46 protein-coding genes and 1 pseudogene (2 of these 47 cut by a window edge) are annotated in these 57671 nt (G+C 66.9%); 29 read left to right on the top strand and 18 right to left on the bottom strand.

The genetic code is table 11. The features are described from left to right. Both zapE and HNP46_RS22590 read left to right on the top strand, forming a co-directional pair. Window positions 1-942 carry the 3' portion of a cell division protein ZapE gene (zapE, locus tag HNP46_RS22595; RefSeq protein ID WP_184593418.1) on the top strand. Its footprint begins 138 nt before the window's first position, so the window shows 942 of its 1080 coding nt (coding positions 139-1080); its start codon lies beyond the left edge, outside the window; its stop codon occupies window positions 940-942. A gap of 404 nt (window positions 943-1346) precedes the next feature. After that, the gene (locus tag HNP46_RS22590; RefSeq protein ID WP_017519476.1) at window positions 1347-2189 is read left to right on the top strand and encodes an IclR family transcriptional regulator; all 843 of its coding nucleotides are present in this window, start codon (window positions 1347-1349) and stop codon (window positions 2187-2189) included. 6 nt (window positions 2190-2195) lie between these two features. On the opposite strand, the gene HNP46_RS22585 is transcribed toward HNP46_RS22590, so the two are convergent. Further along, window positions 2196-2741, bottom strand: a complete 546-nt coding sequence (locus HNP46_RS22585) for an RNA 2'-phosphotransferase (protein ID WP_184593410.1) — start codon at window positions 2739-2741, stop codon at window positions 2196-2198. 311 nt (window positions 2742-3052) lie between these two features. Between HNP46_RS22585 and HNP46_RS22580 the strand changes: the two genes are divergently transcribed. The 6 genes from HNP46_RS22580 to HNP46_RS22555 all read left to right on the top strand — a co-directional run bounded on the left by HNP46_RS22580 (window position 3053) and on the right by HNP46_RS22555 (window position 11365). Beyond that, window positions 3053-4402 carry an MFS transporter gene (locus HNP46_RS22580; protein WP_184593408.1) on the top strand — a complete coding sequence of 450 codons (1350 nt, stop codon included), beginning with the start codon at window positions 3053-3055 and terminating at the stop codon, window positions 4400-4402. A 243-nt stretch (window positions 4403-4645) separates the two neighbouring features. Further along, window positions 4646-5158: a GspH/FimT family pseudopilin gene (locus tag HNP46_RS22575; protein WP_311771832.1), complete on the top strand. Its 513-nt coding sequence runs from the start codon at window positions 4646-4648 to the stop codon at window positions 5156-5158. Continuing rightward, on the top strand, window positions 5155-5697 hold the full coding sequence (pilV, locus tag HNP46_RS22570; RefSeq protein WP_184593403.1) for a type IV pilus modification protein PilV: 543 nt from the start codon (window positions 5155-5157) through the stop codon (window positions 5695-5697). Before HNP46_RS22575 ends, pilV begins: the two co-directional genes overlap by 4 nt. After that, the gene (locus tag HNP46_RS22565) at window positions 5675-6487 is read left to right on the top strand and encodes a prepilin-type N-terminal cleavage/methylation domain-containing protein (protein ID WP_311771831.1); all 813 of its coding nucleotides are present in this window, start codon (window positions 5675-5677) and stop codon (window positions 6485-6487) included. The genes pilV and HNP46_RS22565 overlap by 23 nt, the downstream gene beginning before the upstream one ends. Continuing rightward, entirely contained in the window at window positions 6484-7026 is a 543-nt protein-coding gene (locus tag HNP46_RS22560; RefSeq protein ID WP_184593400.1) for a pilus assembly PilX family protein, read from the top strand. Before HNP46_RS22565 ends, HNP46_RS22560 begins: the two co-directional genes overlap by 4 nt. 31 nt (window positions 7027-7057) lie before the next feature. Then, window positions 7058-11365 carry a pilus assembly protein gene (locus HNP46_RS22555; protein ID WP_184593398.1) on the top strand — a complete coding sequence of 1436 codons (4308 nt, stop codon included), beginning with the start codon at window positions 7058-7060 and terminating at the stop codon, window positions 11363-11365. Window positions 11366-11380: 15 nt separating this feature from the next. Here HNP46_RS22555 and HNP46_RS22550 read toward each other — a convergent pair whose 3' ends face one another. After that, entirely contained in the window at window positions 11381-12253 is an 873-nt protein-coding gene (locus HNP46_RS22550) for a LysR family transcriptional regulator (protein ID WP_184593395.1), read from the bottom strand. 145 nt (window positions 12254-12398) lie between these two features. On the opposite strand from HNP46_RS22550, the gene HNP46_RS22545 reads away from it, so the two are divergent. The 9 genes from HNP46_RS22545 (at window position 12399) to pcaC (ending at window position 21003) form a co-directional block, all read left to right on the top strand. Beyond that, window positions 12399-13520 carry a muconate cycloisomerase family protein gene (locus HNP46_RS22545; protein ID WP_184593393.1) on the top strand — a complete coding sequence of 374 codons (1122 nt, stop codon included), beginning with the start codon at window positions 12399-12401 and terminating at the stop codon, window positions 13518-13520. Window positions 13521-13562: 42 nt separating this feature from the next. Further along, window positions 13563-13853 (top strand): muconolactone Delta-isomerase, encoded by a 291-nt coding sequence (gene catC / locus HNP46_RS22540; RefSeq protein WP_017519458.1) that lies wholly within the window; start codon window positions 13563-13565, stop codon window positions 13851-13853. A 47-nt stretch (window positions 13854-13900) separates the two neighbouring features. Further along, window positions 13901-14833 carry a catechol 1,2-dioxygenase gene (gene catA / locus HNP46_RS22535; protein ID WP_184593390.1) on the top strand — a complete coding sequence of 311 codons (933 nt, stop codon included), beginning with the start codon at window positions 13901-13903 and terminating at the stop codon, window positions 14831-14833. 419 nt (window positions 14834-15252) lie between these two features. Continuing rightward, entirely contained in the window at window positions 15253-16101 is an 849-nt protein-coding gene (locus tag HNP46_RS22530; RefSeq protein WP_184593388.1) for a CoA transferase subunit A, read from the top strand. Next, complete coding sequence (locus HNP46_RS22525; protein WP_184593386.1) at window positions 16101-16883, top strand: CoA-transferase subunit beta; 783 nt, start codon at window positions 16101-16103, stop codon at window positions 16881-16883. The genes HNP46_RS22530 and HNP46_RS22525 overlap by 1 nt, the downstream gene beginning before the upstream one ends. Next, window positions 16880-18085 carry a 3-oxoadipyl-CoA thiolase gene (gene pcaF / locus HNP46_RS22520; protein ID WP_184593383.1) on the top strand — a complete coding sequence of 402 codons (1206 nt, stop codon included), beginning with the start codon at window positions 16880-16882 and terminating at the stop codon, window positions 18083-18085. Before HNP46_RS22525 ends, pcaF begins: the two co-directional genes overlap by 4 nt. Window positions 18086-18389: 304 nt before the next feature. Next, window positions 18390-19760, top strand: a complete 1371-nt coding sequence (locus HNP46_RS22515; RefSeq protein WP_184593381.1) for a 3-carboxy-cis,cis-muconate cycloisomerase — start codon at window positions 18390-18392, stop codon at window positions 19758-19760. Between the two features lie 9 nt (window positions 19761-19769). After that, window positions 19770-20573, top strand: a complete 804-nt coding sequence (gene pcaD, locus HNP46_RS22510) for a 3-oxoadipate enol-lactonase (RefSeq protein ID WP_184593379.1) — start codon at window positions 19770-19772, stop codon at window positions 20571-20573. Window positions 20574-20604: 31 nt separating this feature from the next. Then, window positions 20605-21003, top strand: coding sequence for a 4-carboxymuconolactone decarboxylase (pcaC, locus tag HNP46_RS22505; RefSeq protein WP_184593377.1), 399 nt, complete (start codon window positions 20605-20607; stop codon window positions 21001-21003). 237 nt (window positions 21004-21240) lie between these two features. Here pcaC and HNP46_RS22500 read toward each other — a convergent pair whose 3' ends face one another. The 11 genes and pseudogenes from HNP46_RS22500 to HNP46_RS22450 form a co-directional block, all read right to left on the bottom strand. Next, window positions 21241-23196, bottom strand: coding sequence for an acetoacetate--CoA ligase (locus HNP46_RS22500; protein ID WP_184593375.1), 1956 nt, complete (start codon window positions 23194-23196; stop codon window positions 21241-21243). 105 nt (window positions 23197-23301) lie between these two features. Then, window positions 23302-24072, bottom strand: a complete 771-nt coding sequence (locus tag HNP46_RS22495; protein WP_184593373.1) for a 3-hydroxybutyrate dehydrogenase — start codon at window positions 24070-24072, stop codon at window positions 23302-23304. Between the two features lie 58 nt (window positions 24073-24130). After that, window positions 24131-25522 carry a GntP family permease gene (locus tag HNP46_RS22490; protein ID WP_184593371.1) on the bottom strand — a complete coding sequence of 464 codons (1392 nt, stop codon included), beginning with the start codon at window positions 25520-25522 and terminating at the stop codon, window positions 24131-24133. A gap of 86 nt (window positions 25523-25608) precedes the next feature. Further along, entirely contained in the window at window positions 25609-26874 is a 1266-nt protein-coding gene (locus HNP46_RS22485; protein WP_184593369.1) for an OprD family porin, read from the bottom strand. 276 nt (window positions 26875-27150) lie between these two features. Next, window positions 27151-28606 (bottom strand): annotated as a pseudogene (locus HNP46_RS22480) (sigma-54 interaction domain-containing protein); the annotation flags it as partial. Between the two features lie 663 nt (window positions 28607-29269). Then, on the bottom strand, window positions 29270-30172 hold the full coding sequence (locus tag HNP46_RS22475; RefSeq protein WP_184593364.1) for a hydroxymethylglutaryl-CoA lyase: 903 nt from the start codon (window positions 30170-30172) through the stop codon (window positions 29270-29272). A gap of 364 nt (window positions 30173-30536) precedes the next feature. Beyond that, on the bottom strand, window positions 30537-32498 hold the full coding sequence (locus HNP46_RS22470) for an acetyl/propionyl/methylcrotonyl-CoA carboxylase subunit alpha (protein WP_184593362.1): 1962 nt from the start codon (window positions 32496-32498) through the stop codon (window positions 30537-30539). Beyond that, a complete protein-coding gene (locus HNP46_RS22465) occupies window positions 32498-33295 on the bottom strand; it encodes a gamma-carboxygeranoyl-CoA hydratase (protein ID WP_184593360.1) in 798 nt (265 codons plus the stop codon). Before HNP46_RS22465 ends, HNP46_RS22470 begins: the two co-directional genes overlap by 1 nt. Window positions 33296-33380: 85 nt before the next feature. Further along, window positions 33381-34988 (bottom strand): carboxyl transferase domain-containing protein, encoded by a 1608-nt coding sequence (locus HNP46_RS22460; protein WP_184593358.1) that lies wholly within the window; start codon window positions 34986-34988, stop codon window positions 33381-33383. 90 nt (window positions 34989-35078) lie between these two features. Beyond that, window positions 35079-36242, bottom strand: coding sequence for an isovaleryl-CoA dehydrogenase (locus HNP46_RS22455; protein WP_184593355.1), 1164 nt, complete (start codon window positions 36240-36242; stop codon window positions 35079-35081). A gap of 57 nt (window positions 36243-36299) precedes the next feature. Next, window positions 36300-36704, bottom strand: a complete 405-nt coding sequence (locus HNP46_RS22450) for a MerR family transcriptional regulator (RefSeq protein WP_184593353.1) — start codon at window positions 36702-36704, stop codon at window positions 36300-36302. 254 nt (window positions 36705-36958) lie between these two features. Here HNP46_RS22450 and HNP46_RS22445 point away from each other — a divergent pair, with 254 nt between their 5' ends. The 5 genes from HNP46_RS22445 to HNP46_RS22425 all read left to right on the top strand — a co-directional run bounded on the left by HNP46_RS22445 (window position 36959) and on the right by HNP46_RS22425 (window position 43598). Next, window positions 36959-38857, top strand: coding sequence for a sigma-54-dependent Fis family transcriptional regulator (locus tag HNP46_RS22445; RefSeq protein ID WP_184593351.1), 1899 nt, complete (start codon window positions 36959-36961; stop codon window positions 38855-38857). Next, window positions 38857-40584, top strand: a complete 1728-nt coding sequence (locus HNP46_RS22440; protein WP_184593349.1) for an ABC transporter ATP-binding protein — start codon at window positions 38857-38859, stop codon at window positions 40582-40584. Before HNP46_RS22445 ends, HNP46_RS22440 begins: the two co-directional genes overlap by 1 nt. After that, window positions 40574-41245, top strand: a complete 672-nt coding sequence (qhpE, locus tag HNP46_RS22435) for a subtilisin-like serine protease QhpE (protein WP_184593347.1) — start codon at window positions 40574-40576, stop codon at window positions 41243-41245. Before HNP46_RS22440 ends, qhpE begins: the two co-directional genes overlap by 11 nt. 223 nt (window positions 41246-41468) lie before the next feature. Further along, window positions 41469-42785: a flavin-dependent monooxygenase QhpG gene (gene qhpG, locus HNP46_RS22430; protein ID WP_184593345.1), complete on the top strand. Its 1317-nt coding sequence runs from the start codon at window positions 41469-41471 to the stop codon at window positions 42783-42785. A gap of 285 nt (window positions 42786-43070) precedes the next feature. Further along, the gene (locus tag HNP46_RS22425; RefSeq protein WP_184593342.1) at window positions 43071-43598 is read left to right on the top strand and encodes a DUF3828 domain-containing protein; all 528 of its coding nucleotides are present in this window, start codon (window positions 43071-43073) and stop codon (window positions 43596-43598) included. Between the two features lie 265 nt (window positions 43599-43863). Here the strand turns inward: HNP46_RS22425 and HNP46_RS22420 are convergent, their stop codons facing one another. Continuing rightward, the gene (locus HNP46_RS22420; RefSeq protein WP_184593340.1) at window positions 43864-45249 is read right to left on the bottom strand and encodes an NAD-dependent succinate-semialdehyde dehydrogenase; all 1386 of its coding nucleotides are present in this window, start codon (window positions 45247-45249) and stop codon (window positions 43864-43866) included. 144 nt (window positions 45250-45393) lie between these two features. On the opposite strand from HNP46_RS22420, the gene ptrR reads away from it, so the two are divergent. The 3 genes from ptrR to HNP46_RS22405 all read left to right on the top strand — a co-directional run bounded on the left by ptrR (window position 45394) and on the right by HNP46_RS22405 (window position 48286). Beyond that, window positions 45394-46272 (top strand): putrescine utilization regulator PtrR, encoded by an 879-nt coding sequence (gene ptrR, locus HNP46_RS22415; protein WP_184593338.1) that lies wholly within the window; start codon window positions 45394-45396, stop codon window positions 46270-46272. A gap of 221 nt (window positions 46273-46493) precedes the next feature. Next, window positions 46494-47480, top strand: a complete 987-nt coding sequence (locus tag HNP46_RS22410) for a hypothetical protein (protein ID WP_184593336.1) — start codon at window positions 46494-46496, stop codon at window positions 47478-47480. Continuing rightward, complete coding sequence (locus HNP46_RS22405) at window positions 47477-48286, top strand: peptidoglycan recognition protein family protein (protein ID WP_184593334.1); 810 nt, start codon at window positions 47477-47479, stop codon at window positions 48284-48286. Before HNP46_RS22410 ends, HNP46_RS22405 begins: the two co-directional genes overlap by 4 nt. A 44-nt stretch (window positions 48287-48330) precedes the next feature. On the opposite strand, the gene HNP46_RS22400 is transcribed toward HNP46_RS22405, so the two are convergent. Continuing rightward, window positions 48331-49872 (bottom strand): nucleobase:cation symporter-2 family protein, encoded by a 1542-nt coding sequence (locus HNP46_RS22400; protein WP_184593332.1) that lies wholly within the window; start codon window positions 49870-49872, stop codon window positions 48331-48333. Between the two features lie 368 nt (window positions 49873-50240). Between HNP46_RS22400 and HNP46_RS22395 the strand changes: the two genes are divergently transcribed. Continuing rightward, window positions 50241-51125: a LysR substrate-binding domain-containing protein gene (locus tag HNP46_RS22395; protein ID WP_184593330.1), complete on the top strand. Its 885-nt coding sequence runs from the start codon at window positions 50241-50243 to the stop codon at window positions 51123-51125. Window positions 51126-51402: 277 nt separating this feature from the next. On the opposite strand, the gene HNP46_RS22390 is transcribed toward HNP46_RS22395, so the two are convergent. After that, complete coding sequence (locus tag HNP46_RS22390) at window positions 51403-52311, bottom strand: MBL fold metallo-hydrolase (protein WP_184593327.1); 909 nt, start codon at window positions 52309-52311, stop codon at window positions 51403-51405. Window positions 52312-52589: 278 nt separating this feature from the next. Here HNP46_RS22390 and HNP46_RS22385 point away from each other — a divergent pair, with 278 nt between their 5' ends. Both HNP46_RS22385 and HNP46_RS22380 read left to right on the top strand, forming a co-directional pair. Continuing rightward, entirely contained in the window at window positions 52590-55187 is a 2598-nt protein-coding gene (locus HNP46_RS22385; protein WP_184593325.1) for an autotransporter outer membrane beta-barrel domain-containing protein, read from the top strand. 300 nt (window positions 55188-55487) lie between these two features. Next, window positions 55488-56180, top strand: coding sequence for a B3/B4 domain-containing protein (locus HNP46_RS22380; RefSeq protein ID WP_184593323.1), 693 nt, complete (start codon window positions 55488-55490; stop codon window positions 56178-56180). A gap of 4 nt (window positions 56181-56184) precedes the next feature. Here HNP46_RS22380 and HNP46_RS22375 read toward each other — a convergent pair whose 3' ends face one another. Next, the gene (locus HNP46_RS22375) at window positions 56185-56814 is read right to left on the bottom strand and encodes a TetR family transcriptional regulator (protein WP_184593321.1); all 630 of its coding nucleotides are present in this window, start codon (window positions 56812-56814) and stop codon (window positions 56185-56187) included. 107 nt (window positions 56815-56921) lie between these two features. Here HNP46_RS22375 and HNP46_RS22370 point away from each other — a divergent pair, with 107 nt between their 5' ends. Beyond that, the gene (locus HNP46_RS22370; protein ID WP_184593319.1) at window positions 56922-57587 is read left to right on the top strand and encodes an O-methyltransferase; all 666 of its coding nucleotides are present in this window, start codon (window positions 56922-56924) and stop codon (window positions 57585-57587) included. 19 nt (window positions 57588-57606) lie between these two features. Here the strand turns inward: HNP46_RS22370 and HNP46_RS22365 are convergent, their stop codons facing one another. After that, window positions 57607-57671, bottom strand: partial view of a LysR family transcriptional regulator gene (locus HNP46_RS22365; protein WP_184593317.1) — the 3' end only. It continues 859 nt past the right edge of the window; the window shows 65 of its 924 coding nt (coding positions 860-924); the start codon falls outside the window, past its right edge; the stop codon is at window positions 57607-57609.

The following is a 57671-nucleotide window of genomic DNA, read 5'->3' as shown; positions in this document are numbered from 1 at the left end:
AACTGGCTCGACGACTTCCTCGCCGGCCGCCACGGCTTCCTGCGCAAGCCGGTGGCCGGTGTCTACCTGTGGGGTGGGGTAGGGCGCGGCAAGAGCTTCGTCATGGACCAGTTCTTCGCTGCCGCACCGACCCAGGCCAAGCGCCGCGTGCACTTCCACGCCTTCCTGCAGGAACTGCAGGGGCGCATGCTGGCGATCACCGGGCAGTCCGACCCGCTGGTGCGCGTGGCCCGTGCCATCGCCGAGGAAACCCGGCTGCTGTGCTTCGACGAATTCCACGTGCACGACATCGGCGACGCCATGCTCCTGGGGCGAATGCTGAAGGTATTGGTGGACGAAGGCGTAGGCCTGGTCTGTACGTCCAACTACGAGCCGGAAAACCTCTGTCCGAACCCGTTGTACCGCGAGCGTTTCCGCCCGGCCATCGAGCTGATCGAAAAGCGCTTCGAGGTGATCTCGGTGGATGCCGGCCAGGACTACCGCGAGCACAGCTCGTCGCTGGAGGAGTGGGGCAGCTTCCTCTGGCCCGCCCGTGCCGACGACCTTGAGCTGATCGGTGCCCGACTAGGTCTGGCGCCGGATGCGAAGTTCGACGAGGTGCTCAGCGTCAATCACCATCCGCTGAAGGTGCATGCCCACGATGATCACTGCGCGTGGATGGACTTCAGCGAGATGTTCGAGCGCCCGCGCTCGGCCAGCGACTATCTGTGGCTGATCGAGCACTACCCGCGCATGGCAGTGAGCGGCCTCGGCCCGCTGGCGGACTATCCGCCGGACGTGAGCATGCGTTTCCTCAACTTCATCGACATCGCCTATGACCGGCAGCTGAAACTGCAGCTGTTTGCCACGGTGTCGCTGGAGGAGCTGGCAGCGGGTGGGGCGGCGCTGGATTTCTCGCGGACGTTGAGTCGGTTGCGGCAGTTGAAGCTGGAGCCGCTGTAGGCAACCACCTGCATAGGGATATCCGGTAAAAGCTAGCTCGCTTGCCAACCTGGTGCCTGGGTATCCCCTCTCCCCAGCCCTCTCCCTGAAGGGAGAGGGAGCCGCCCGTGCCGGCTGACGCCATGGTTTCAGCCGATGCCGATCCAGTCCCCTCTCCCTTCAGGGAGAGGGTTAGGGAGAGGGCGTGCTCCTGTGGTGTCGTAGGCGCATAACCTGGAACAGGTTATCCGCCGGCCCCGATGGCGGATAACGCTGGCGCGTTATGCGCCCTACGCCTGACCTGCGCACTTGCCTCTGGCTGCGGACAGTTCAATAAGCTCTGTTCGATAATCGATCATCCGTGTTGCGATTATCGCCCGTGCGTGTCGATAATCGCCCGGCATTTGCCTGCCAGGACAACAACAATGACCGACGCTCCCCGTGCCAGCCTGCCGCCCCTCGCGCCGCCGATCATCGCTTCGCCCGCCAAGCGCATCGAGGCCTTCACCGGCGATCCGAACTTCATGACCTCGCTGGCCCGCGGCTTGGCGGTGATCCATGCGTTCCAGGAGCGCAAGCGCCACCTGACAATCGCGCAGATCAGCCACCGCACGGAGATTCCCCGAGCCGCGGTGCGCCGCTGTCTGCACACGCTGATGAAGCTGGGCTACGTCACCTCCGATGGCCGCACCTATTCGCTGCTGCCCAAGGTGCTGACCCTCGGTCACGCCTACCTGTCCTCGACGCCGCTGGCAGTCACCGCGCAGCCGATCCTCGACCGCCTCAGCGAGCAACTGCACGAGGCCTGCTCCATGGCCACGCTGGAAGGCGACGAGATTCTCTACATCGCCCGCTCGGCTACGCCGCAGCGCTTGATCTCGGTGGACCTGAGCGTCGGCAGCCGTCTGCCGGCGTACTGCACGTCCATGGGCCGCATCCTGCTGGCCGGATTGAACGACGATGCGCTGGAGGATTACCTGGCCCACGCCGACCTGCAGGTGAAGACCAGCCGCACCGTGCACACCCCGGAAATGCTCCGCGCGAGCATCGCCGAGATCCGTCAGCAGGGCTGGGTGATCATCGACCAGGAACTGGAAGTCGGCCTGCGTTCCATTGCCGTGCCGCTGAAGGATTCCGCCGGCCAGGTGCTGGCCGCGCTGAACGTCGGCACCCACGCCGGCCGTGTGTCGCGCCAGGAGCTGGAAACGCGCTTCCTGCCGGTGTTGCTGGAAGCCAGCCGCGAGCTGGGCACGCGGCTGTTCCACTGACCGCGTTCAGCGTTGTTCGAGGTAGTTCGAAGGGACTGCCTCGGCCAGCCAGACGCCGTTGGCCGAGCGGTAGAAGCGGTGGCCGTCGCGCCACATCTGGCCGCTGCGCACCACCAGGATGGTCGGCTTGCCGCGTCGCGAGCCGACCCGGTCGGCGGTTTCGCGGTCGGCGCTGAGGTGCACATGCTGGCGACTCATGGGTTTCAGGCCATCCGCCTGGATTGCTGCGATCGCCGCGGGCACCGTGCCGTGGTAGAGCACCTCGGGCGGTTCGCAGGGCTCCAGTTGCAGGTCGATGTCGACCGAATGCCCCTGGCTGGCGCGGATGCGCAGGCCGTCGTCGCTGAAGGCAAAGCGTTGCTTGTCGTTGGTGGCGACTACTTCATCGAGCATTGCGCGGTCGAAGTGGCGCCCCTTGCGGGCGGACTGCGCGAGCAGCTCATCGACCGCCACCCAGCCATTGGCGTCCAGGCTCAGGCCGGCGGTTTCCGGGCTGTGGCGCAGGATCAGCGACAGCCATTTGCTGATGGATTTCCTTTCGTTGTCGTTCATCTCTTCCTCTGATTTTTCCTTTTTGTGTGCGGCGCATTCTAACCGGAGCGGGTGGGGCTGAATGCTGTTCGCTAACCGCCCACAGGCGCGATTATCGAATTGAACGACCGGGCGTCTCTTCGTACTGTGGCTCCACTCGTCCAGCCGGACGGGCAATAACAACAATGAGCGTCAGCCATGGCCCCTGTGTGCCTGCCCAATTCGCCGGTCCGTGCGTCCACCGGCTCGCGCCTCATTCCTGTCCAGCTTGCGGGAGAGCGAGGCGATAAGCCCGGCCTTCCCGCGACGACGCCTTCGCAGGAAGTCTTCGCATGACCAGTTCCGCCCACGTGCCCGCTGCCGGCACCCTCGACGTCCAGTCCTTCATCAATGCCCAGCCGCTGTCGCTGTACCAGTGCCGCATCGTGCTGCTGTGCTTCCTCATCGTCTTCCTCGATGGCCTGGATACCGCCGCCATGGGCTTCATCGCCCCGGCGCTGACCCAGGACTGGGGCATCGACCGCGCCAGCCTCGGCCCGGTGATGAGCGCCGCGCTGATCGGCATGGTGTTCGGCGCCCTGGGCTCCGGCCCGCTGGCCGACCGCTTCGGGCGCAAGGGCGTGCTGGTGGTGGCGGTGTTCCTGTTTGGCCTGTTCAGCCTGCTGTCGGCCTACAGCGCCAACCTCGAACAGCTGATGGCGCTGCGTCTGCTGACCGGCATCGGCCTGGGCGCGGCGATGCCCAATGCCACCACGCTGCTCTCGGAGTACACCCCCGAGCGCCTCAAGTCGCTGCTGGTGACCAGCATGTTCTGCGGCTTCAACCTGGGCATGGCCTCGGGTGGCTTCGTTTCCGCCAAGCTGATTCCGGCCTACGGCTGGCACAGCCTGCTGCTGCTCGGCGGTGTGCTGCCGCTGGTGCTGGCGGTAGTGCTGCTGGTGTGGCTGCCGGAGTCGGCGCGCTTCCTGGTGGTGCGCAGCCGCGGCGCGGACAAGGTTAAGCGCGTGCTGGCGCCCATCGCGCCGGATGAGGTGGTGGCCGCCCGCGACTTCAGCGTGCCCGAACAGAAGACGGTGCAGAGCCGCAACGTGTTCAAGGTGATCTTCTCCGGCACCTACAGCGCGGGGACCCTGCTGCTCTGGCTGACCTATTTCATGGGCCTGGTGATCGTCTACCTGCTCACCAGCTGGCTGCCGACGCTGATGCGCGATGCCGGCGCGAGCATGGAGCAGGCGGCCTTCATCGGCGCGCTGTTCCAGCTCGGCGGGGTGCTCAGTTCGGTGGCGGTGGGCTGGGCCATGGATCGCTTCAACCCGCACAAGGTCATCGGCATCTTCTACTGCCTGGCCGGGGTGTTCGCCTACTTCGTCGGGCAGAGCCTGGGTACCGTCACGCTGCTGGCGACCCTGGTGCTGGCCGCCGGCATGTGCGTGAACGGCGCGCAGTCGGCCATGCCGTCGCTGGCGGCACGCTTCTACCCGACCCAGGGGCGCGCCACCGGGGTGTCGTGGATGCTCGGCATCGGCCGCTTCGGCGCCATTCTCGGTGCCTGGATCGGCGCGACCCTGCTGGGCCTGGGCTGGAACTTCGAGCAGGTGCTGACCGCGCTGATGCTGCCTGCCGCCATCGCTACCGCAGCGGTGGTGATCAAGGGGCTGGTGAGCCACGCTGACGCCACCTGAGTGCGTTGGCGCAGCCGGGGTGCAACGCCCCGGCTTTCGTCCGCCACGCTGCCAGTCATCGTCTGCGCCGGGGATTTTTGGCATCGCCAGGACGAGCGGTCTATAACTGAGTACCAGTGGTAGCAAATTCGCCTCCACTGACGGCAAACAGATTCAACTACCAGAAGAAACGGCTGTCGGACCATTAACCATACGTTGTCCTGGCACCCCTCGGGGGCCACCAGAGCATTGTTGGAAACGTCCATGTGTCTTCGTGCAAGTGACTGCTCAATGCCACGCCCAGGGCGGGCGAGGGACCCACGGCACCAGGGAGCTTTTACCCTGGTGGAGCTGATGGTGGTCGTCGCCCTGCTGGCGATCTTCGCCGGGGTGGCGCTGCCCAGCTTTCGCTCGATGATCGAGTCGAGCCGCGTGCAGAACGGCGCCACCACGTTGTTCCAGCTGCTCCAGGCGGCGCGCACCGATGCCGTCTCCACCCGCACCACGCTGACGCTCTGTCCCACTGCCGCCAACCTGCAATGGACCCTGGTCCGTGCCACCAGCTGTGGCAGCCAATCCAGCGACATCGTCAGCCGCCAGCTGGACCTGCCGTCCAGCCTGAGCGTCAACAGCAGCGTCAGCAGCCTGACCTTCAAGCCCGACGGCACCGCCGCCAACGCCAGCGTCGGCGTTACCAGCAGCGGCACCTCGAAGGCTTTCAGCGTGACCGTCGAACCCTCCGGCTTCATCAGCCTGAGCGGCGGGGCGGGGCAGTGAGCCGGCGCCCGGCGGGATTCAGCCTGATCGAGGTGCTGGTGGCCCTGGTGGTGACCTGCATCGGCGTGCTTGGCATGTTCTCCATGCAGGCGCGCACCATCAGCTACGCCAGCGACACGACGATGCGCAGCACTGCCGCAGAGCTGGCCGATGAACTGCTGGAAACCATGCGCGCCGACCTCTACTCGACCCAGGACAGCAGTGCCACGCAACTGCAGCCGCCGGCCACCTGGGGTTACTACAAGGCCGACGGCGCAAGCTTCCCCGCCGCGCCCTCCAGTTGTGCGTCGCTGGCCGCGCTGACTGCCGCCCAGCGCCTGGGCTGCTGGGCCCAGCGGGCGCAGCAGGCGTTGCCCGATGCGAGCAGCCTGGCCAGCGAATTCCATGTCTGCCGCACCAACGGCTCGACCAACTGCAGCGGCTCCGGCTCGGCCATCGAGATCCAGCTGGCCTGGCGGGTCAAGTCCGGCGAGTGCCTGAACCCTAGTGCCAGCGGCGATACGACGATCTGCCGCTATGTGCTGCGCGAGGCGCCCTGAGATGCGCGCCCAGTCGTCCGCAGCCGTGCGCTCCAGGCAGACTGGCATGACGCTCATCGAGTTGATGATCGCCATGACCCTGAGCCTGTTCCTGATCCTGGGGGTGACGCAGATGTTCCTCGACGGGCAGAACAACGCGCGCTATTTCAACAGCCAGGCGCAGAACCAGGACAATGCCCGCTATGCCCAGCAGATACTCGAGGCGCGACTGGCCAAGGCCGGTTACCGGCGCTTGCCGTCTTCGCGGATGGCGGCGTCGTTCCCGGCGCTCAATAGCAGCGGCTGCGTCTTCGCCAGCGGCCAGGCGCTGGTGCGGGTGGATGCCAGCACGCTGTGCCTGCGCTACCAGCCCCGCGACAGCGTGGACGTCGACTGCACCGGCGCCTCGCTGAGCGCCCGGCCCGGCCTGAGCAAGCCCTACAGCAGCTACATCCCGAGCAACAACGTGGTGGAGAAGCTCACCCTCAGTGGCGCCAAGCTGCTGTGCAACGGCACCACGCTGCTGGATAACGTGGTGGCCGTGCGCTTTGACTATGGCGTGGATGCCAGCAGCGACGAATACAACCGCAAGGTGGCGCAGTACGTCGACACGCCGGCCAGCGGGCAGACGGTGCGCAGCCTGCGCTACTCGCTGCTGCTGGCCAGCAGCGCGAATGTCTCCGGCGGTCTTGCCGCCACCACCTGCCAGCGCTGGCAGGACCTCTACGGCAGCAAGGCCTGCACCGACGGCGACGGCCCGGTGCGGCGCATCGTCAGCGGCAGCAGTATGTTGAGGAACCTCATGCCATGAATCGTCCTTCGCCTCTGCGCCAGCGCGGCGCCGTGCTGTTCATCGCCCTGGTCATGCTGGTGCTCATCACGCTCGCGGCGATCAGCGGCATGCGCGGCATGCAGCTGGAAGGCCGGATGACCGGCAACCGGCTCGAACAGCAGCGGCTGATGAGCGCGGCGGAGTCGGCGCTGCGCGAAGGGGAAGGGCGTATCCGCAAGAGCACGCGGGCGCTGGACAATTGCACGGCATCGTCGATCCCCTGCTTCACCGGCCTGGCCACTACCTACGCGACCAATTTCACCGGCTCCACCGTCTATACCGGCCTGGATGGCAGCACCACCCTGCTGCGCAATGCCCGCTGGTACCTGCGCTACATCTCCAACAACTGCCGCGGTGGTTCCGGCGGCAGCGGCAATGCCTACCTGTCCAAGGGCCAGGCCGGCTGCACCTACTACTACGAAGTGAACTCGGAGGCCTACAACGGCGCGGTGGGTGTGAAGGCCTGCGGCCCGGACGCCCTGTGCCTGCGCTCGACCTTCGGCCTGGTCATCCAGTGAATCCACCCCGTCGAACAGGGATGCCGACGCCATGAAGACATTGCGCCTGACGCTGTTACTGCTGTTGTCCTGCCTGGCTGCCGGCCAGGCCTGGAGCGCGTCGCTGGCGCAGACGCCGCTGTTCGTCAGCAACACCGCGCCGCCGATGAACATGCTGGTGGTGGGGCGCGACCAGAAGCTGTATTTCCCCGCCTACAACGATGCCTCGGACATCGACGGCGACGGCCAGCTGGACACCTACTACAAGCCGAGCATCGACTACACCGGCTATTTCGATTCCTACAAGTGCTACATCTACGACGTGCTCAGCGGCGTGTTCACGCCCTCCAGCACCACCGCCACGAAGAAGTGCACCAGCGCCGTCGGCCGCTGGAGCGGCGACTACCTGAACTACCTGACCATGTCGCGCCTGGATGTGCTGCGCAAGGTGCTCTACGGCGGCTACCGCTCCACCGACACCACCCTGAGCACGATCCTGGAGCGCGCCTTCATCCCCAACGATGCGCACAGCTGGGGCAAGGAGTACCTGAGCGTCGCCCGCGACGGCTACAGCCTGTCCGACTACACGCCGATCCCGGTGCCCACCAACGGCAAGTACGTGCTGTTCGCCAACACCTCCATCGGCAGCGGCACCCTGGGGGCCTACAACAGCAGCGCCGCCCCCCGCCTGCGGATCATCACCAGCCTGCAGCAGGCGTTGCTGGGCACCTATCGCATCTGGGGCTGGGTCTCCCGCGAGTCGGCCCAGGGTACCAACACCGTCACCAGCACCACCAACGTCGACACCACCATCATCCCGGCCTACGACTACAACGTGCGTGTGCGCACCTGCGTCGCCGGCCTGCTGGAAAGCAACTGCACCCAGTACGGCAGTATCTACAAGCCCACCGGCGTGCTGCACGACTACGGCTCGGCGGACAAGATGTACTTCGGCCTGGTCACCGGCAGCTACACCAACAACCTGCGTGGCGGGGTGGTACGCAAGGCGGCGGCGTCCTTCAGCAACGAGTACAGCAGCGCCAATGGCCGCTTCCTGACCGATGCCGTTACCGGCACCGGCTGCTTCAACGGCCGCTGCTACGTCAACAACAGCGGCATAGTCGCCAACCTCGATCGTCTGGTGTTCTCCACCGGCTGCACCGATTCCAGCGGCTACAACCTCAATCCGCTGACCAACGGCAAGTGCGTGGACTGGGGCAACCCGCTCGGCGAGATGGCCTACGAGACCCTGCGCTACTACGCCGGCAAGACCCCCAACAGCAACTACGCCGCCGGCAGCGCGGACACCGCGCTGGGCCTGACCAGCCTGAGCAGCTGGAGCAATCCCTACAGCACCTATCCCTCATGCACCCTGCCGTTCATGACGCTGATGAGCGACATCAACCCCAGCTACGACTCCGATGTGCCCGGCAGCACCCTGGGCACCGATGCCCGTCCCACCACCGACATCGGCTTCGACTTCGCCAGCATCGGCGCCACCCTGTGGAGCAACGAGGTCGGCGGCAGCGCCTCGGTGAACGTCGGCCAGTCCGGCAGCAACAGCGATTCGGCGCCCACCGCCAAGACCGCCAGCAGCTTCGCCACCATTCGCGGCCTGGCCGAGGAGCCGACGCGCCAGGGCAGCTACAGCTCCTCGGCGGTGTCCTACTTCGGCAGCCAGAATGCGCTCACCACCGCCGGCTCGAACTCGGTGCAGAGCTTCTCCATCGCCCTGTCCTCGACCCTGCCCAATATCAGCATCAAGACCAGCAAGGGCTCCCTGCGCCTGGTGCCGTTCAGCATGAACGTCAGCCAGGGCGTGGTCAGCCAGATCACCGGCTTCTATATCGACACCCTGACCAACGACAGCGCCGGCAACCTCACCTCGATCACCTTCCGCGTGGTCTACGACGATGCCGCCCAGGGCCGCGACTACGATATGGACGCCATCGTGCTGTACACGGTGAGCGCCCGCAGCGACGGCAGCGTCGACGTGACCAGCCAGACCGAGTACTCGGTGGCCGGCGACGAATCCCACATGGGCTACACCATGGCCGGCACCACCAAGGACGGCGTCTACCTGGAAGTCACCGGCGGCGGCAGCGGCAGCACCCGCTTCAGGCTTGACACCCCCGACGGCCGTTCCCCCGGCGACTGTTCCGCGATCACCTGTGCACTGCTGCCCGGCCTGAGCGGCAGCAGCGGGGCGCTCAGTGGCAGCCGTCCGTCCTACCACACGCGCAACTTCACGCCCACCGCCACCCGTGCCGTCACCACCCTGCAGGACCCGCTGTGGTACGCCGCCAAGTACGGCAAGAGCGACCTCACCAGCTGGGACCGTGACGGCGACGGCGTGCCGGACAACTACTTCCTGGTCAGCAACCCGGGCCAGCTGGCGGCGCAGCTGAAGTCCGCCTTCGACGAGATTCTCCAGCTCAACACCTCGGTCACCGCCGTTGCAGTGGACTCGCAGTCGCTGGACAGCGGCAGCTACGTCTACGGCACCAGTTTCACCTCCAGCGACTGGACGGGTGACCTGATCAAGCGGCAGAAGGTGCGCGCCAGCGGCTCCAACACCGCCACCAGCTCCATCGTCTGGCGTGCATCCGCGCAGCTCGGCTCGCCTGCTTCGCGCAACATCCTGTTCGCCAAGAACGGCAGCCTGACCGCCTTCAACTGGAGCAACCTGACCACCGCCCAGCAGACCCAGCTCAACCGCACCGTCACCGGCACCGTGGACAACCTGGGGCAGACCCGTGTGGGCTTCCTGCGTGGCGAGAACAGCACCTTCCGTACCCGCGCCTCGCTGATCGGCGACATCATCAACTCCTCGCCGATCCTGGTCAGTGGTTCCGACTTCCTCTCTTCCCGTGCCGACGCCCTGGAAGGCAGCAGCACCTACGCCGCCTACAGCACCGCCCAGGCCGCCAACCCGCCGATGGTGTACGTCGGCGCCAACGACGGGATGCTCCACGCCTTCAACGCCACCAGTGGCGCCGAGCAGTTCGCCTTCGTGCCCAGCGCGGTGTTCGCCAATCTCAACGCACTCACCGCGCCGGACTACGGCCAGCAGCAGGGCACCGAGCACCGTTACTTCGTCGATGGCCCGCCGGTGATCTCCGACGTCTACTACGGCTCGGCCTGGCACAAGGTGCTGGTCGGCAGCCTGGGTGCCGGCGGGCGCGAGGTGTTCGCCCTGGACATCACCGACCCCACCGCGCCACGCTTGCTCTGGGAATTCACCAGCGACAACGACGCCAGCCTGGGCTATACCGCCGCGACCCCGACCATTGCCCGCCTGCACAACGGCAAATGGGCAGCCCTGGTGCCCAACGGCTACGACACCGGCGCCAGCACCGCCTCACTGCTGATCATCGATATCCAGTCCGGCGCGCTGCTGCGCAAGATCACCGCCACGCCCAGTCTCACCGCCGCCGAAACCGCGGCGGTGGACGGCCTGGCCAACGGCCTGTCGCGTCTGTTCGTGGCCGATGCCAACAGCGATGGCATCGCCGACTACGCCTATGGCGGCGACCTGCTGGGCAACCTCTGGCGCTTCGACCTGATCGACACCAGCCTGGCCGACCCGCTCAACACCGCGGCGGCGGAATCGCGCTATGCCGTGTCCTTCGGCGGCAGCCCGCTGTACGTGGCGCGCAATGCCGCCGGCGTGCGCCAGCCGATCAGCGCCGAGCCCTACCTGCTCGACCACCCCAGCGGCACCGGCTACATCGTGGTCTTCGGCACCGGGCGCTACCTGCTGACGGTGGACAAGACCACGACCACCCAGCAGAGCGTCTACGGCATCTGGGACCGCAAGACCGCGGGCGAGGCCACCACCGCCTCGCTCACCGGCAGCCGCACGCGCAGCAGCCTGCAAGTACAGACGCTGAGTTCCGGCGTGTTCAACGGCGTCTCGACCTACACCCTGAGCAACAACGACGTCGCCTGGTACGACAGCTCGGGCAACACCGCCGACGCCAACGTCAACAAGTGGGGCTGGTACTTCGACTTCCTGCAGAGCGGCGAGCGCATGGTCTATGACATGACGCTCTACGGCTCCAGCCTGATCATCAACAGCATCACCCCGCAGACCGGCACCTGCACCGCCGGCATCTCCGGCACCATCTACGCGGTCGACCCGGAGCGCGGCGCGCTCACGCCCTACAACGTCTTCGACCTGGACAACGACGGCAATTTCGACAGCCTCTCCGGCTTCGTCACCGGTGGCGGCGATATCACTGTCTCCGGCGGCTACACCTGGGGCAACTCGGACAATTCCAATACCCAGGACGGTATCCGCACCAACACCGGCAGCGTCAGTGGCCGCCGCACCTGGCAGATACAGCCGGCCAACTGATCCTCGGCGATCCGTTCAGGCCGGCTTCGCGCCGATCAGTTGCAGGCAACGTTGCAGCGGCGCACTCACGTCGCCGCGGCGCTGGCTGAGGATGATCGGCGAGACTGCCTCGGCGTCGGTCAGCGTCACGTAGCCGATATCGGCGCGGTGCTGTTGCTGTACCGACGCCGGCACCAGCGCCACGCCCAGGCCGGCAGCGACCAGGCCGATGGCGGTCTGCAGCTCGTTGGTCCACTGCGAAACACGGATGCCCAGGCCGTGGTTGGCAAACAGCGCCAGCACGTGGTCGGCGTAGCTGGGGCGCGGGTTGGCGGGGTAGAGCACGAAGTCCTCGCCGGCCAGTTGCTCCAGGCTCAGCGGGGCACCGAGCAGACGGTGCCCGGCCGGCAGCACGGCGACCATCGGTTCCTCGCGCAATACCTGCTGGGTAATGGCCGCATCGTCGATGCGGATGCGCCCGAAGCCGATATCGATGCGCCCGCTTTTCAGCGCCTCGACCTGCTGCACCGTGGTCATCTCCTGCAACCCCAGTTCCAGCCCGGCGTCCGCGCGCAGTTCGCGGATCAACTCGGGCAACCCGTCATACAGCGTCGAGGGCGCGAAGCCGATGCCGAACCACTGGCGCTCGCCCAGGCCGATGCGCCGGGTGCTCTGGCAGATGCTTTCCAGCTGGGCCAGCAGGGTGCCGGTCTGCTCGTGGAAGTAGCGCCCGGCGTCGGTCAGGCGCAGCGGCCGGCCACGTTCCAGCAGCGGTACACCGAGCAGTTCTTCGAGTTGCTGGATCTGCCGGCTCAGCGGCGGCTGGGCGATGTGCAGGCGCTCGGCCGCGCGGGTGAAGTTGAGGGTTCCGGCGACTTCGCGGAAGTAGCGCAGGTGGCGCAGCTCCATGATACCTCCAGGGTATGCAACAAGACGGCAACGATATTGGACTGCCCGCAGGGCCCGGCGCAATCCTCCGTCAATCGTGAAAAGACCTTCCGGGTATCGCTGGCGATGCCCGACTCCAAGAACACCACAGACCGGAAAGCCGTCCATGAGTAGCCCCGTCATCGAACGCATCGAGTCGATCATCGTCGACCTGCCGACCATCCGCCCGCACAAGCTGGCCATGCACACCATGCAGCAGCAGACCCTGGTGATCATCCGCCTGCGCTGCTCCGACGGCATTGAAGGCATCGGCGAAGCCACCACCATCGGCGGGCTGGCCTACGGCAACGAGAGCCCGGAAAGCATCAAGGCCAACATCGACGCGCACTTCGCGCCGCTGCTCCAGGGCCAGGACGCCAGCAACATCAATGCCTGCATGCAGCGCCTGGACAAGTCGATCAAGGGCAACACCTTCGCCCGCTCCGGCATCGAGAGCGCGCTGCTGGATGCCCAGGGCAAGCGCCTCGGCCTGCCGGTCAGCGAACTGCTCGGCGGCCGAGTGCGCGACAGCCTGGAAGTGGCCTGGACCCTGGCCTCCGGCGACACCGCCCGCGACATCGCCGAAGCCGAACAGATGCTCGACATCCGCCGCCATCGCATCTTCAAGCTGAAGATCGGCGCCAACCCGCTGGAGCAGGACCTCAAGCACGTGGTGGCGATCAAGAAGTCCCTGGGCGAGCGCGCCAGCGTGCGTGTGGACGTCAACCAGGGCTGGGACGAATCCCAGGCCATCCGTGGCTGCCAGGTACTCGGCGAGAACGGCATCGACCTCATCGAACAGCCCATCTCGCGCATCAATCGCAGCGGCCAGGTGCGCCTGAACCAGCGCAGCCCGGCGCCGATCATGGCCGACGAATCCATCGAGAGCGTGGCAGACGCCTTCAGCCTCGCCGCCGACGGAGCGGCCAGCATCTTCGCCCTGAAGATCGCCAAGAACGGCGGCCCGCGCGCCGTCCTGCGTACCGCGCAGATCGCCGAAGCAGCCGGCATCGCCCTGTACGGCGGGACCATGCTCGAAGGCGCGGTCGGCACCCTGGCCTCGGCCCACGCCTTCCTCACCCTGGAGAAGCTGACCTGGGCCACCGAGCTGTTCGGCCCGCTGCTGCTCACCGAGGAAATCGTCACCGAGGCGCCGGTTTATCGCGACTTCCAGCTGCAGGTGCCACGCACGCCCGGCCTGGGCCTGACGCTGGACGAAGAGCGCCTGGCGCGCTTCCGCCGCCACTGATTCGCAACCCTTTCCGACTGCCCGAATAGAGGAGAAGACCCGATGCTGTTCCACGTGAAGATGACCGTGAAATTGCCCGTCGACATGGACCCGGCCAAGGCCGCCCAGCTCAAGGCCGACGAGAAGGAACTGGCCCAGCGCCTGCAGCGCGAGGGCAAGTGGCGCCACCTGTGGCGCATCGCCGGGCACTACGCCAACTACAGCGTGTTCGACCTCGCCAGCGTCGAGGAACTGCACGACACCCTGATGCAGCTGCCGCTGTTCCCCTACATGGACATCGAGGTCGACGGGCTCTGCCGCCATCCGTCCTCGATCCATTCCGACGACCGCTGATTTCTGTCCCGAACGAATCCACAAGAACAAGACATGAGGATCGCATCATGACCGTGAAGATTTCCCAGACTGCCGATATCCAGAAGTTCTTCGAAGAAGCCAGCGGCGCGCTGAATGACGCCGGCAACCCGCGGGTGAAGCAGTTGATCCTTCGAGTGCTGCAGGACACCGCCAGGCTCATCGAGGATATGAACGTCACCCCCGATGAGTTCTGGAAGGCGGTGGATTACCTCAACCGACTCGGTGCCCGCCAGGAAGCCGGACTGGTCGTCGCGGGCCTGGGCATCGAGCACTACCTCGACCTGCTGCTGGACGCCCAGGACGCCGCTGCCGGCATCGGTGGCGGTACTCCACGCACCATCGAAGGCCCGCTGTACGTGGCTGGCGCGCCACTGTCCGAAGGCGAAGCGCGCATGGATGACGGGAAAGATGCGGGCACCGTGATGTTCCTCTCCGGCCGTGTGTTCGACCTCGACGGCAAGCCGCTGGCCGGCGCCGTCGTCGACCTCTGGCACGCCAACACCAAGGGTACGTACTCCTACTTCGACAGCACCCAGTCGGAGTTCAACCTGCGCCGGCGCATCGTCACCGACGCTGAGGGCCGCTACAAAGCCCGCAGCATCGTGCCCAGCGGCTACGGCTGCCCGCCGGATGGCCCGACCCAGGAACTGCTCGATCAACTGGGTCGCCACGGCCAGCGTCCGGCGCATATCCACTTCTTCATTTCTGCACCGGGGCATCGCCACCTGACAACGCAGATCAACCTCGCCGGTGATCAATACCTGTGGGATGACTTCGCCTATGCCACCCGCGACGGGCTGATCGGCGAGGTGCGCTTCGTCGAGGACGCAACTGCCGCGAAGGCGCGCGGTGTGGAAGGGCGCTTCGCCGAGATCGAGTTCGACTTCCAGCTGCAGCAGGCTGTTTCCGTCGACGCCGAAGACCGCAGCAGCCGTCCTCGCGCGCTGCAGGAAGCCTGACTCCCGGCCCTGCCGGTAACCCCGACGTAGGATGGGTGGAGCGCAGCGATACCCATGCTGTCGATGCACGGGCCGATGGGTATCGCTCCGCTCTTCGCCATCCTACGCAGAGCACCTCAGACCCCGGCGTGGCCGGGGAGCCATCGCGGACGGAGTCCGCTCCTACGCCCCCGGCACCTTTTTCGCCAGGATCGTAGGTGCGGACTCCGTCCGCGATCGTTTCGCTGCCGCTCCGTTCTCTGGACCGGAACGCACTGCTCGCTCGCACGTTTGCGGACGACTGCCGAGCGCCATGGCGTCCGTTAGCCCCCTAAGAGAAGTGTTCGATATTCGCACCAATAGTCGATTATCGCATTGTTCGTCCATCCCCCCGACGGTACTGTTTTCCCATCGGCACCCCCAACACAACGAGACCGACCATGGCTGAACTCCTCACCCTCCGCGAAGCGGTCGAGCGCTTCGTCAACGACGGCGACACCGTCGCGCTCGAAGGCTTCACCCACCTGATTCCCACCGCTGCCTCCCACGAGCTGATCCGCCAGGGCAAGAAAGACCTGCACCTGGTGCGCATGACCCCCGACCTGGTCTACGACCTGCTGATCGGCGCCGGCTGCGTGCGCAAGCTGACCTTCTCCTGGGGCGGCAACCCCGGCGTCGGTTCGCTGCATCGCCTGCGTGACGCGGTGGAGAAGGGCTGGCCGCGCGAGCTGGAGATCGACGAGCACAGCCATGCCGACCTCGCCAACTCCTACGTTGCCGGCGCCTCGGGCCTGCCGTTCGCCGTGCTGCGCGCCTACGCCGGTTCCGACCTGCCCAAGGTCAACCCGAATATCAAGTTCATCAACTGCCCGTTCACCGGCGAGCAACTGGCCGCCGTGCCTTCGGTGCGTCCGGACGTCACCGTGATCCACGCGCAGAAGGCCGACCGCAAGGGCAACGTGCTGCTGTGGGGCATCCTCGGCGTACAGAAGGAAGCTGCCCTGGCCGCCAAGCGCTGCATCGTCACCGTCGAGGAAATCGTCGACGACCTCAACGCGCCGATGAACTCCTGCGTGTTGCCGACCTGGGCGCTGTCCGCCGTCTGCCTGGTGCCCGGCGGTTCGCACCCGTCCTACGCCCACGGCTACTCCGAGCGCGACAACCGCTTCTACCAGGCCTGGGACCCGATCGCCCGCGACCGCGACACCTTCAACGCCTGGATCGATACCTACATCCGCGGCACCCAGGATTTTGCAGCGTTCCAAGCCAAGCTCGCGGAGGCCAACTGATGAGCGCCTACAGCACCAATGAAATGATGACCGTGGCCGCCGCCCGCCGCCTGAAGAACGGCGCCGTCTGCTTCGTCGGTATCGGCCTGCCGTCCAAGGCCGCCAACCTGGCGCGCCTGACCGCATCGCCCGACGTGGTCCTGATCTACGAATCCGGCCCCATCGGCGCCAAGCCCAGCGTGCTGCCGCTGTCCATCGGTGACGGCGAGCTGGCCGAAACCGCCGACACCGTGGTGCCCACAGGCGAGATCTTCCGCTACTGGCTGCAGGGCGGGCGCATCGACGTCGGCTTCCTCGGCGCAGCGCAGGTCGACCGTTTCGGCAACATCAACACCACCGTCATCGGCGACTACCACAAACCGAAGGTGCGCCTGCCCGGCGCCGGCGGCGCGCCGGAGATCGCCGGTTCCGCCAAGGAAGTGCTGATCATCCTCAAGCAGTCGCACCGCACCTTCGTCGACAAGCTGGCCTTCATCACCTCGGTCGGTTTCGGCGAGGGCGGCGACCACCGCCAGCAGCTCGGCCTGCCCGGCAAGGGCCCGGTGGCGATCATCACCGACCTCTGCATCATGGAGCCGGAAGCCGGCAGCAATGAATTCATCGTCACTACCCTGCACCCGGGCGTGACCCGCGAGCAGGTGGTCGAGAACACCGGCTGGGCGATCCGCTTCGCCGACCAGGTAAAGGAAACCGTCGCACCGACCGACGTCGAGCTGGAAGCCCTGCGCGCCCTCGAAGCCCGTACAGCCGCTGCCCACGGCCAGTTGGGAGGTGAGGAATGAGTCGCGAGGTGTTCATCTGCGACGCCGTGCGCACGCCCATCGGCCGCTTCGGCGGCTCGCTCTCCGGCGTGCGCGCCGACGACCTCGGCGCCGTGCCGGTAAAGGCGCTGGTGGAGCGTAACCCGCAGGTCGACTGGGCCGCGCTGGACGAGGTCTACCTCGGCTGCGCCAACCAGGCTGGCGAGGACAACCGTAACGTGGCACGCATGGCGCTGCTGCTGGCCGGCCTGCCGGAAAGCGTACCGGGCGTGACCCTCAACCGACTCTGCGCCTCGGGCCTGGACGCGGTGGGTACCGGCTTCCGCGCCATCGCCAGCGGCGAGGCCGAACTGGTCATCGCCGGCGGCGTGGAATCCATGTCCCGCGCGCCCTACGTGATGGGCAAGGCCGACAGCGCCTTCGGCCGTGGGCAGAAGATCGAGGACACTACCATCGGCTGGCGCTTCATCAACCCGCTGATGAAGGCGCAGTACGGCGTGGACGCCATGCCGCAGACCGCCGACAACGTGGCTGACGATTACAACGTCAACCGTGCCGACCAGGACGCCTTTTCCCTGCGTAGCCAGCAGCGTGCTGGCGTCGCCCAGGCCAGCGGCTACTTCGCCGAGGAAATCGTCCCGGTGGTGATCAAGGGCCGCAAGGGCGAGACCGTGGTCGACACTGACGAACACCCGCGCCCGGACACTACCCTGGAAGCGCTGGCCAAGCTCAAACCGGTCAACGGCGAAGGCAAGACCGTCACCGCCGGCAACGCCTCGGGCGTCAACGACGGCGCGGTGGCGCTGATCCTCGCCAGTGCCGAAGCGGTGAAGAAACACGGCCTCGTTCCCAGGGCGCGAGTGTTGGGCATGGCCAGCGCCGGTGTCGCCCCGCGGGTGATGGGCATCGGCCCGGTGCCGGCGGTGCGCAAGCTGTTGGAGCGCCTGAACCTGTCGGTGGACCAGTTCGATGTCATCGAGCTGAACGAAGCCTTCGCTGCGCAAGGCCTGGCGGTCACTCGCGATCTCGGCATCGCCGATGACGATGCGCGGGTAAACCCCAACGGTGGCGCCATCGCCCTCGGCCATCCGCTGGGCGCCAGCGGCGCGCGCCTGGTACTGACCGCCGTGCACCAGTTGCAGAAGTCCGGCGGCAAGCTCGGCCTGTGCACCATGTGCGTGGGCGTAGGGCAGGGCGTGGCGCTGGTGATCGAGCGCGTTTGATCAAGGGCCCCTCACCCTAACCCTCTCCCGCAAGCGGGAGAGGGGACCGTTCGGCGTGGATATCAGCGCGTAGTCATCCGGAAACTGCAGGATGCACGCCGATATGATCATTCGCTGAGGACGGCTCCCTCTCCCTGCGGAGAGGGCTGGGGTGAGGGCAGTCTCGTAGGGCGGATAACCTGGAACAGGTTATCCGCCAGCCGCGGGGACGGCGGATAACGCTGGCGCGTTTTGCGCCCTACGCAAGGCAAGCTCTGCGGTCATACTGTCCCGACCTCGCAAGCCGATCTCCGGAGTCACTCCAGTGAGCACCAACCACCTGTTCGACGCTTACTTCACCCAACCGGCCATGCGCGCGATCTTCAGCGACCACGGCCGGGTGCAGGGCATGCTCGACTTCGAGGCCGCGTTGGCTCGCGCCGAGGCCCGCGTCGGCGTGATCCCGTCCTGCGTCGTGTCGCCCATCGCCGCTGCCTGCCACGCCGAACTCTACGATTTCGACGCGCTGGCCCAGGCCATCTGCAGCGCCGGTAACTCCGCGATCCCGCTGGTGAAGGCGCTGGGCAGTCGCATTGCCGCCGAAAGCGCCGAAGCCGAGCGCTACGTGCACCTGGGCGCCACCAGCCAGGACGCCATGGATTCCGGGCTGGTCCTGCAACTGCGCGCCGCCATCGAACTGCTGGAAAGCGATCTCGCCCAACTGGCCGATGCGCTAGCCGTGCAAGCCCAGGCCCACGCCGGCACCCCCATGGTCGGCCGCACCTGGCTGCAGCACGCCACGCCGATTACCCTCGGCATGAAGATCGCCGGCTGGCTGGGCGCGATCACCCGCCACCGCCAGCGCCTGATTGAGCTGAAACCGCGCCTGCTGTGCCTGCAGTTCGGCGGCGCCTCCGGCAGCCTTGCGGCGCTCGGTGAAAAGGGCTTTGCGGTGGCCGAAGCCTTGGCGGAAGAATTGAATCTGCAACTGCCCGAGCAACCCTGGCACACCCAGCGCGACCGCCTGGTGGAGTTCGCCAGCCTGCTTGGCCTGATCGCCGGCAGTCTCGGCAAGCTGGGCCGTGACCTCAGCCTGCTGATGCAGACCGAGGCCGGCGAAGTCTTCGAACCCTCCGCGCCGGGCAAGGGTGGCTCCTCTACCATGCCGCACAAGCGCAACCCGGTGGGCGCCGCCGTGCTGATCGGTGCGGCCACCCGTGCACCGGGACTAGTCTCGACGCTGTTCGCCGCCATGCCCCAGGAACACGAGCGCAGCCTTGGCCTGTGGCACGCCGAATGGGAGAGCCTGCCGGAATTGTGCTGCCTCGTCTCCGGCGCGCTGCATCAGGCACTGAGCCTGGTGCCGGGCCTGGAAGTCGACGCGGAGCGCATGCTCGCCAACCTCGACCTGACCCGCGGCCTGGTACTCGCCGAAGCCGTGAGCATCGCCCTGGCCCAGCGTATCGGCCGCGACGCTGCGCACCATCTGGTGGAGCAGTGCTGCAAGCAGGCGGTGAAGGAGGGTGCGCATCTGCGCGCTGTGCTCGGTGCCAATGCCGAGGTCGCTGCACAACTGAATGCCGAGGAGCTGGATCGCCTGCTCGATCCCGCCCACTACCTGGGTCAGGCGCGCCGCTGGGTCGAACGCGCGCTGGCCGAACACCACGAACTTTCTTTGCGCAAAGAATCCCGATAGGAGCCTTGCATGCCTGCCGTACGTCTCGCCGATGGCGACTTGAACTATTTACTCGAAGAGCCGCTTCTGGCAGGCCCTGCCGGCGCCCCGGTGCTGGTGCTGTCCAACTCCCTGGGCACTGACCTGCACATGTGGGACGCGCAAGTTCCGGCCTTCGCCGAACACTTCCGCGTGCTGCGTTATGACACCCGTGGTCACGGCGCTTCGCTGGTCACTCCCGGCCCCTACAGCGTCGAGCAGAACGGCCGCGACGTGCTGGCCCTGCTGGACGCCCTCGATATCCCGCGTGCGCATTTCTGCGGCCTGTCCATGGGCGGCCTGATCGGCCAGTGGCTGGCCATCCATGCGCCGGAGCGCATCGAGCGCCTGGTGCTGTGCAACACCGCCGCCAAGATCGGCACCCCGGAAGTGTGGAACCCGCGTATCGAGACCGTGCTCAGCGGTGGCGCCGAGGCTATGCGGAATTTGCGTGACGCATCGATCTCGCGCTGGTTCACTGCTGACTTCGCCGAGGCGCAGCCAGGCAAGGTCGAGCCCATCGTCGGCATGCTGGCGCAGACTTCGCCGGAAGGTTACGCGGCCAACTGCGCTGCTGTGCGCGATGCCGATTTCCGAGGCGAGATCGCTGCGATCAGCGCGCCGACCCTGGTGGTCTGCGGCGCCTCCGACCCGGTGACCACCACCGAGGACGGGCGCTTCCTGCAGGCGCGCATTGCCGGCGCGGAGCTGGCGGAATTCCGCGCCGCGCACCTGTCCAACGTGCAGGCCGGCGATGCCTTCAGCCAGCGCGTGCTGGCCTTCCTGCGCGCATAGCTGCTTTTCAGGTTGAATTTGGAGTTACCTGATGGACGAGAAAGAACGCTACGAAGCCGGCATGCAGGTACGCCGCGCGGTGCTGGGCGACGCCCACGTCGACCGCAGCCTGCAGAACCGCACGGACTTCAACGAGGAGTTCCAGGAAATGATCACCCGCCATGCCTGGGGTGACATCTGGACCCGCCCGGGCCTGCCGCGCCACACCCGCAGCCTGATCACCATCGCCATGCTGATCGGCATGAACCGCGAGGGCGAACTCAAGCTGCACCTGCGCGCCGCGCGCAACAATGGCGTGACCCGCGAAGAGATCAAGGAAGTCCTGCTGCAGAGCGCGATCTACTGTGGCATCCCGGCCGCCAACGCCACCTTCCACCTCGCCGAGGCGGTGTGGGACGAGCTGGGCACCGAGTCGCTGGGCGACGCCTGATCAGCGCCGCCCGGACCACGCATCCGGGCGGTGTCTGATTCGTCGCATCGCCGGCGTCGTTGTAGGGCGCATAACGCGCCAGCGTTATCCGCCGCAGGGTTGGACGGCACCAACGTAGGAGCGGACTTCGTCCACGATGTTGTCCGGCGCGAGGCGGGGCCATCGCGGACGGAGTCCGCTCCTACGGGATTTCTTCAGCTTTGGGGGGAGGCCCAGGTACGGTGTTACCGGAAAGCCTCAGCTCTCCAGCTCCTTCCGATCCCTGAACAGCTCCAGCGCCTGCGGGTTGGCCAGCGCGTCGGTGTTCTTCACCGGCCGGCCATGCACCACGTTGCGCACTGCCAGTTCGACGATCTTGCCGCTGATGGTGCGCGGGATGTCGCTGACCGCGAGGATCTTCGCCGGGACGTGGCGCGGGGTGGTGTTGCTGCGGATGGTCTGGCGGATGCGTTCCTGCAGTGTCTCGTCCAGCTCCACGCCTTCGCGCAGGCGCACAAACAGCACTACACGGACGTCGCCCTGCCAGTCCTGGCCGATGGCGATGGATTCCAGCACTTGCTCGATCTTCTCCACCTGGCGGTAGATTTCCGCCGTGCCGATGCGCACGCCGCCAGGATTCAGCACGGCATCCGAGCGGCCGTGGATGACCAGGCCGCCGTGCTCGGTCTCCTCGGCATAGTCGCCGTGGGCCCAGACACCGGGGAAGGTGGCGAAGTAGGCGTCGAGGAATTTCTCGTTGTTCTCGTCGTTCCAGAAGCCCACCGGGATCGACGGGAAATGCCGCACGCAGACCAGCTCGCCTTTCTCCCCGTGCACCGGCTTGCCGGCCTCGTCCCAGACCTCCACCGCCATGCCCAGCGCCTTGCACTGGATTTCCCCGCGCCACACCGGTGCGGTCGGGTTGCCGATGGCGAAGCAGGAGACGATGTCGGTGCCGCCGGAGATCGACGACAGGCAGAGGTCGGGTTTCACCTCGCGGTAGACGTAGTCGAAGCTCTCGTGGGCCAGCGGCGAGCCGGTGGAGAGGATCGTCTTCAGGCGCTCCAGGGAGTGCGTCTGGCGCGGCCGCACGTTGGTCTTTTCCAGCGCGGCGATGTACTTGGCGCTGGTGCCGAAGACGCTGATGTGCTCCGCGTCGATCAGGTCCATCAGGCGCTCGGGGCCGGGGTGGAACGGCGAGCCGTCATAGAGCACCAGCGTAGCGCCGACGGCGAGCCCCGAGACCAGCCAGTTCCACATCATCCAACCGCAGGTGGTGTAGTAGAACAGCGTGTCGTCGGGGCCCAGGTCGACGTGCAGGCCATGTTCCTTCAGGTGCTGCAGCAGCACGCCGCCGGTGCCGTGGACGATGCACTTGGGCACGCCGGTGGTGCCGGAGGAGTAGAGGATGTACAGCGGGTGGTCGAAGGGTACGGGGGTGAATACCGGTTCGCCTCCGCTGAGGAAGAAGTCCTGCCAGAGGCTGACCCGCGCCGGGGTGTGGAAGTCGCTGCGGCGCGCGTGGCCGTTGGCGTAGGGGACGATCACCAACTGTTCCAGGGTCGGCAGCTGGGCGAGGATTTCGTTGAGCTTGGCGGTCAGGTCCTGCAGCTTGCCGGCGAAGCGGTAGCCGGCGCAGGCGATCAGCACCTTGGGTTCGATCTGGCCGAAGCGGTCGATCACGCCCTGGGTGCCGAAGTCCGGCGAGCAGCTCGACCAGGTGGCGCCCAGGCTGGTGGCGGCGAGCATGCCGACCACGGTCTGCCAGGTGTTGGGCATGAAGGCCGCGACACGGTCGCCGACGCCCACGCCGGCCTCGCGCAGTGCCTTCTGCAGGCCGGCGACCTGGGCCGCCAGTTCGGCATGGCTGATCACCTCGCGGCGCTCGTCCTCGCTGATGGCGATCAGCGCCGGTTTGTGATCGCGGCGGCGCAGCAGGTGTTCGGCGAAGTTCAGGGTGGCGCCGGGGAACCAGCGCGCATCGGGCATCTCCGGGCCTTCTTCGAGCACCGCGGTGGGTGCCTCGTGGAACTGCACGCCGAAGGTGTCGACGATGGCCAGCCAGAAGGCTTCGCGCTCGGCGATGCTCCAGGCGTGCAGCGCGGCGTAGTCGGGCAGGTCGATGCCATGCTGCTGCGCGACCTTGCGGCGAAAGGCATCCATGCGGGTGGCGGCGATGCGTTCGGGGGAGGGGCTCCAGAGCGCCTGGTTCATCGACTACGACTCCAGCGAATTCGAAGGGACGAAGGTACCGCCGACAGACGGTACCTACGAATCATGACACGAAGCGCTGTACGAAGTTCGCGTGGTTCAAAAGGCTCATTGAGCGACCCAGCCACCATCCATGTTCCAGGCGGCGCCGCGGACCTGGGCGGCAGCTTCAGAACACAAGAATAGCGCCAGCTCGCCGAGCTGGTCGGCGGTGACGAAGTCCAGCGACGGCTGCTTCTCCGCCAGCAGGTCGTGGCGTGCCTGCTCGGGCGTGGCGCCGGCCTGCACCCGCGCGTCGATCTGCTGCTGCACCAGCGGCGTCAGCACCCAGCCGGGGCAGATGGCGTTGCAGGTAATGGCCGTGGTGGCGGTTTCCAGGGCGGTGGTCTTAGTCAGGCCGATCACCCCGTGCTTGGCGGCGACGTAGGCGCTCTTGCCGGCGGAGGCTACCAGCCCGTGGGTCGAGGCGATGTTGAGGATGCGTCCCCAACCGCGCTGGCGCATGCCCGGCAGCGCCAGGCGGGTGGTGTGGAACACCGAGGAGAGGTTGATGGCGATGATCGCGTTCCAGCGCTCCACGGGGAAATCCTCCAGCGCCGCGACGTGCTGGATGCCGGCGTTGTTGACCAGGATGTCGAGGCCGCCGAACTCGCGCTCGACGTAGGCGATCATCTGCCCGATCTGCTCGGGTTGCGCCATGTCCGCGCCGTGGTGGCCGATGCGCGTGCCGTGCACCGATAGTTCGCGCACGGCGCCGTCGATATCGCCGAAGCCGTTGACCACCACGTTGGCACCCGCCTGCGCGAGCTTTGCGGCGATGCCCAGGCCGATGCCGCTGGTGGAGCCGGTGACCAGTGCGGTCTTGCCTTTGAGAGTCATGCAAATCTCCTCTGGAACAGGGCGGTCGCCGCGGGGCGACCGCTTGAAAACAACCGGCTCAGACGATGCCGGTGGCGTAGAAGGTCCCGATCACCACGAACACCGCGAGGGTCTTGATCAGGGTGATGGCGAAGATGTCCTTGTAGGCCTCGCGGTGGGTCAGGCCGGTGACCGCGAGCAGGGTGATGACCGCACCGTTGTGCGGCAGGGTGTCCATGCCACCGGAGGCCATGGCGGCGACCCGGTGCAGCACTTCCAACGGAATGTTGGCGGCGTGGGCGGCGGCGATGAACTGCTCGGACATGGCCGCCAGGGCGATGCTCATGCCGCCCGACGCCGAACCGGTGATGCCGGCCAGGGTGGTGACGGTGATGGCCTCGTTGACCAGCGGATCGGGGATCTTCTTCAGCGCATCGGCCAGCACCAGGAAGCCCGGCAGCGAGGCGATCACGGCGCCGAAGCCGTATTCCGAAGCGGTGTTCATCGCCGCCAGCAGAGCACCGGAGACGGCGGTCTTGCTGCCTTCGGCGATCTTGCTGCGGATCACCGCGAAGCTGGTCACCAGCACCAGCAGGATGCCCAGCAGCAGCGCCGCCTGCACTGCCCAGATACCGGTCAGCTTGGCCACGTCGCTGGCCACCGGCGCGGCCATGCCGGCCAGCTGCAGGCTGTGGGTCTTGCCGTAGAGCTGGGGAATCCAGTGGGTGAACAGCAGGTTGGCGACGCCCACCAGCACCAGCGGCGAGAGTGCCAGCAGCGGGTTGGGCAGCTTGATGTCGGCGGCGGTTTCCGGCTCGTTGCGCAGCTCGGTGCCGTAGCCTTCACCGGCGGCGCGCGCCTTGCCGGCCTGGCGGCGGAGGAACAGCATGCCCACGGTGAACACGAACAGGCTGCCGATCACGCCCAGCCAGGGGGCAGCCCAGCCGGTGGTGTTGAAGAACGCGGTGGGGATGATGTTCTGGATCTGCGGGGTGCCGGGCAGGGCGTCCATGGTGAAGCTGAACGCGCCCAGGGCGATGGTCGCCGGGATCAGCCGCTTGGGGATGTCGCTCTGGCGGAACATCTCGGCGGCGAACGGGTAGACCGCGAACACCACCACGAACAGCGACACGCCGCCGTAGGTGAGCAGGGCGCAGACCAGCACGATCACCAGCATTGCCTGGCTCGTGCCCAGCAGCCTGATGGCGGCGGCGACGATGGAGCGCGAGAAGCCCGACAGCTCGATCAGCTTGCCGAACACCGCGCCGAGCAGGAACACCGGGAAGTAGAGTTTGACGAAGCCGACCATCTTCTCCATGAACACCCCGGTGAAGGCCGGGGCGACGGCGGACGGATCGGTCAGCAGCACCGCCAGCAGCGCGGCGATGGGGGCGAAGAGGATCACGCTGTAGCCGCGGTAGGCGGCGAGCATCAGCAGGGCGAGGGCCGCGAGGGCGATGACCACGCTCATCGAAGTATCTCCAGTTGTCGCGCGGCCTGGGACCGCGCTTCGTTCTTGTTGTAGTGGGCTTGCTTGACGATCAGGCGTTCAGGCGGTTACCAGAGCGGCAGCACGTAGCTGAGGATCAGGCGGTTCTCGTCGAGGTCGTTGCCGAAGTGGCTGGAGCGTACCGTCGCGTTGCGCCATTTCACGCCGAAGTTCTTCAGCGGGCCGTTCTGCACCACGTAGCCGATGTCGGTGTCGCGCTCCCACTCCTTGCCTTCGGGCTTGCCCGCGCCCAGCTCGATGTTGTCGCCGGACAGGTAGCGCGTCATGAAGGTCAGGCCCGGCACCCCGAGGGCGGCGAAGTCATAGTCGTAGCGCGCCTGCCAGGACTTCTCGTCGCGGTTGGCGAAGTCGCCGATCTGTACGAAGTTGACCAGGAAGGCGTCGGTGCCGCCGATGTAGGCGAAGCCGGTGTCGCCGCTCATCTTCTGGTAGCCGGCGCCGAAGCCGTGGCCGCCCAGGGTGTAGGTGAGCATGGCGCCGAAGGCGCGGTTGTCGACGTTGCTGTGGCCGTCGTCGTCGGAGCGCGCGTAGCGCAGGTCGGTCTTCAGCGACTGGCCGGCAGCGATGGGCAGCACGTGCACGAGGTTGACGATGTGCTGGTCGTAGAGACCGTCGAGCTTGGCGTAGCTGTAGCCGGTGGTCAGCTGCGGCGTCCACTTGTAGCTGAGGCCGGCGAAGTCGAACTGGTCGCTGCTGTCGGTGGCAACGATGCCGCGCGCGCTGCCGCTGGTGACGGTCATGTCCTCGCGGTTGGAGGAGTCGCGCTGACTCACCTGGCGCAGGCGGCCGCCGTCGAAGGTCAGGCCGGCGAACTCGGCGGAATTCAGGTGCGCGCCCTCGAAGGTCTGCGGCAGCAGGCGCGAATCGTTGGCCAGCACGGTGGGCAGCTTGGGCAGCAGGGTGCCGATCTTCAGGGTGCTTTTCGAGGCACGCAGCTTGGCGGTCAGGCCCAGTTCGCTGTAGTCGTCCGGTGCGCCGTTTTTCTTCTGCACATCGCGCGGCAGCAGACCGGAGCCGGCGCGGTCGGGGCTGGAGTCCAGCTTCACGCCCAGCAGACCGAGGGCATCCACGCCCACGCCGATGGTGCCTTCGGTGTAGCCGGATTCGTAGCGCAGCAGGAAGCCCTGCGCCCACTCTTCCTGCTTGGACTGCGCGGCGTTGTCCTGGCGGAAGTCGCGGTTGAAGTAGAAGTTGCGCAGTTCGACGCTGGCCTTGCTGTCGGCGATGAATTCGGCGAAGGCCTGGGGCGAGAGGGCGAGGGTGGAACCGAGGGCGGTCAGGGCGGCGGCATGATTGAGCTTGGAGCGGCTCATCGGGTGATCTCCTGGCGCGGCGCCGTGTGCGAAGCGGGACTAGCCGTGGTGTCCGCTGGGGTAGGTTCGCGTTCGGGCAGCGTTGATTGTTGTTATGTCGGCTGTGCGGACGGGTGCCGCGACAGACGCTATAGCCAGGACTGTGCCAAGACTGTAACTAATTGATTTACAAGTCTTATTTTGAGAATGATAGTAAGTGGCGGCAAAGCTTTTTCTCGGATTGGAGACATTGGCGGCGCCGCTGGGGATATTTTCCCGTTTTATCGCAGTTCGCGGGTTTGTCTCTATTTTGAGACGTGTCTCGTTTTCAGGACGAGATGCCTAGAGCAGCCATCTTCTTGTACAGCGTCGAGCGCCCCAGGCCCAGGCGCTGCGCAGCCGCGTCGACGTTGCCGCTGTGCTCGGCCAGGGTGTTGGCGATCAGCTCGCGCTCGAAGGCGTCGCGGGCTGCGTAGAAATCCTGGCCTTCGCTGAGTTGGGCGCTCGTTGCCGTCGACACGGCTGGCAGTGGTTGCAGCTCGCCCAGCGCCGAGCGCAGGGCAGTGGCGTCGATCTGCGGGCGGTCTCCCAGCAGCACGGTGCGCTCCAGCAGGTTGCGCAGCTCGCGCACGTTGCCCGGCCAGGCGTGGCGGGCGAGCAGGGCGAGGCCGCCGGCATCCAGCTCGTAGAGGGTCTGGCGGTCGTCGCGCAGGCCGTCGAGGATGGCTTCGCACAGCGCCGGCAGGTCCTCCAGGCGCTCGCGCAGCGGCGGGATCTCGATGGGCAGGACGTTGATGCGGTAGAACAGGTCGGCGCGGAAGCGCCCCTCGCGCACGGCGGCGTCGAGATCGATGGAAGTAGCGGCGATCAGGCGGATGTCGCTGCGCAGCACCTCGTTGGAGCCCACCGGTTCGAATTCCTTTTCCTGCAGCACGCGCAGCAGCTTGCTCTGCAGGGTCAGCGGCATGTCGCCGATCTCGTCGAGGAACAGTGTGCCGCCCTGGGCGATCTGCAGCTTGCCGGCGCGGCCCTTGCGGTCGGCGCCGGTGAAGGCGCCCGGCGCGGTGCCGAAGAATTCGGCCTCCAGCAGGGTTTCGGGGATGGCGGCGGCGTTGAGGCTGACGAAGGGTTTGTCGGCGCGTGGAGATGAGGCATGAATGGCGTGGGCCAGCAGCTCCTTGCCGGTGCCGGTCTCGCCCAGCAGCAGGATCGGCGCCTCGCTGGCGGCGCCCCGGCGGGCGCGACGCTTCACTTCCAGGCTGGCGGTGCTGGTGCCGATGAAGTGCCCGAAGCTGTACTTGGCCTGGCGTGCCTGCAACAGCGAGCGGGTCGAGGCCAGCTCGGCCTGCATGCGCTGGTAGCGGGTAAGCAGCGGCGAGAGTGTGCGCAGCTCGTCGAACAGGGCGAAGCCGATGCCGCCGATGACCTCGCCCGCGTCGTCGCGGATCGGCACGCGCATGACCACCAGCGGGTCCTTGGCCATGTCGAGGATGTCCAGCAGCATCGGCCGACCACTGCTGACCACCTCGCGCATCAGGCTGCCGGGGATCACCTGTTCCACCGGGCGGCCGATGGCCTGCTCGGCGCTGTCCAGCCCGAAGCGCTGGGCATAGCGCTGGTTGATCCAGACGATGCGTGCCTCGCGGTCGACTATCACCGTGCCTTCGCTGAACTGCTCGAAGATCTCGAACAGCGAGCGGATCGCCAGTTGGCGAACGCTGGGGTAGTCCTTGAGGCTGTGGGTGTCGGTCATGGGCAGGCCGTGCGCGGGGTGGACAGAGGGCGCACTGTACCGGGATGTGGCAGCAGGGTCAGCATTGCTGAACGGGTGGGCACCGCGTAGGAGCGGACTCCGTCCGCGATTGTTTCCCGGCTTGTGCGGGGCCATCGCGGACGGAGTCCGCTCCTACAGGTTGAGATCAATGTGGGCGGGCCGGCATCGAGTAGGGCGTATAACGCCATCGGCGTTATCCGCCGATGGGCTGGTGGCGGATAAAGCGTGCCGCTTTATGCGCCCTACGATCCTGTACCGGGATGTGGCAGCAGGGTCAGCATTGCTGAACGGGTGGGCACCGCGTAGGAGCGGACTCCGTCCGCGATTGTTTCCCGGTTTGTGCGGGGCCATCGCGGACGGAGTCCGCTCCTACGACAGCCGTTGAACACAGTGCCCCTTGGTAGGAGCAACTTTCTTCTTTCCGGAAGCCCGTGGCTTGGTTTCTCCCTCTCCCCAGCCCTCTCCCTGAAGGGAGAGGGAGCCGTCTGTGCCAACTGACTCATTAGTTTCAACCTGCACCGAACCAGTCCCCTCTCCCTTCAGGGAGAGGGTTAGGGAGAGGGCAGATCCTTGCGCAGAAGTTCACGTAGAAGCGCGATCAAGCCAGGGGGGTCGATATCCGCCCTACGGTCCGTGCTGGCCTCAGCGCTTGGACAGCTGCGCCTTGGCCACGCGTGAGCCGTTGGGCTTGTCGAGCACCGAGCAGATGCGCTGGCCGGCGTCGATCAGCAGGTCCAGGTCGATGCCGGTGTGGATGCCCAGGCCGTTGAGCAGGTAGAGCACATCCTCGGTGGCGACGTTGCCGGTGGCGCCCTTGGCGTAGGGGCAACCGCCGAGGCCGGCGACCGAGCTGTCGAACACCGCGATGCCTTCCAGCAGGCTCGCGTAGACGTTCGCCGTGGCCTGGCCGTAGGTGTCGTGGAAGTGCCCGGCCAGTTGCGCGCGTGGCACGCGCTGGCCGACGACTTCGAACATGTGCCGGGTGGCACCGGCGGTGCCGACGCCGATGGTGTCGCCCAGGGAAACTTCATAGCAGCCCATGGCGTGCAATTCCGCAGCGACGGCGGCGACCTGTTCCGCGTCCACCTCACCCTGGTAGGGGCAGCCGAGCACGCAGGAGACGTAGCCGCGCACGCGCACACCGTGCTGGCGCGCCGCTTCCATCACCGGAACGAAGCGCTCCAGGCTCTCCTTGATCGAGCAGTTGATGTTCTTCTGCGAGAAGGCCTCGGAGGCGGCGGCGAACACCGCCACTTCCTTGACCTGCGATTCCAGTGCGGCCTCGAAGCCCTTCATGTTTGGCGCCAGGGCCGCGTAGGTGACGCCGGCTTTCTGCTGGATGCCGGCGAAGACTTCGGCCGAACCGGCCATCTGCGGCACCCACTTGGGCGAGACGAAGCTGCCGACTTCGATGTAGCCCAGGCCGGCGGCGGTGAGGTCGTCCACCAGGCGCACCTTGTCGGCGACGGCGATGGGCTGTTTCTCGTTCTGCAGGCCGTCGCGCGGGCCGACTTCGACCAGGCGGACGGATGTTGGCAGGGTCATTTGTGGTCCTCGTAGTGTTTCGTGGAGGAGGGTGCGCAGTGTTCGGCACCCTCTCCCTAGCCCTCTCCCTGAAGGGAGAGGGGACTGTTCTCAGCGGCGGGAGGCTTCCGGTTCACGCGGAAGGTCCGCCCGGCTCGGATACTCCCTCTCCCCCTGGGAGAGGGCTGGGGTGAGGGCTGGCCGACCGCAGCGGGGCTTCCCCTCACTTTAACCCTCTCCCATAGGGAGAGGGGACTGTCCTCTGCCACTGCCTGCATCGGTGTGCGCCATTCAGCCAGGTAGGGCGCATAAAGCGGCACGCTTTATCCGCCGTTGTCCGGCGGCGGATAGCGCTGGCGCGTTATGCGCCCTACAAATGCCGGCGTCAGGCCGGCGCTTCTTCCAGCTCCACCAACGCGGTGCCTTCGGACACCAGCTCGCCTTCGCTGCAATACAGCGATTTCACCACGCCAGCGTGCGGCGCGCGAATGCTGTGTTCCATCTTCATGGCTTCGAGCACCACCAGCGCGGCGCCGGCTTCGACGCTCTGGCCGGGTTCGACCAGAATGCGCACGATGCTGCCGTTCATCGGCGCGCCCAGGCCACCCTGGTGCGAATGCGCGGCTTCGGCCTCGGCGATGGGGTCGAAGCGCTGCACGCTTATCAGCTCGCCGTTCCATTCCAGATAGAGGTGGTCGCCACGGCGGATCACCTGATGACGGCGACGGACTTCACCATCCTTTACATCCAGCCACTGACCATCCAGCTTGGCGATACGCTGGCCATCGGCATGGCGCAGGCGCACCACCTGGGACTCGCCCTTGGCCAACAGGTGCAGGTCGGTTTCCCCCGGCAGGCCGCTGCGCCAGCCGCTCTGGGCGGACCATGGCGAATGGGCATCGTCAGCGCGTACGCGGGCGGCTTCGCTCTGCACCCAGGCTTCGGCGGCGAGCTGCCAGAAGCGTTCGGGCAGGGCGGTGGAAGCCGGCAGCAGGGTGTCCTGGTAGCGGCCGATGAAGCCGGTGTCCAGCTCGCCTTCGGCGAAGGCCGGGTGGGCCAGCACGCGGCGCAGGAAGGCCAGGTTGGTCTTGAAGCCGCCGACGGCGGTTTCCGCCAGCATCGACAGCAGGCGCTGGCGGGCTTCCTCGCGGTTCTCGCCCCAGGCGATCAGCTTGGCCAGCATCGGGTCGTAGAACGGCGAGATGTCGTCGCCCTCGCGAATGCCGCTGTCGGTGCGGCGGCCGGGGCCGGCGGCGGGTTCGCGGTACAGCGCGAGGTGGCCGCTGGCGGGCAGGAAGCCACCTTCCGGGTCTTCGGCATACAGGCGCACTTCGATAGCGTGGCCCATCAGCGGCACCTGTTCCTGGGTGATCGGCAGCGGCTCGCCACGGGCGACGCGGATCTGCCAGGCCACCAGGTCGAGGCCGGTGATGGCTTCGGTGACCGGGTGTTCCACCTGCAGGCGGGTGTTCATTTCCATGAAGAAGAACTGGCCGCTGCCTTCGTCGTAGAGGAACTCGACAGTACCAGCGCCGACGTAGCCGATGGCCTGGGCGGCACGTACGGCGGACTCGCCCATGGCGGCGCGCAGTTCAGTGGACAGCCCCGGCGCCGGCGCTTCCTCCACCACTTTCTGGTGGCGGCGCTGGATCGAGCAGTCGCGTTCGTTGAGGTACAGGCAGTGGCCGTGCTGGTCGGCGAACACCTGGATTTCCACGTGGCGCGGCTTGGTCAGGTATTTCTCCACCAGCATGCGCGAGTCGCCGAAGCCGGACTGCGCTTCACGCTGGGCGGATTCCAGCGCTTCGGCCAGTTCGGCCTCGCGCTCGACCACCTTCATGCCCTTGCCGCCACCACCGGCCGCGGCCTTGAGCAGCACCGGATAGCCGATGCGCTGCGCCTCGCGCTGGAAGGTCGCATAGTCCTGGGCCTCGCCGTGGTAGCCGGGCACCAGCGGCACGCCGGCGGTTTCCATCAGCGCCTTGGCGGCGGACTTGCTGCCCATGGCGTCGATGGCGCTGGCCGGCGGGCCGAGGAACACCAGCCCGGCCTCTTCGCAGGCGCGGGCGAAGCCGGCGTTCTCCGAGAGGAAGCCGTAACCGGGGTGGATGGCCTGGGCGCCGGCGGCCTTGGCGGCGGCCAGCACGGCGTCGGCGCGCAGGTAGCTTTCAGCGGGCTTGGCGCCGCCCAGGTCGATGGCGATGTCCGCCTCTTCGACGTGGCGGGCATTGCGGTCGGTGGCGCTGTGCACGGCCACGGTGGTCAGGCCCAGGGCCTTGGCGGTGCGCATCACGCGGCAGGCGATCTCGCCGCGGTTGGCCACCAGCAGGGTATCGATCTTCTTCATCAGACTTGCTCCTGCCAGGCCGGTTTGCGTTTTTCCAGGAAGGCGCGCAGGCCTTCCTGCCCCTCGGGGCTGATGCGGATGCGGGCGATGGCGGCTTCGGTGTAGCGGCGGCGTTCTGGGGTCAGTTCACCGGCGCCGATTTCGTGGAACAGCGCCTTGCAGGCCACCAGGGCCGCCGGACTGTTATTCAGCAGGTTGGCGATCCAGGCGTCGGCTTTCTCGTCCAGTTCGGCGGCCGGATGGTGCTCGTCCACCAGGCCCAGCTCGCGGGCGCGGATGCCGCTGAAGCGCTCGGCGGTCATGGCGTAGCGGGTGGCGGCGCGCTGGCCGATGGCCTTGGTGACGAAGGGACCGATGGTCGCCGGGATCAGGCCGATACGCACTTCGGACAGGCAGAACTGCGCGTCTTCGGCGGCCAGCGCCATGTCGCAGCAGGCCACCAGCCCGACGCCGCCGCCAAAGGCTGCGCCCTGGACCACGGCAAGGGTCGGCTTGTTCAACTGGTGCAGGTTGTAGAGCAGTTCGGCGAGCTGCTGGGCGTCGGCCAGGTTGCCCTGGTAGTCCAGCTGCACGGATTCCTGCATCCACGCAAGGTCCGCGCCGCCACAGAAGTGCCGGCCACGGCCGCGCAGCACGACGAGGCGCACGCGGTCGTCGTTGGCCACGGCGGCCAGCGCCTGGATCAGCTCGGCGATGGTCTGGGCATTGAAGGCGTTGTTCTTCTCCGGGCGGTTCAGCCAGAAGTTGGCGACGCCGCGCGGGTCGATATGAAGCTCAATGGTTTCAAAGGTGCTCATGTAAAGAGTCCTCAAGGGCTGCAGGCCTCAGGCTGCAGGCGGCAGGCAAGAGCGCTCCTGCCTGCCGCCTGTAGCCTGCCGCCGCTTACATCCTGAATACGCCGAAGCGCGTGGCTTCGACCGGCGCGTTGAGCGAGGCGGAGAGGGCCAGGCCGAGCACGTCACGAGTCTGCGCCGGGTCAATGACGCCGTCGTCCCACAGGCGCGCGCTGGAGTAGTAGGGGTGACCCTGGCGCTCGTACTGTTCGAGGATCGGCGCCTTGATCTTCGCCTCGTCCTCGGCGGACAGTGCGTTGCCGGCGCGTTCGGCCTGCTCGCGCTTGACCTGGGCCAGCACGCCTGCGGCCTGTTCGCCGCCCATCACGCCGATCCGCGCGTTGGGCCACATCCACAGGAAGCGCGGGTCGTAGGCGCGGCCGCACATGCCGTAGTTACCGGCGCCGAAGCTGCCGCCGATGATCACGGTGAACTTCGGCACCTGGGCGCAGGCCACCGCGGTGACCAGCTTGGCGCCGTGCTTGGCGATGCCGCCGGCCTCGTACTTCTGGCCGACCATGAAGCCGGTGATGTTCTGCAGGAACACCAGCGGGATGCCGCGCTGGCAGGCCAGTTCGATGAAGTGCGCGCCTTTCTGCGCGGCTTCGGCGAAGAGAATGCCGTTGTTGGCGAGGATCGCCACCGGGTAGCCGTGCAGGTGGGCGAAGCCGCACACCAGGGTGGTGCCGAACAGTGCCTTGAACTCGTCGAATTCGCTGCCGTCGACCAGGCGGGCGATGATCTCGCGCACGTCGAAGGGCTGCTTGCTGTCCACCGGGATCACCCCGTACAGCTCGTCGCTGGCGTACAGCGGCGCGCGCGGGGCACGGGTATTGAGCTGGCCCTGCTTGCTCCAGTTGAGGTTGGCGATGCAGCGGCGGGCGATGGCCAGCGCGTGCTCGTCGTCCTCGGCGTAATGGTCGGCCACGCCGGAGGTCTTGCAGTGCACGTCGGCACCGCCCAGGTCCTCGGCGCTCACCACTTCACCGGTGGCGGCCTTCACCAGCGGTGGGCCGGCGAGGAAGATGGTGGCCTGCTCGCGGACCATGATGGTCTCGTCGCTCATCGCCGGCACGTAGGCGCCGCCGGCGGTGCAGGAGCCCATCACCACGGCGATCTGCGGGATGCCCTGGGCGCTCATGTTGGCCTGGTTGAAGAAGATCCGGCCGAAGTGCTCGCGGTCGGGGAACACCTCGTCCTGGCGCGGCAGGTTGGCGCCGCCCGAGTCCACCAGGTAGATGCACGGCAGGCGATTCTGCTGGGCGATGGTCTGGGCGCGCAGGTGTTTCTTCACGGTCAGCGGGTAGTAGCTGCCGCCTTTCACCGTGGCGTCGTTGCCGACGATCATGCATTCCACGCCTTCCACGCGGCCGATACCGGCGACCACGCCGGCGGCGGCGACGTCTTCGCCGTACACCTCATGGGCGGCGAGGGCGGAGACTTCGAGGAAGGGCGAGCCGGCGTCGAGCAGGCGGTTGATGCGCTCGCGTACCAGCAGCTTGCCGCGCGCGGTGTGCTTGGCCTGGGCAGCGGCGCCGCCGCCTTCGTGGACGCGGCCGAGGACGGCGCGCAGGTCCTGGACGTTCTCCAGCATGGTCGCGGCGTTGGCGGCGTATTCCGGGGAGCGCGTATTGATCTGGGTGTTAAGAATGGTCATTCGGTTCTCCGCGCGCTGCAGGCTACAAGCTGCAGGCCGCAGGCGGGTGCTCCTGCTTTCGCTTGCAGCTTGCAGCCTGTCGCCTGTGGCTTATTTTGTTTCGTTGAACAGCTCGCGGCCGATCAGCATGCGGCGGATTTCGCTGGTGCCGGCGCCGATTTCGTAGAGCTTGGCGTCGCGCAGCAGGCGGCCGGTGGGGAACTCGTTGATGTAGCCGTTGCCGCCAAGAATCTGGATGGCGTCCAGGGCCATTTGCGTCGCGCGCTCGGCGGTGTAGAGGATCACCCCGGCGGCGTCCTTGCGGGTGGTCTCGCCACGGTCGCAGGCCTGGGCCACCGCGTACAGGTAGGCGCGGCTGGCGTTGAGCTGGGTGTACATGTCGGCGACCTTGCCCTGGATCAGCTGAAACTCGCCGATGCTCTGGCCGAACTGCTTGCGGTCGTGGATGTAGGGGACGATCACGTCCATGCACGCCTGCATGATGCCGATCGGGCCGCCGGCGAGCACCACGCGCTCGTAGTCCAGGCCGCTCATCAGCACCTTCACGCCGCCGTTGACCGCGCCCAGCACGTTCTCTTCCGGCACTTCCACGTCATCGAAGAACAGCTCGCAGGTGTTCGAGCCGCGCATGCCCAGCTTGTCGAACTTGCTGCCACGGCTGAAGCCCTTCCAGTCGCGCTCGACGATGAACGCGGTGATGCCGTGGGCGCCTTTCTCCGGCTCGGTCTTGGCGTAGATCACGTAGGTGTTGGCATCCGGGCCGTTGGTGATCCAGGTCTTGCTGCCGTTGAGGACGAAGCGGTCGCCGCGCTTCTCGGCGCGCAGCTTCATCGACACCACGTCGGAGCCGGCGTTGGGCTCGCTCATGGCCAGGGCGCCGACGTGCTCGCCGCTGATCAGCTTGGGCAGGTACTTGGCCTTCTGCTCGGCGTTGCCGTTGCGCTTGATCTGGTTGACGCACAGGTTGGAGTGCGCGCCATAGGACAGGCCGACCGAGGCCGAACCACGGCTGATTTCCTCGATGGCGATGACGTGGGCCAGGTAACCCATGTTGGCGCCGCCGTATTCCTCCGCGACGGTGATGCCGAGCAGGCCCATGTCGCCGAACTTCTTCCACATGTCCATGGGGAACAGGTTGTCGGCGTCGATCTGCGCGGCGCGCGGGGCGAGTTCGCTGGCGACGAAGCCCTGCACCTGCTCGCGCAGCATGTCGATGGTTTCGCCGAGGCCGAAGTTGAGGGAGGGGTAGCTCATGGAATCACCTGTACTTGTATTTGTAATCGGATGAGAGAGCGGGGCAGGGCGCCGAGGTCAGCTCGGCACGCGCTGCTTGCGGGGTTTGTCGGTCTCGGCCATGGCCGCCAGGCAGCGCTCCTCGGCCGTGTCCAGTTCCAGTTTCATCTGCTCGATATCGAGCAGTTGCTGTTCCAGCTGCGCGCGGCGCGCGGTGATCTTGTCGAGGAAGGTCTGCAGTTGCTTGGTGTTGCCGCTGCTGGGGTCGTAGAGGTCGATCAGTTCCTTGCACTCGGCCAGCGAGAAGCCGATGCGCTTGCCGCGCAGGATCAGCTTCAGGGCCACCAGGTCCTTGGCGCTGTAGATGCGCTCCTGGCCACGGCGCTCGGGGCTGAGCATGCCCTGTTCCTCGTAGAAGCGGATGGCGCGGGTGGTGACGTCCAGTTCGCGGGCCAGCTCGGAGATGGTGTAGGTCGTGGGCATGGGAATCTGCTTGCTCGGTTGTTTACCTTTACGTTAACGTAAACCTGCCTTGGGTCACTGTCAATACAACCCGGAGGCGGCGCAGGAGGGTTCGCTGGCGCGGGAATTGCGTTGTGTTCCCGGTGAGCCTTCCTACTAAGGGCTTCCCCTTTACTGACGCCGCCGGCGGGTGTACACAGCCCTGACCAGCCTGCGAGTTCTGCGCCCTCCTTACATTTGTGGAGAAGAGGGCGCGGGACCTACCGGAGCGATGCATGACTACAAGAACAATAAGCAGCGACCTGCTGCGCGAAGCCCACCTGGCCCGTGAACGCCTGCAACAGGAGGGCGAGGTCCCCAGCGGCGTGCTCCGCGAGGAAATCGACGCCTCCTGGCGGCGCAGCCTCGGTCACGGCCTGGACTGCAGCAACGGCACCGAGCACGGCCTCGACACGCGGGTCAAACCCGACGTGCTGCTGGCCGGCAACCGCCTGCTGCTGGACGCCGCCACTCCCGAACTCGACTACCTGCAACAACGCCAGGGCCATGACGGCGTGATCATCCTGGCCAACGCCGACGCCACCATCCTCTCCGTCGAAGGCGCCCGCGAGCGCATGCAGAGCAAGGGCCTGGCCGATATCGTCCAGGGCGCCTGCTGGAGCGAAGCCTCGCGCGGCACCAACGCCCTGGGCACCGCGCTGGTGGAACGGCGCGCCACGCAGATCGACTGCGGCGAACACTTCCTCGATCGCCTGAGCCGTTTCTCCTGCACCTCGGTGCCCATCGAGGGACCGCAGGGCACGCTGCTCGGCGTGCTCGACATGACCCGCGAAGGGCCGCTCTCCGGCCCGCGGGAAAGCCTCTCGCTGCTCAGCCTCGCGGTGTTCCAGATCGAGGCGCGACTGTTCGCCGTCAGCCATCCGGGGCAGGTGGTGATTGCCTTCCATTACCGTCGCCAGTACCTCGACTCGGCCTGGCAGGGCCTGCTGGCGCTGGGTCTGGACGGCAAGGTGCTGGCGGTCAGCGGCCAGGCCTGCCAGCTACTGGGCGCCAACCGTGAGTCGCTGGTCGGCCGGCGTAGCGAGGACTTCCTCGGCCTGCGCGGCGACCAACTGCTCGGCCGGCTCTACCAGGGCGGCGTCGGCAGCCTGCAGACGCCCAAGGGCGAGCTGTTCTACAAGACGCTGCAAGCGCCACTGCGCAGCCATGCGGTGCCGGTCAGCACCCGTGCGCCGCGCCCGGCGGCCGGCCCGGAACTCGAAGCCCTCGCCGGCAGCCATCCGCGCTACGCCCGCGCCCTGCGCATGGCGCGCCAGGGGCTGGTGAACGAACTGCCGGTGTTGCTGCTGGGCGAAACCGGCAGCGGCAAGGAAGTGGTCGCCCGCGCCTTGCACCAGGCCAGCGCGCGCAGCGACAAACCCTTCGTTGCGGTGAACTGCGCGGCGATTCCCGAAGGACTGATCGAGTCCGAGCTGTTCGGCTACCGCGACGGCGCCTTCACCGGCTCGCGGCGCGGCGGCATGGTCGGCCGGCTGAAACAGGCCCACGGCGGCACGCTGTTCCTCGACGAAATCGGCGATATGCCGCTGGCCTTGCAAGCGCGCCTGCTGCGCGTGCTGCAGGAGCGCAAGGTGGCGCCGCTGGGCGCCGGCGAGGAGCAGGACATCGATGTCGCACTGATCTGCGCCACCCACCGCGACCTCAAGCGCCTGGTGGAAGAGAAACACTTCCGCGAGGACCTCTACTACCGCGTCAACGGCATCAGCGTGAAGCTACCGGCGCTGCGTGAGCGCGACGACCTCGCCGAACTCGCCAGCAGCCTGCTGGCGCGCCTGGGCGCGCCGAAGGTGAAACTCTCCGCCGAGCTGCTCGGCCTGCTGCGCGAGTACCACTGGCCGGGCAACATCCGCCAGCTGGAGATGGTCCTGCGTACCGCGCTGGCCATGCGCGAGGAGGGCGAAGCGGAGCTGAGCCTGGATCACTTGCCCGACAGCACGCTGGACGAACTCGCCGCCGGTGAGCGCCCACAGAGCGGCAGCATCCGCGAAAACGAACTGGAGCTGATCCGCCAGGCGCTGGAGCGCCACCAGGGCAACGTCTCTGCCGCCGCCGACGCGCTGGGCATCAGCCGCGCCACGCTGTACCGCAAGCTCAAGCAACTCAAGGTGGGCTGATGTTCTTCACCCGCCTGATCGACAGCGAAGACCCGCAGCAACTCAAGGCTTCGCTGCGCTGGCTGTACGGCTTCGTACGGCCGCACAAGGCGGCCATCGCCGGGCTGCTCGGGCTGTCGTTCTGCGCCTCGGTCCTGGTGCTCGCGCAGCCCTGGCTGACCAAGACGCTGATCGATGACGGCCTGCTGGCGAAGGACTTTCCGGTGCTGGTGATGGTGGCCGGCGCGATGATCGTCGTCGGCCTGGTCGGTACGGCGTTGTCCGGCCTCAACCGCTACCTGCACACGCGGCTGTCCGGGCGCATCCTGTTTTCCCTGCGCGATGCGCTGTACCGCCACTTGCAGACCCTGTCGCCGAGCTTCTTCGGCCGCCGCCGTATCGGCGACCTGATGTCCCGGCTCGACGGCGACGTCGCCGAGATCCAGCGCTTTGCCGTGGACTCGCTGTTCTCCGCCGTCTCCAGCGTGATCGGCCTGATCGGCGCGCTGGCGCTGCTGCTCACGCTGTCGTGGAAACTCTCGCTGCTGGTGGCGCTGCTGATCCCGCTGGACGTGCTCTGGCTGCGCTGGATGCGGCGCAAGGTGGAGCGCGAGGCGCGGGGTTTGCGCGAGCGCTCGGCGGACCTCTCGTCATTCTTCGTCGAGACGCTGCCAGCGATGAAATTCATCCAGTCCGCCGGCCAGCAGCACCGCGAAGCCGGCCGCCTGGAAGGCCTGGGGCAGGGCTATCTCGGCCAACTGCTGCGCCTGCAGCTCACCGAATTCTTCACCCAGGCGGTGCCCGGCACGCTGATGTCGCTGTCCCGCGCCTGCGCCTTCCTGGTTGGCGGCTATTGGGTGGTACAGGGCACCTGGCAGCTGGGTTCGCTGATCGCCTTTTCCACCTACCTGGGCATGACCATCGGGCCGGTGCAGAGCCTGCTCGGCCTGTACGTCGCCTTGCAGCGCATGACGGTCAGCCTCGGCCGGGTGATGGAGCTGCGCGGCGAGGAAGCGACCATCGTTTCACCCACCGTGCCGAGGCCGATGCCATCGGTTGGCGAGCTGCGCCTGGAGAATCTGCACTACGCGTGGCCGGGCCGTGCGCAGCCCGTATTGGCGGATGTGCAGGCGCTGATTCCCGCCGGTCTCAAGGTTGCCTTGAGCGGCCCGTCCGGGGTCGGCAAGAGCACCCTGATCGACCTGCTGCAACGCTTCTACGACCCCGATCAGGGCCGCATCCTGCTGGACGGCGTGGACCTGCGCGAGCTCGACCTGCACGCCCTGCGGCGCCGTGTGGCGGTGGTCAGCCAGGATATCGTGCTGTTCCGCGGCAGCCTCGCCGACAACCTGGCCTACAGCGCTCCCGAGTCGAGTCGCGAGGCCATCGAAAAGGCCGCCCGCGCGGCGCAGCTCGGCGGCCTGATCGCCAGCCTGCCCGAGGGCATCGACAGCCCGCTGGGCGAGCGCGGCCAGCAACTTTCCGGCGGGCAGAAACAACGCATCGCCATCGCTCGCGCGCTGCTGCAGGACCCGCTGATCCTGGTGCTGGACGAGGCTACGTCGCAGGTGGACGAAAGCACCGAGCGCGAGGTGATCGCGGCCATCGACCAGCTGTTCGCCGAGCGCACGCGGCTGCTGATCAGCCACCGGACTTCGACCCTGGCAGCGGCCGACCTGCACCTGGAATTGCAGGAGGGGCAGATGCGTGTGCGCGAGGCGCAGCCGGTGCAGCGTCATGAGGCCTGAGTTGCTGATTGGTGTGATCGATAGCGGGCATTCAGAGGGGCAGGCCGCTTCGGTCGTCAGTGGACAGCGCTTCCGTCTCGCCGATGATGGATTGGACCGACTGCCACTGTCGGTTGATCTGCTTGGCCACGGCAGCGCCGTCTGCGAAGCCATTCTTTCCCACGCAGCGGAGGCGCGCTTGTGCGTCGCCCAGGTCTTCGATGAGCGCGGCGTGACCAGCCCGTTGCAGATCGCTGCCGCACTGCACTGGCTGGGCGAGCAGGGCGTGCGGGTGATCAACTTGAGCCTGGGCGTGCGTCAGGGTCGGCCGATCCTGCGCGAGGCTGTGGCGGAGCTTATCGAGGCCGGTGTTCTGGTCTGCGCGTCCAGCCCGGCACGCGGCGAGCCGGTGTTTCCAGCGAACTATCCCGGCGTGATCCGGGTGACGGGGGATGCCCGTTGTGGCGAGGGCGAATGGTCCTGGCTGGATAGCCCCCAGGCGGATTTTGGTGCGGCGGTGAAGGTCGGTGGGCGCTCTGGCGCGAGCCTCGGGTGCGCGGCGTTTTGTGGGCATCTGGCGGAGCTGCTGGCTGAGCAGCCGGCGCTGTCGAACCTGCAGTTCATTGAGGTGATGCGGGAGCGGGCGGCGTTTCGGGGGATCGAGCGGAAGGTGGGGATGTGAGTGGAGGTCGAGTTTGTTCCCCTCACCCCAGCCCTCTCCCGGAGGGAGAGGGGGTCGTCCTCTGCGGTCGTTCATCTCTGGCGTTCGTCCGTTGCTATCGGCGTGCGCAGAAACTTCCAAAAGCGCCGAACAGCTCCCTCTCCCTTCAGGGAGAGGGTTGGGGAGAGGGCACTGCCGGCGCGCTGAACTTGACCATCCTGGCTTTCCTCCGGGCCACCGCAGCATGAGTGATCACCCCATCCTGATCCTCGGCGCCGGCCCCGCTGGAGCCGCCGTCGCCCTCGGCCTGCGCCGCTTGGGGCACAAGGTCACTGTGATCAGCGAATGGCGCCGCTTCGCCGCCGTCGAAGGCGTCTCCCAGCGTGTACTGGAAGGCCTGCGCAGTGCCGGGCTGCAACACGCACTGGCGAGCGCCGCGCCACCCTCGCAACGCCGCGTGCTCTGGAATGGCGCGGAAAGCGCACAGAACATTGAATGCATCCTCGATCGCCCATGCTTCGATGCGGGGCTGCGCGAGGACCTGAAACAAGCCGGCATCGAGTTGATCGAAACCCAGGTACTGGCCGTGGCGGAAGAGGCCACCCGCTGGCGCGTGAAACTCGAAGGCGGCCGCGAAGTACAGGGCGTTTTTCTGGTCGAGGCCCGCGGCCGCCAGGCGCCGCTGAACCAGAAGGGCAGCAAGGCCCGACGCGGCCCGGAAACTCTCAGCCTGCTCAATCGCTGGCAGGGCGAACCCGGCCCGCTGGCGACGGCGGTGGAAAGCCTGCCTGATGGCTGGGCGTGGATGGCGCGGCTGGAGGATGGCCGCTGTTACTGGCAGCTGACGCTGGATGTCGCCAGCAGCCAGCTGCCGCCCCGCGAGCAATTACTGGATTACTGCCGCGAGCGTCGTGCTGCTTCAACGCTGGTACGTGAGTTCTTCGGCCCCAGCGAAGAGTACGATTTGGACCTGCACGCCCGCAGCAGCACGGCGATCCTTTGCCTGGAAGCCTGCGGCGACAACTGGATTCGCGTGGGCGATGCGGCGATGGCGGTGGACCCGCTGTCCGGCAATGGCATCTTCCAGTCGCTGTCCTCGGCCTTGCAGGCGCCCGTCGTGATCAACACGCTGCTGCGCGCGCCGCAGCGGGCAGAGCTCGCCAGGCGTTTCCATCAGCAGCGCGTCGAGCAGCTGTTCCTGCGCTTCGCCCGTGTCGGCCGCGACTTCTATGCCAGCGAAGAGCAGTGGAGCGGGCAGCCCTTCTGGCAAGCTCGCCGCGCCTGGCCGGACCAGCAGCCGAGCCATGTACCGGCGGATTTCGCCAGCCTGCGCATCGAGCGTGCCCCGGTGCTGAGGGGCGAGTTCGTCGATGAAGCAGAAGTGGTGGTCAGCGCCGACCAGCCGCTGGGCATCTGGCACCTCGATGGCCTGGAGCTGGCGCCCTGGCTGCGGCGGCTGCGCACCGAACCCGAGGCGCAGGTGCTGGCGGACCTGCCGCCGGAGCGGCGGCGCGCTTTCCAGGGTTGGTTGCTGTCTCAGGGGTATCGGCCGCGATCCTGATTGTGCAGCCTGGTTATGGCGGATAACGCCTTTGGCGTTATGCGCCCTACGGTCTGCTGAGCGTTCGCAGGAGGACTCTTCGTAGGATGGCGTGGAGCGCAGCGATACCCATCGATTCACTTTCCGGTCCGCTCGATGGGTATCGCAAGCTCCACCCATCCTACTCAGGTGCCAGCCGGGGACCCTGGCGGTTCGTCCCAGGGCTATCGGCCACAGCTTTAACCACTTCACGGAAATTCGAGGCCGCGTCGGGCGATGATGCTCGGCTGCCCGATGGAGAATCCCATGGCCTTCCTGCGCTCCGCCTTTGCCCTGTCGCTGATCCTGTTGACGCTCTTCGATACTTCGCTCGCGGCCTCGACGCCAGCGGCCGATAGCGCCAGCGCGGAGCGCTTTCTGCGGCAGATATACGGCAACTACACGCCCGACGGCCCCGGCGTGCCCAACGGCAAGCTGAAGGAGACGGATGTCTTCGACGCTTCGTTGCTTGCCTTGATGAAGGCTGACCAGGACGCCGCCGGCGGTGAGCTGGGCTACCTGGGTGGCGACCCGCTGTGCGATTGCCAGGACTGGGGCGATATCAAGGTGAAGTCGCTGGCGTTCACTCCGGTGGACGACGAGCGAATCAAGGCGCGGGTGGTGCTCAAGGATGCCCTGACGGGGGAGGACCGCGATCTTGGCCTGCTGTTGCATCGCACGGCGGGCGGCTGGCTGGTCGAGGACTGCTTCAATGAGCAGGGCAGCCTGGCCGAGAACCTGCGGCACAGCACGCAGGAGCTGCTGCAGTTGAAGAAGGACACGGCCAAGCCCTGACTCCCGCGGGAAGGTTCTTGTAGGGCGCATAACGCGCCAGCGTTATCCGCCGCCGTGCGCACAGGCGGATAACCTGTTCCAGGTTATGCGCCCTACGGATTTAATCGCGCCGATTAATCCCGATCTTAAAGGGAGCGTAGGAGCGGACTCCGTCCGCGATAGGTCCGCATCGCGCCGGATACCATCGCGGACGGAGTCCGCTCCTACGAAAGCAAAAAACCCTCTACCGCCGGGCGGGAGAGGGTTTTTGTTTTTCAGGTTCGACTTACTTGCGGTCGATCCACACGGTCTGCGGGTTGGTGAACTCGCGCAGCCCGAAGTGCGACAGCTCGCGACCGAAGCCGCTCTTCTTCACGCCGCCGATCGGTACGCGGGGATCGGAGGCGGAGAAGCCGTTGATGAACACGCCACCGCTGACCAGGTGACGGGCCATGTGCTGGGCCTTGGCCTTGTCGGCGGACCAGATGGCGCCGGAGAGGCCGAATTCGCTGTCGTTGGCCAGCTCCAGGGCATGCTCGGCGTCACGGGCGACGATCAGCGAAGCGACCGGGCCGAAGATTTCCTTCTTGAACGCGGTGTTGCCCGGCTTGACGTCGGCCAGCACGGTCGGCGCGTAGTAGTTGCCTTCGCCTTCGAGCTTGTGGCCGCCCAGCAGCAGGGTGGCGCCGTCGGCGATGGCCTGCTGTACCTGGCCGTCCAGTTCGTCACGCAGGTCGAAGCGGGCCATCGGGCCGACGAAGGTGTCGTCCGCCAGCGGATCGCCGATCTTCAGCGCCTTGACCGCGGCCAGCAGCTTCTCGGTGAAGGCCGGAGCGATGGACTCTTCGAGGATCATGCGCTTGGCGGCGATGCACACCTGGCCGCAGTTGCCGAAGCGGCTGGCGACGGCGGCTTTCACGGCGGCGTCGAGGTCGGCGTCGGCGAGCACGATGAAGGCGTCGGAACCGCCCAGCTCCAGCACGCACTTCTTCAGGGCGGCGCCGGCCTGGGAGGCGATGGCGGCGCCTGCGCCGACACTGCCGGTCACGGCGATGGAGGCGATGCGGTCATCGGCGATGGCCTTGGAAACCAGCGGCGGCTCGACGTTCAGCACCTCGAACACACCCTCCGGCAGGCCGGCCTGCAGCCAGGCGTCGCGCAGCTGATAGGCGCAGCCCATGACGTTCGGCGCGTGCTTGAGCACGTAAGTGTTGCCGCCCAGGATGATGCTCACCGCGCCACGCATGACCTGCCAGGTCGGGAAGTTCCACGGCATCACGGCCAGCACCGGGCCCAGCGGCAGGTAGGAGATGTACGCGCCTTCGATGCTGGTCTTCTCGTCTTCGAGCATGGCCGGGCCGTTGTCGGCGTACCACTCGCAGAGGTTGGCGCACTTGTTGATCTCGCCGCGGGCCTGGGTGACCGGCATGCCCATTTCCTGGGCTTCCATGCGGGCCATCGGCTCGACGTTGGCACGCAGGACTTCAGCCATCTTGCGCAGCACGGCAACACGTTCGCCGATGCTGGTGTCGCGCCATTGGCGGAACGCGGCATCGGTGCGGGCCAGCGAGGTTTCCAGCTGGGCGGCGTCTTCGAAGGTGTAGCGGGCCAGTTCCTGGCCGGTGGCGGGGCTGCGGGAGATGGCAGCGGGGATGGCGGCGATCTGGTTCATGGTGAGTCCTGCTTGTTCTATGGGAGGGCGCAAGGCCGGTCGTTCGTCCGGGCGTGGTAGCTCCGGGATGGCGCAGAAATTAAGATGCGCAACCATTCATGTAAAATGAATAATCAAGAAAGACTCCTTCTCCCGGAGAGAATGATGGACCTGACCCAGCTGGAAATCGTCCGCGCCGTCGCCACCGAAGGCAGCATCACCGCCGCCGCGGCCCGTCTACACCGCGTGCCGTCGAACCTGACCACGCGGATCAAGCAGCTGGAGGCGGAGCTGGGCACCGAGCTGTTCATCCGCGAAAAGCTCCGTCTCCGTCTGTCGCCGACCGGGCGCAGCTTCCTCGATTACGCCGAGCGCATCCTCGATCTGGTGGAGGAAGCGAAGCAGGTGGCGGTGGGCGCCGAGCCCCACGGCGGCTTCTCCCTGGGCTCCATGGAGAGCACGGCGGCGGTGCGCATTCCCGAGATGCTGGCGCGTTATCACCAGCAGTGCCCGAAGGTGCAGCTCGACCTGTCCACCGGCCCTTCCGGCGAGATGATCGACGGCGTGCTCTCCGGCCGCTTCATTGCCGCCTTCGCCGATGGCCCGGCCAATCACCCGCAGCTGGACGGCAAGCCGGTGTACCGCGAGGAACTGGTGCTGATGAGCGCCCGCCACCACGCGCCGGTGCACGATGCGCGGGACGTGGCGGGGGAGACGGTGTTCGCCTTCCGCGATACCTGCTCCTACCGCAAGCGTCTGGAAGGCTGGTTCGCCGAGCACCGGGTGGTGCCGGGCAAGATCGTCGAGATGGAGTCCTACCACGGCATGCTCGCCTGCATCGCTGCCGGTGGCGGCGTGGCCATCGTGCCGCGGGCGATGTTCGAGAGCCTGGCCGGCGGGCGCAACGTGGCGATCCACCGCCTGGCGCCGCACCACGCCGAAGCGACCACCTGGCTGTTCTGGCGGCGCGGCACCGACACCCCGGCGCTGCGGGCCTTTATCGGGCTGCTGGAAGCTCCGGCCGCAGACACCGCAGCGGCCTGATTCAACGTTGCAACAGCCACTGTTTCAGCGCTGCAACGTAACGCTGGCGAGACGCCCGAAATTATCCGCCAAGCCCCCTTGCAGAGGCTTTGCGCTGCGCTAACGTGAGCTGGACTGTCAGCCGTGCGATGCGCGGAAGGCGCCCGTGGTTGAAGCATCGGGCGCATGCCGTGGCGCTTCGCGACAGGGATCGTTTCCATCCCTCGTTGCCTGGAGCCGCCATGGACACACGTACCCGGACCCGCCGCGCGAATCGTCTGCAGATCTGGACGCTGGGCGCCGGCCTGATCTTTCTTTCCCTGCTGCTGGCCTGGCTGCTGGTGTCGCTGTGGCCGCAGCACTACCCGAAGTTCCCGCTGGCCGGCACCGAGGGCGACGCCGGCGCGCAATGCCTGCTCGGCTGGTGTCCCGGCCCCGACGCCCGGCTGCTGGTGATGGTCATGGTGGCGGGCGGGCTGGGCAGCTTCGTGCACATCGCCAAGTCGTTCGGCGACTTCGTCGGCAACGATCGCTTCATGGCCAGCTGGATCTGGTGGTACATCCTCAAGCCCTTCATCGGCATGATCCTCGCGCTGATGCTCTACCTGGTCATCCGCGGCGGCTTCCTCACCGTCGGCACCACGGCGGCAGCCGATGACGGCGTGGTCAACGTCAATCTCTACGGCCTGGTGGGCATGGCGTGCCTGGCCGGGATGTTCGCCAAGCAGGCCACCGACAAGCTCGGCGAGCTGTTCGACACGCTGTTCCGCACCCGTGAAGGCGACAAGCGCCGCGACGGCCTGGGCAACCCCGTGCCGACCCTGACCGACGCCCAGCCCGGCGCCGTGGATGCCCAGTCCCTCTACGTCTGCCTGCAGGGCAGCGGTTTCGTGCGCGGCGCGGTGGTCCAGGTCAACGGTATCAGCCGCGAGACCAGCGTCAGCGACAGCACCCGGCTGGCGGTGCAGCTGCTGGAGGAAGACCTGCAGGCGGGCCGCCAGCTGAGCCTGGTGGTGCTCAACCCGCCCCCTGGCGGAGGTGCCTCGGCGCCGCTGATGCTGCCGCTGCTGGAGCCCGCCGCGCCACCCCTCGCGGCCCCGGTGGGCTTGTCGGCGCCCGGCGTGGTCATGCTGCACCCGGAGGGCGATGTCGATGGCTGCGATTGCCCGATCGAAGAGGAAACCGCGGACGAAGACCTGCCCGCCGCCACCGGAGGAGTGCAAGCATGAGCTACGCATTGACCTGGCTGCCGGACGTGCTCGAAGCCGCCGGCCTGAAAGTCGCCCGCGTGGACGGCTGGCCCGAGCGTGGGGTGGGCGAGATGGGGCCGGTGCACGGCGTGATCTGCCACCACACCGCCGGCCCGCTGCGCGGCAACATGCCCAGCCTGAAGACGCTGATCGAGGGGCGCCGTGATCTCAGCGGGCCGCTGGCGCAGCTGGGGCTCGGACGCGACGGCACCTACTACGTGATCGCCGCCGGCCGCTGCAACCATGCCGGCAAGGGCAGCTGGGAAGGCATCAGTTCCGGCAACAGCAGCTTCATCGGCATCGAGGCGGAAAACACCGGGCTCGATGAAGCCTGGAGCGATGTGCAGATGGACAGCTACCAGCGCGGTGTCGCGGCCATTCTCAGGCACCTGAAGCAGGACGAGCGGGCCTGCGCCGGCCACAAGGAATATGCCTTGCCGCAAGGGCGCAAGAACGATCCGACCTTCGACATGGCGGAGTTTCGCGTACGGGTGCGGGAGATTCTCGAGGGCAAGGCGATTCTCCGGCCGATGATCCCGGCCCTGGAGCCGGACACGGCGCCGGGCCAGGTGCCACGGCCGACCTTGCGGCGCGGCGCGCTGGGCGATCTGGTGCGGTTGCTCCAGCGTGCCTGCGGGGCCGAGGAGGATGGCCATTTCGGTGCCAGGACCGAGGCCGCGGTGCGGGAGTTCCAGCGCCGTCACGAGCTGGTGGCCGACGGCATCGTCGGGCCCAAGACCTGGCGGCTGATCGATCAGGCTGTGCTGGAGGAACAGGCCACCTGAACGAAAAAGGCCCCGCGAGGGGCCTTTTTCAGGGAAGCGCCGGATCAGGCGCTACTGTTCACCGCCTCACGCTTGAGCGGTTTCACCGCTGGCGAGTGGTGCTCGTCGTGATCGTCGACGATCACCGGCACTTCGTTGCCCTCGGCGTCGAACAGTTTGCCGTTCTGGAAGTAGTCACCCTCGTTCAGCGCGGCAATGTCGCGGTAGCGCAGGGTGCGCTCCTCGGCGGCGACGAACACCGACTGCTGGTCCGAGTTGCCGGTCTTGAAGTGGTTGAACAGCAAGTTCAGGCCGATGGCCATGATCGCCGCCGAGCTGATGCCCGAGTGGAAGATGGTGGCGAACCAGCTGGGGAAGTGCTCATAGAAGCTGGGGGCGGCGATCGGGATCATGCCGAAGCCGATGGAGGTGGCGACGATGATCAGGTTCATGTTGTTGCGGTAGTCGACCTTGGACAGCGTGCGGATGCCACTGGCCGCCACGGTGCCGAACAGCACCACGCCAGCGCCGCCGAGCACCGAGGAGGGCACTGCGGCGATCACCCGGCCCATCACCGGCAGCAGGCCGAGGGTCACCAGGATCAGGCCGCCGGTGGCCACCACGTAGCGGCTCTTCACGCCGGTCACGGCCACCAGGCCGACGTTCTGGGCGAAGGCGCTCTGGGTGAAGGAGCCGAAGATCGGCGCCAGGATGCTCGACGCCATGTCCGCGCGCAGGCCGTTGCCCAGGCGCTTGGAGTCGACCTTGGTGCCGATGATTTCGCCCACGGCGAGGATGTCGGCCGAAGTTTCCACCAGGGTCACCATGATCACGATGAGCATCGAGAGGATCGCGGCGACGTGGAAGGTCGGCATGCCGAAGTGGAAGATCGACGGGAAGGCCACCATCGGGCCTTCGGCCACGCGGGAGAAGTCGGTCATGCCCAGGGCGGCGGCGATCAGCGTGCCGATGACCATGGCCAGGAGGATCGACAGGCGCGAGATGGAGGCGCTGCCCAGCTTGCTCAGCAGCAGGACGATGACCAGGGTGAGGGCGGCCAGGCCGATATTGGCCATGCTGCCGAAATCCGGCGCCTTGGGGTTGCCGCCCATGGCCCAGCGCGCCGCCACCGGCATCAGCGTCAGGCCGATGGTGGTGATGACGATGCCGGTGACCATCGGCGGGAAGAACTTGGTGATGCGCGAGAACACCGGGGTGATCAGGAAGCCGATGAAGGAAGCCGCCATCACCGCGCCGAGCACCGCGGGCATGCCGCCGCCTTCATAGCCGCCGCCGAGGATGGCGATCATGGTCGCCACGCCAGCGAAGGACACGCCCTGCACCAGCGGCATCTGCGAGCCGAAGAAGGGCAGGCCGAGGGTCTGCAGCAGGGTGGCGAGGCCGCCGGCGAACAGCGACGCGGCGATCAGCAGGCCGATCTCGCTTCCAGAGAGCCCGGCCGCCTGGCCGAGGATCAGGGGCACGGCGACGATACCGCCGTACATGGTCAGAACGTGTTGCAGGCCGTACGCCAGGTTGGCGCCGATTCCGAGGTTCTCGTCTTCCGGGCGTGCTCCGGCGGACGCTACAGCTGAACGATCATTCATGGCTGAGGACTCGCTTGTTTTTGTTGTGCGGCCACTGTAGACAAACTGCGTGGGAAATATCCACTGTTTTGTATACATGTTTGTGTCCGGTGGTCCGGAATCTGACCGCTCGGTTATCTGTTTTTTCGTTCGAGATGGCTCTGTTATCGGTGTCCTGCAGGGAATCCTGACTCACCGTCGCGTGCACGGAATGTGTGCAGGAGTGAATCCAAAAGCACCGCTTGGCTGCACGCAAAGTCCTCAAAGGTTCCCTGCGGGCGTCTGCATCGAGGTCATCGCAAATTGCGCGCCAGTCCGCCGCGCTCCCCTGAGGCGAGCGGCCCTGCTATAACCGTTGGCCTCGGTTCGATGCAGGATTTGCGCAGAAGATGGCCCTTCCCCCGCTGCACAGTTTCAGGGTGTTCGAAAGCGTGGCCCGCCTGGGCAGCCTGGCGGCGGCCGCCGTGGAGCTGCACGTCACCACCGGCGCGGTCAGCCAGCAGGTCAAGGCGCTGCAGGCCAGCCTGGAGGTGGAGCTGTTCGAGAAGCGGGGTCGCCAGCTGGTGCTCACCGCCAGCGGCCGCGAGCTGCAGAAGCGCGTGGCCAGCGCCATGGAGGAGATCACCGGGGCGGTGCAGGCATTGCGCGCAGGAGTCCGGCCGCCAGAGCAGCGGGTGGACATCTGCCTGTCGATTCCGCCGGCTGAAGGTGTGGAGTGGCTGACCCGGCCGCTGCTGCGCTTCATGGAGGAATCCGCGTCGGTGCGGGTGAGGGTGATTACCGCGCCGGGCATGCCGCAGGTGGACTGGCGCCGCGCCGACGTCGCGGTGATCTACGGCACGCCGCCGTGGCCTGGCGTGTGGTGGCGCTTGCTGCACGGCATCCGCATGACGCCGGTGTGCAGCCCGCAATACCTGCGCGGGCCGCTGGCCATCGTCGAGGCCGCCGACCTGGCGCGGCACCGGCTGCTCCACGAGGACGACGGCAGCCAGTGGCAGCAATGGCTGGCCGAGGCCGGTCACTCGCGCGGTGGTGCCGAGGATATCCATTTCGAGGATTTCGGCATGGTGTTGCAGGCGGCACGCGATGGCTTCGGCGTGGCGCTCAGCGATGAGACTGTTTCGCAGCGCGACCTCGACGAAGGCCGGCTGGTGCGCCCGCTGCCGATCTCGGTGGCGGCGGTGCACAACTACTACGTGGTCTGCCCCGAGGCGAAACGCGAACGCCCGGAGGTCCGGGCGTTCATCGAATGGTTGTTGGCGATAGTCGAGTAGCGTCCGATCGGAGTTTCTCTTCCCTGCGGATGACTCGGTGCTTGGGTCTTCCCCTCACCCCAGCCCTCTCCCGGGGGGAGAGGGGGCAAACCGTGCCGGCTGACGATGGGGTTTGATCCTGCACCGTACGGTTCCCTCTCCCCCTGGGAGAGGGCTAGGGTGAGGGCCGACCTGAGCGCAGAAACATCAAAGTGGCCCCCATCCTGCACTTCCCCGTCAGGCTGACTCGGGTTCGCGAGCAAGCTCGCTCCCACGAAGAGCGCGCTGAGCGCAAGTCTCAGTAGCCGTAACCGCGCCCATCGGTGAACTGGATGTCGGTGAGGATGCTGATGTCCTTCTCCACCTTGTACAGCTCCGAACTCCTGATCAGCTCCGGGTCGCTGAAGGCTTCGCCCTTGGCGCGGCCGGCCTGGATCTGCTGCATCTTGTCGCGGACCGCCACCACATCGGCGTAGGTCATCGCCGGCACCTTGCTCGGGTCTTCGTCGGCGTGGGCGCCGTAAAGGGTGGTCTGCGGGTTGATCACCTTCAGGGTGGCGTCCAGCGAGGCGACGTAGTCCTTCAGGTTCCCCGCCAGCAGCCAGGACGGGTAGAGGTGGTCGCCGGAGAGCAGGATGTTGTGCGCCTCATCGAACAGCGCCACCTCATCCGGCGTATGGCCGGGCATGCTCAGCAGGCGCAGCTTGAGGCCACCCAGGTCGATCACCTCGTCGGGCTTCACCAGCCGCGCCACCTTGAAGGGCGCCAGGGTCATGTGGTCGATATTGCCCAGGTAGACGGGTTCGGGCACGTGATACAGGCCATCGTCGCGGCGGAATTTCGCGGTGAACGGCGTATCCACCAGGTAGACGCTGTGGAAATTGTGCAGCCCGCCCAAGTGGTCGAAGTGCAGGTGCGAGGGCAATACCGAGAGCGGCTTGTCAGTGATCTTCCGGGCAACCTGGGTGATGTCTTCCTTCTGGTTGGCGCCCGAGTCGAACATCAGCGCCTGGTCCGCGCCCACCAGCAGGTACGAGTAGTTCTTCTGGTAGTAGTTCGGCTCGCCGATGGCGTAGAGGAAGTCCGTCAGCTTGTGCACCACGAAGGCCGGGCTTTCGGCCTTGGGTGCCTCGGTGGCGGTCACGGCGAGCGGTGCGCCGAGGAGGGTGGTGGAAGCCAGGGCCAGGGCTTTGATCAGCGTGCGCATGGGGCGCGAACCTCTTTCTCGTTGTTGTCGGTGGCGGGCGGCGACGTGCTGGCCGCGGGCTTATCTCAACGCCGGGGTGGGGGCAGATCAATCGACGATTTCTAAAGCCTGAGCCTTCGGCCTGGCTGAAGTTTCCACCGCCGGTCACTGTATCGCCGGCGTTACATGGCTCTAGGACGGGCTGTACGGCTCGTCGGGAGCGCGCAATATCGGTTTTGCTATATCCGATCAGTCAACTAAGACTTTCAGGAAGCCCCTACCAGGATTCGGACAGAACCATGGCATGGTCCCGCTTGCAGTGCGCTCTGGGTGCGGTACTCCCGCTGACTTTCCTGCTGCCCGGCACATCGGTCCATGCCGCTTGCAGCTTCAGCCCCGGACCGGGCAACGACCAGCATCTGTGCAGTTCCGGCAGCGCGCCGGAGCTGACCGACACGGGCGGCGACAACAGCCTGAGCTTCCCCGCCGGCGGCAGCGGCGCCATCAGCGGCAACGTCACCTTCGGCGATGGCAATGACAGCGTGACCATGGATTCGGGCAGCATCGGCGGCAACCTCAGCCAGGGCGGCGGCGCCGACAGCCTGCGCATCAGCGCCGGGACCATTGCCGGCGCGGTCAGCCAGGGCGACGGCGTCGACGATTTCGTCATGACCGGCGGCAGCATCGGCTCCCTGGCCCAGGGCGATCAGCGCGACTTCTTCAGCATGAGCGGCGGCATCATCATCGGCGCCTTCGAGGACGGCGACACCGCGCGCATGAGCGGCGGCACCATCGGCCGGGTCGACATGAAGCTGGACAACAACCTGTTCGACCTGTCCGGCGGCGCGATCATCGGCAACCTGGTCACCGGCTTCGGCCAGGACACCATCATCATTTCCGGCGGCAGCGTCGGTGGCAATGTCAGCGTCAGCGGCGGCGACGACAGTCTGACGCTCACCGGCGGCGGCATCCGCGGGCAGGTCCTGATGAGCTTCGGCAACGACCGGCTGACCTGGGATGGCGGCGGCACGGTGCGCAGCGGCATCCTCATGGGCGATGGCAACGACACGGCGCTGCTGCGCAACCTCAGTGAAATCCAGCTGGGCAGCACGCCGCTGATCGACGGCGGGCCGGGGTTCGACCAGCTGACTTTCGACAACACCCGGACCAACCGCGGAGGGCGCTACATCGGCTGGGAAACCGTCGCCCTGACCAATGCCTCGCGCCTGGACCTGAACGACACCCTGACCCTGGGCGACGCCGCCAGCGGCACCGGCAGCCTGAGCCTGGACGGCAGCAGCCTGCTGACCTCCAGCCGCGGGCGCATTGCGCCGAGCAACGCGGCGCTCAATGCGCGCCTGGTCAACGCTGGGACGATCGACCTGACCACCTCTGGCGCGAGCGCCAGCGACAGCCTGAGCGTCAACGGCGACTACCAGGGGGCGAACGGTACCCTGCGCATACAGAGCGTGCTGGCCGGCGATGGTGCGGCCTCGGATCGCCTGGTGGTGAACCGCAGCCGCATCGACGGCAGTACCTCGCTGCAGGTGAGCAACCTGGGTGGCGCCGGTGCACTCACCGAGCTCAACGGCATCCAGGTGGTCCAGGCCAGCCAGGGTGCGACCAGCAGCAACGATGCCTTCAGCCTGGCTCACGGCCTCTCGGCCGGGCCCTACCAGTACTACCTGTTCAAGGGTGGCCTCACGGCCGGCAGCGAGAACAGCTGGTACCTGCGCTCCAGCGTGGCCGCCGTCGAGCCATCGGTCGTGGCGCCCGTCGAACCGCCGCCGGCGCCGCCGGTGGAGCCGCCGCAGGACCCCGACGCTCCAGTCAATCCACCGCCTCCGCAGGACCCGATATCCAGCGAGCCCGCCGCCACGCCGCCGGTAGCCGCGCCAGGAACGCCGGCACTACCCACGCCGAGTGCCGGCGAAACCCTCGTCATCTACCGCCCGGAAGTCCCGGTGTATTCCGCGGTGCCACCAGTGGCCTCGCTGCTGGTGACCAGCGCCATCGGCACCTTCCACGAGCGCCAGGGCGAGCAGAGCCTGCTGGACGAGATCGGCGGTGTACCCGCCGGCTGGGTGCGGGTGATGGGACAGAGCCTGCGGCAGAGCTGGTCGGGCACAGTGGCGCCCAGTTTCGACGGCAACCTCAACGGCTTCCAGGTCGGCCATGACCTGTTCGGCATGACCCTGGGCAATGGCTACACCCAGCGCGCCGGCCTGTTCGTCGGGCACTCCAGCGTCGATGGCGACGTCAAGGGCTTCAACCTCGGCTTCGAGGACCGCCACAGCGGCGATCTCGACCTGGACGCCGACAACCTCGGTGCCTACTGGACCTTGAGCAGTCCCACCGGCGGCTACCTCGACCTGGTCGCCATGGGCACACGCCTGGATGGCCGCAGCCGTTCGGATCGCGGCTACCGGATCGACCTGGACGGTCACGCCTGGGCGGTGTCCGCCGAGGCCGGCCAGCCGTTCGCGGTCAGCGAGCGCTGGGTGGTCGAGCCACAGGCCCAGGTGATCGCGCAGAAGGTCTCGCTGGACAGTGACAACGACGGTATCTCCCACGTCTCCTTCGACACCCAGGAGACCTACACCGGTCGCCTTGGCGCACGCCTCAAGGGCCGCTACCTGGTCAACGGCACGGCACTGGAGCCGTGGCTGCGCAGCAACCTCTGGCACAACTTCGGCGGGCGCGACGCGGTGGTCTACGACCATGCCGATGCCATCCGTACCGATCACCAGGGCAGCTCCATGGACATCGGCGGCGGCGTCGCGGTGCAGCTGTCAAAGGAGGTCGCGCTCTACGCCTCGGCGACCTACAGCGGCAATATCGACAGCGAAAACCAGGAGTCGCTGTCGGGCAGCCTCGGCCTGCGGATCAGCTGGTAGCAGGCATTAGCGAAAATGATCCCGCTGTCTTTCCATAAGCACAGCTAATCCTTCATTCGGGGATTTCATGGCAGCGCTGGCCGCCGGCCGGTAGAAAGGAGCGGGTCGGGCACGCCTTTCGTGCCCCCATCCCACCATTCCCGGAGAGATAACCATGAAGTCCAGATGGACCGCCCTGCTGTGCATGCTGCAAACCCTGTCCGTCGCCTGGGGCGACTACCACCGGCGTGGACTGGTCCGCCGCTGAGGCGGGCCCGTCACTCGCTGCCTTTCCTTTCCACCGTACCCCAGGATTGCGCCATGCCACCTGTCACGCCCCTCATCGATCCTGCCGTCGCTGCCATCGCGCCCGGCTTTCGTGCCCTGAGCATCACGCTGCAGGCCGCGCCGCTGCTCCACCCGGAGCTGGCGCAACAGGCCCTGGAGCGTGCCTGCGTGGCCCTGGCGGCGGGCGAACCGGCCTGGGGCGAGGCGCACCTGGCCGCCTGGGCCGAGGTCTTCCGCCGCTTCGGCGCCAAGCCCCAGCGCACCCCCTGTTCGGCGGAGGCCCTGCGCAAGCGCGTCCTGCGTGACGGCAGCCTGCCGAGCATCGACCCAGTAGTGGACCTGTACAACGCCATCAGCGTGCAGTTCGCCATCCCCGTAGGCGGCGAGAACCTGGCCGCCTACGCGGGCACCCCGCGCCTGGTGATCGCCGAGGGCAGCGAAACCTTCGACACCCTGAAGGACGGTGCGCCGGCCGAGGAATCCCCCGACGCCGGCGAAGTGATCTGGCGCGACGACCTGGGCGTCACCTGCCGTCGCTGGAACTGGCGCCAGGGCGTGCGCACCCGCCTGGACGCCGAAGCGCAGCACATGTGGTTCATCCTCGAAAGCCTGCCGCAGATGCCGCTGGAGGCCCTGCATGAAGCGGGCGGGCAACTGGTTGCCGGGCTGCAGGCCATGATGCCGGGGGCGAAGTGCGAGGCGGTATTGGTGGAGTGTCCCGCGTAAGCCGTTACGGCGTGAGACTCTCCAGGTAGGCGCAGAACATGCCCGCCATGGCTTCGCTGAATGCCTCGATCTCCTGCGTACTGCGCGGGCTTTCCGAGAACTGCTTGCCCACCGAGCCGAGCGTGGTGGTGATCAGTTCGCGGGCCAGGTTGCGCTGCGCGTCGCTGGCGGCGGGCAACGCCTGGACGATGAACTCGCGGAAGATGCCTTCGCCGGCGGCCTTGGCTTGCCGGGCCTCGGGCGCATCGCGGTAGAGCGGGGCGGCGTCGGCCAGGGCGATGCGCATGCGTGCCTCCTCGCACTCGGAGCGGATGAAGGCGTGCACCAGGTTGCGCAGGCGCTGCAGGGGCGCCTGGGTTTCGTCGCTGAGCAGGCCACAGAGCATCTCGGTGGTCTGCCGCCACTCGTCGCTCTGCAGGCGGAACAGGATCGCCGCCTTGTTGGGAAAGTACTGGTAAAGCGAACCGACGCTGACCCCGGCGCGCTCGGCGACCCGCGCGGTGGTGAAGCGCTGGGCGCCTTCCTTCTCCAGAACCTGAACAGCGGCGTCGAGAATGGCTGTCACGAGGTCGTTGGAGCGGGCCTGTTTCGGCTCCTTGCGCGTGGAAATACGTGGGCTGCGACGTTCACCCATGGCTGGCTCCGGCAATGCGAATAGTAAAACCTGACGAAAAGATCGCATTCTAGTCGGGCGCTGTTTCGCACTCAAATCCCCCTCTCAAGTCGCGATGGAACCCCAGCATGACGACCCTGACTTCCGCCCCCGTGGCACCCCTGCTGCAACAGCTGTTCGAGGAGGCCGACGCGGCTTCTCCGCAATCCACCCCGGCCTTCGCCAACCTCGACCAGGCCGCGCTGACCCGCCTGATGCAGAGCAAGACGCAGTACCGCGAACTCTACGGCCAGCTCAAGGACCAGCCGCTGCCCGTCTCGCGGGAGACCGGCGCGCTGCTGTACATGTTGGCGCGCAGTATCGGCGCGAAGCACATCGTCGAGTTCGGTACCTCCTTCGGGATCTCCGCGCTGCACCTGGCAGCAGCGCTGCGCGACAACGGCGGCGGCCGGCTGATCACCAGCGAATTCGAACCGTCGAAAGTGGCGCGGGCCCAGGCCAACCTGGTGGCCGGCGGCGTCGCCGACCTGGTGGAGATCCGCCAGGGCGACGCGCTGCAGACGCTGGCCGGCGACCTGCCCGAGAGCATCGACCTGCTGTTCCTCGACGGCGCCAAGGGGCTCTATGGGCAGATACTTTCCCTGGTGCAGGGCCGCCTGCGTCCCGGCGCGCTGATCGTCGCCGACAACGCCGATTACTGCCCCGAGTACCTGGCCGAGGTGCGCCTGCCCGGCGGGCGCTACCTGTCGATTCCCTTCGCCGATGACGTGGAGCTGTCGATGCGCCTTGCCTGAAGCAGGGCGCGCGCGGTGGCTACAGTGGCGGCTGGACCACCGGCGCATGCTGAGCCATCAGCTCGACGATCCAGTCGATGAACA

Source organism: Pseudomonas nitroreducens, from assembly GCF_014204515.1.
In the GTDB taxonomy this organism is placed as follows: Bacteria; Pseudomonadota; Gammaproteobacteria; order Pseudomonadales; family Pseudomonadaceae; genus Pseudomonas; species Pseudomonas nitritireducens_A.
Note: the sequence above shows the minus strand (reverse complement) of the source record. Positions and strands in the feature narration are given on the sequence as shown.

Bases quoted from the DNA above. Each gene is read 5' to 3' on its own strand.
- HNP46_RS22590 (WP_017519476.1), top strand. From the start codon at position 1,347: ATGACCGACGCTCCCCGTGCCAGCCTGCCGCCCCTCGCGCCGCCGATC.
- HNP46_RS22585 (WP_184593410.1), bottom strand. From the start codon at position 2,741: ATGAACGACAACGAAAGGAAATCCATCAGCAAATGGCTGTCGCTGATC.
- HNP46_RS22580 (WP_184593408.1), top strand. From the start codon at position 3,053: ATGACCAGTTCCGCCCACGTGCCCGCTGCCGGCACCCTCGACGTCCAG.
- HNP46_RS22575 (WP_311771832.1), top strand. From the start codon at position 4,646: ATGTGTCTTCGTGCAAGTGACTGCTCAATGCCACGCCCAGGGCGGGCG.
- HNP46_RS22565 (WP_311771831.1), top strand. From the start codon at position 5,675: ATGTGCTGCGCGAGGCGCCCTGAGATGCGCGCCCAGTCGTCCGCAGCC.
- HNP46_RS22560 (WP_184593400.1), top strand. From the start codon at position 6,484: ATGAATCGTCCTTCGCCTCTGCGCCAGCGCGGCGCCGTGCTGTTCATC.
- HNP46_RS22555 (WP_184593398.1), top strand. From the start codon at position 7,058: ATGAAGACATTGCGCCTGACGCTGTTACTGCTGTTGTCCTGCCTGGCT.
- HNP46_RS22550 (WP_184593395.1), bottom strand. From the start codon at position 12,253: ATGGAGCTGCGCCACCTGCGCTACTTCCGCGAAGTCGCCGGAACCCTC.
- HNP46_RS22545 (WP_184593393.1), top strand. From the start codon at position 12,399: ATGAGTAGCCCCGTCATCGAACGCATCGAGTCGATCATCGTCGACCTG.
- catC (WP_017519458.1), top strand. From the start codon at position 13,563: ATGCTGTTCCACGTGAAGATGACCGTGAAATTGCCCGTCGACATGGAC.
- catA (WP_184593390.1), top strand. From the start codon at position 13,901: ATGACCGTGAAGATTTCCCAGACTGCCGATATCCAGAAGTTCTTCGAA.
- HNP46_RS22530 (WP_184593388.1), top strand. From the start codon at position 15,253: ATGGCTGAACTCCTCACCCTCCGCGAAGCGGTCGAGCGCTTCGTCAAC.
- HNP46_RS22525 (WP_184593386.1), top strand. From the start codon at position 16,101: ATGAGCGCCTACAGCACCAATGAAATGATGACCGTGGCCGCCGCCCGC.
- pcaF (WP_184593383.1), top strand. From the start codon at position 16,880: ATGAGTCGCGAGGTGTTCATCTGCGACGCCGTGCGCACGCCCATCGGC.
- pcaD (WP_184593379.1), top strand. From the start codon at position 19,770: ATGCCTGCCGTACGTCTCGCCGATGGCGACTTGAACTATTTACTCGAA.
- pcaC (WP_184593377.1), top strand. From the start codon at position 20,605: ATGGACGAGAAAGAACGCTACGAAGCCGGCATGCAGGTACGCCGCGCG.
- HNP46_RS22500 (WP_184593375.1), bottom strand. From the start codon at position 23,196: ATGAACCAGGCGCTCTGGAGCCCCTCCCCCGAACGCATCGCCGCCACC.
- HNP46_RS22495 (WP_184593373.1), bottom strand. From the start codon at position 24,072: ATGACTCTCAAAGGCAAGACCGCACTGGTCACCGGCTCCACCAGCGGC.
- HNP46_RS22490 (WP_184593371.1), bottom strand. From the start codon at position 25,522: ATGAGCGTGGTCATCGCCCTCGCGGCCCTCGCCCTGCTGATGCTCGCC.
- HNP46_RS22485 (WP_184593369.1), bottom strand. From the start codon at position 26,874: ATGAGCCGCTCCAAGCTCAATCATGCCGCCGCCCTGACCGCCCTCGGT.
- HNP46_RS22475 (WP_184593364.1), bottom strand. From the start codon at position 30,172: ATGACCCTGCCAACATCCGTCCGCCTGGTCGAAGTCGGCCCGCGCGAC.
- HNP46_RS22470 (WP_184593362.1), bottom strand. From the start codon at position 32,498: ATGAAGAAGATCGATACCCTGCTGGTGGCCAACCGCGGCGAGATCGCC.
- HNP46_RS22465 (WP_184593360.1), bottom strand. From the start codon at position 33,295: ATGAGCACCTTTGAAACCATTGAGCTTCATATCGACCCGCGCGGCGTC.
- HNP46_RS22460 (WP_184593358.1), bottom strand. From the start codon at position 34,988: ATGACCATTCTTAACACCCAGATCAATACGCGCTCCCCGGAATACGCC.
- HNP46_RS22455 (WP_184593355.1), bottom strand. From the start codon at position 36,242: ATGAGCTACCCCTCCCTCAACTTCGGCCTCGGCGAAACCATCGACATG.
- HNP46_RS22450 (WP_184593353.1), bottom strand. From the start codon at position 36,704: ATGCCCACGACCTACACCATCTCCGAGCTGGCCCGCGAACTGGACGTC.
- HNP46_RS22445 (WP_184593351.1), top strand. From the start codon at position 36,959: ATGACTACAAGAACAATAAGCAGCGACCTGCTGCGCGAAGCCCACCTG.
- HNP46_RS22440 (WP_184593349.1), top strand. From the start codon at position 38,857: ATGTTCTTCACCCGCCTGATCGACAGCGAAGACCCGCAGCAACTCAAG.
- qhpE (WP_184593347.1), top strand. From the start codon at position 40,574: ATGAGGCCTGAGTTGCTGATTGGTGTGATCGATAGCGGGCATTCAGAG.
- qhpG (WP_184593345.1), top strand. From the start codon at position 41,469: ATGAGTGATCACCCCATCCTGATCCTCGGCGCCGGCCCCGCTGGAGCC.
- HNP46_RS22425 (WP_184593342.1), top strand. From the start codon at position 43,071: ATGGCCTTCCTGCGCTCCGCCTTTGCCCTGTCGCTGATCCTGTTGACG.
- HNP46_RS22420 (WP_184593340.1), bottom strand. From the start codon at position 45,249: ATGAACCAGATCGCCGCCATCCCCGCTGCCATCTCCCGCAGCCCCGCC.
- ptrR (WP_184593338.1), top strand. From the start codon at position 45,394: ATGGACCTGACCCAGCTGGAAATCGTCCGCGCCGTCGCCACCGAAGGC.
- HNP46_RS22410 (WP_184593336.1), top strand. From the start codon at position 46,494: ATGGACACACGTACCCGGACCCGCCGCGCGAATCGTCTGCAGATCTGG.
- HNP46_RS22405 (WP_184593334.1), top strand. From the start codon at position 47,477: ATGAGCTACGCATTGACCTGGCTGCCGGACGTGCTCGAAGCCGCCGGC.
- HNP46_RS22400 (WP_184593332.1), bottom strand. From the start codon at position 49,872: ATGAATGATCGTTCAGCTGTAGCGTCCGCCGGAGCACGCCCGGAAGAC.
- HNP46_RS22395 (WP_184593330.1), top strand. From the start codon at position 50,241: ATGGCCCTTCCCCCGCTGCACAGTTTCAGGGTGTTCGAAAGCGTGGCC.
- HNP46_RS22390 (WP_184593327.1), bottom strand. From the start codon at position 52,311: ATGCGCACGCTGATCAAAGCCCTGGCCCTGGCTTCCACCACCCTCCTC.
- HNP46_RS22385 (WP_184593325.1), top strand. From the start codon at position 52,590: ATGGCATGGTCCCGCTTGCAGTGCGCTCTGGGTGCGGTACTCCCGCTG.
- HNP46_RS22380 (WP_184593323.1), top strand. From the start codon at position 55,488: ATGCCACCTGTCACGCCCCTCATCGATCCTGCCGTCGCTGCCATCGCG.
- HNP46_RS22375 (WP_184593321.1), bottom strand. From the start codon at position 56,814: ATGGGTGAACGTCGCAGCCCACGTATTTCCACGCGCAAGGAGCCGAAA.
- HNP46_RS22370 (WP_184593319.1), top strand. From the start codon at position 56,922: ATGACGACCCTGACTTCCGCCCCCGTGGCACCCCTGCTGCAACAGCTG.